Source organism: Lentzea miocenica (assembly GCF_033949945.1).
Taxonomy (GTDB): Bacteria; Actinomycetota; Actinomycetes; order Mycobacteriales; family Pseudonocardiaceae; genus Lentzea; species Lentzea miocenica.
The window spans coordinates 56,560-112,355 of the sequence record NZ_JAXAVW010000014.1 but is presented as its reverse complement, the minus strand read 5'-3'; the positions used below and the strand labels follow the sequence as shown (position 1 = coordinate 112,355).

Annotated in this window: 60 protein-coding genes, 1 tRNA gene and 1 pseudogene (2 of these 62 only partly in view); 28 read left to right on the top strand and 34 right to left on the bottom strand. The window is 68.2% G+C overall.

Annotated elements, in window-relative coordinates; all coding sequences use genetic code 11:
* The 4 genes in view from SK803_RS18485 to SK803_RS18470 are tightly spaced (each overlapping or abutting the next) and all read left to right on the top strand, a layout consistent with a single transcriptional unit that may run on beyond the window.
* A protein-coding gene (locus tag SK803_RS18485; RefSeq protein WP_319967255.1) for a hypothetical protein crosses the window boundary here: on the top strand, positions 1-762 show its 3' portion. Its footprint begins 102 nt before the window's first position; 762 of the gene's 864 nt are visible here — the last part of the coding sequence; its start codon lies beyond the left edge, outside the window; the stop codon is at positions 760-762.
* The gene (locus SK803_RS18480) at positions 759-1,922 is read left to right on the top strand and encodes a fumarylacetoacetate hydrolase family protein (RefSeq protein ID WP_319967254.1); all 1,164 of its coding nucleotides are present in this window, start codon (positions 759-761) and stop codon (positions 1,920-1,922) included. Before SK803_RS18485 ends, SK803_RS18480 begins: the two co-directional genes overlap by 4 nt.
* Complete coding sequence (locus SK803_RS18475; protein WP_319967253.1) at positions 1,922-2,554, top strand: IclR family transcriptional regulator; 633 nt, start codon at positions 1,922-1,924, stop codon at positions 2,552-2,554. The genes SK803_RS18480 and SK803_RS18475 overlap by 1 nt, the downstream gene beginning before the upstream one ends.
* Positions 2,551-3,693 (top strand): VWA domain-containing protein, encoded by a 1,143-nt coding sequence (locus SK803_RS18470; RefSeq protein WP_319967252.1) that lies wholly within the window; start codon positions 2,551-2,553, stop codon positions 3,691-3,693. Before SK803_RS18475 ends, SK803_RS18470 begins: the two co-directional genes overlap by 4 nt.
* Here the strand turns inward: SK803_RS18470 and SK803_RS18465 are convergent.
* Both SK803_RS18465 and SK803_RS18460 read right to left on the bottom strand, forming a co-directional pair.
* Complete coding sequence (locus SK803_RS18465; RefSeq protein ID WP_319967251.1) at positions 3,690-4,142, bottom strand: hypothetical protein; 453 nt, start codon at positions 4,140-4,142, stop codon at positions 3,690-3,692. The genes SK803_RS18470 and SK803_RS18465 overlap by 4 nt on opposite strands.
* Positions 4,139-4,603, bottom strand: coding sequence for a hypothetical protein (locus SK803_RS18460; RefSeq protein ID WP_319967250.1), 465 nt, complete (start codon positions 4,601-4,603; stop codon positions 4,139-4,141). The genes SK803_RS18465 and SK803_RS18460 overlap by 4 nt, the downstream gene beginning before the upstream one ends.
* A 78-nt stretch (positions 4,604-4,681) precedes the next feature.
* Here SK803_RS18460 and SK803_RS18455 point away from each other — a divergent pair, with 78 nt between their 5' ends.
* From SK803_RS18455 to SK803_RS18440, 4 genes are all read left to right on the top strand, one after another.
* Complete coding sequence (locus SK803_RS18455; protein WP_319967249.1) at positions 4,682-5,446, top strand: DUF2470 domain-containing protein; 765 nt, start codon at positions 4,682-4,684, stop codon at positions 5,444-5,446.
* Between the two features lie 90 nt (positions 5,447-5,536).
* Complete coding sequence (locus tag SK803_RS18450; protein WP_319967375.1) at positions 5,537-6,235, top strand: CPBP family intramembrane glutamic endopeptidase; 699 nt, start codon at positions 5,537-5,539, stop codon at positions 6,233-6,235.
* A 147-nt stretch (positions 6,236-6,382) separates the two neighbouring features.
* Entirely contained in the window at positions 6,383-7,570 is a 1,188-nt protein-coding gene (locus SK803_RS18445; protein ID WP_319967374.1) for an arginine deiminase, read from the top strand.
* Positions 7,571-7,670: 100 nt separating this feature from the next.
* A complete protein-coding gene (locus SK803_RS18440; protein WP_319967248.1) occupies positions 7,671-8,231 on the top strand; it encodes a ferritin in 561 nt (186 codons plus the stop codon).
* A 57-nt stretch (positions 8,232-8,288) separates the two neighbouring features.
* Here the strand turns inward: SK803_RS18440 and SK803_RS18435 are convergent, their stop codons facing one another.
* The 9 genes from SK803_RS18435 to SK803_RS18395 form a co-directional block, all read right to left on the bottom strand.
* The gene (locus tag SK803_RS18435) at positions 8,289-9,446 is read right to left on the bottom strand and encodes an RNA polymerase sigma factor (protein WP_319967247.1); all 1,158 of its coding nucleotides are present in this window, start codon (positions 9,444-9,446) and stop codon (positions 8,289-8,291) included.
* Between the two features lie 2 nt (positions 9,447-9,448).
* Complete coding sequence (locus SK803_RS18430; RefSeq protein WP_319967246.1) at positions 9,449-9,856, bottom strand: YciI family protein; 408 nt, start codon at positions 9,854-9,856, stop codon at positions 9,449-9,451.
* Positions 9,857-9,960: 104 nt separating this feature from the next.
* A complete protein-coding gene (locus SK803_RS18425) occupies positions 9,961-10,545 on the bottom strand; it encodes a hypothetical protein (protein WP_319967245.1) in 585 nt (194 codons plus the stop codon).
* Positions 10,546-10,632: 87 nt separating this feature from the next.
* Positions 10,633-11,229, bottom strand: a complete 597-nt coding sequence (locus tag SK803_RS18420; protein ID WP_319967244.1) for a hypothetical protein — start codon at positions 11,227-11,229, stop codon at positions 10,633-10,635.
* 171 nt (positions 11,230-11,400) lie between these two features.
* Positions 11,401-12,210: a hypothetical protein gene (locus SK803_RS18415; RefSeq protein ID WP_319967243.1), complete on the bottom strand. Its 810-nt coding sequence runs from the start codon at positions 12,208-12,210 to the stop codon at positions 11,401-11,403.
* A 3-nt stretch (positions 12,211-12,213) separates the two neighbouring features.
* On the bottom strand, positions 12,214-12,660 hold the full coding sequence (locus SK803_RS18410; RefSeq protein ID WP_406601552.1) for a SigE family RNA polymerase sigma factor: 447 nt from the start codon (positions 12,658-12,660) through the stop codon (positions 12,214-12,216).
* A gap of 165 nt (positions 12,661-12,825) precedes the next feature.
* The gene (locus tag SK803_RS18405) at positions 12,826-13,164 is read right to left on the bottom strand and encodes a DUF952 domain-containing protein (protein ID WP_319967242.1); all 339 of its coding nucleotides are present in this window, start codon (positions 13,162-13,164) and stop codon (positions 12,826-12,828) included.
* 38 nt (positions 13,165-13,202) lie between these two features.
* Positions 13,203-14,150, bottom strand: coding sequence for a DUF5926 family protein (locus tag SK803_RS18400; RefSeq protein WP_319967241.1), 948 nt, complete (start codon positions 14,148-14,150; stop codon positions 13,203-13,205).
* A 26-nt stretch (positions 14,151-14,176) separates the two neighbouring features.
* A complete protein-coding gene (locus SK803_RS18395; protein WP_319967240.1) occupies positions 14,177-14,917 on the bottom strand; it encodes a glycerophosphodiester phosphodiesterase family protein in 741 nt (246 codons plus the stop codon).
* 90 nt (positions 14,918-15,007) lie between these two features.
* Here SK803_RS18395 and SK803_RS18390 point away from each other — a divergent pair, with 90 nt between their 5' ends.
* Both SK803_RS18390 and SK803_RS18385 read left to right on the top strand, forming a co-directional pair.
* Positions 15,008-16,192 (top strand): cytochrome P450, encoded by a 1,185-nt coding sequence (locus SK803_RS18390; protein ID WP_319967239.1) that lies wholly within the window; start codon positions 15,008-15,010, stop codon positions 16,190-16,192.
* Between the two features lie 209 nt (positions 16,193-16,401).
* Complete coding sequence (locus SK803_RS18385) at positions 16,402-18,093, top strand: MSCRAMM family protein (RefSeq protein WP_319967238.1); 1,692 nt, start codon at positions 16,402-16,404, stop codon at positions 18,091-18,093.
* Here SK803_RS18385 and SK803_RS18380 read toward each other — a convergent pair.
* The 11 genes from SK803_RS18380 to SK803_RS18330 form a co-directional block, all read right to left on the bottom strand.
* The gene (locus SK803_RS18380) at positions 18,090-19,058 is read right to left on the bottom strand and encodes a glycerophosphodiester phosphodiesterase (protein WP_319967237.1); all 969 of its coding nucleotides are present in this window, start codon (positions 19,056-19,058) and stop codon (positions 18,090-18,092) included. The genes SK803_RS18385 and SK803_RS18380 overlap by 4 nt on opposite strands.
* Positions 19,059-19,124: 66 nt before the next feature.
* Positions 19,125-20,033 (bottom strand): DUF4328 domain-containing protein, encoded by a 909-nt coding sequence (locus SK803_RS18375; RefSeq protein ID WP_319967236.1) that lies wholly within the window; start codon positions 20,031-20,033, stop codon positions 19,125-19,127.
* Between the two features lie 2 nt (positions 20,034-20,035).
* On the bottom strand, positions 20,036-20,374 hold the full coding sequence (locus tag SK803_RS18370; RefSeq protein ID WP_406601547.1) for a rhodanese-like domain-containing protein: 339 nt from the start codon (positions 20,372-20,374) through the stop codon (positions 20,036-20,038).
* A gap of 58 nt (positions 20,375-20,432) precedes the next feature.
* Positions 20,433-21,221 carry a hypothetical protein gene (locus SK803_RS18365; RefSeq protein WP_319967235.1) on the bottom strand — a complete coding sequence of 263 codons (789 nt, stop codon included), beginning with the start codon at positions 21,219-21,221 and terminating at the stop codon, positions 20,433-20,435.
* Positions 21,218-21,712, bottom strand: coding sequence for a SigE family RNA polymerase sigma factor (locus SK803_RS18360; protein WP_319967234.1), 495 nt, complete (start codon positions 21,710-21,712; stop codon positions 21,218-21,220). Before SK803_RS18360 ends, SK803_RS18365 begins: the two co-directional genes overlap by 4 nt.
* Positions 21,713-21,827: 115 nt before the next feature.
* Positions 21,828-23,420, bottom strand: a complete 1,593-nt coding sequence (locus SK803_RS18355; protein WP_319967233.1) for a solute symporter family protein — start codon at positions 23,418-23,420, stop codon at positions 21,828-21,830.
* Entirely contained in the window at positions 23,417-23,767 is a 351-nt protein-coding gene (locus SK803_RS18350; protein WP_319967232.1) for a DUF485 domain-containing protein, read from the bottom strand. Before SK803_RS18350 ends, SK803_RS18355 begins: the two co-directional genes overlap by 4 nt.
* Positions 23,768-24,025: 258 nt before the next feature.
* Positions 24,026-25,825 (bottom strand): sodium/solute symporter, encoded by a 1,800-nt coding sequence (locus tag SK803_RS18345; RefSeq protein WP_319967231.1) that lies wholly within the window; start codon positions 25,823-25,825, stop codon positions 24,026-24,028.
* 1 nt (position 25,826) lies between these two features.
* Complete coding sequence (locus tag SK803_RS18340) at positions 25,827-26,255, bottom strand: hypothetical protein (protein WP_319967230.1); 429 nt, start codon at positions 26,253-26,255, stop codon at positions 25,827-25,829.
* A complete protein-coding gene (locus SK803_RS18335) occupies positions 26,252-27,118 on the bottom strand; it encodes a LytR/AlgR family response regulator transcription factor (protein WP_319967229.1) in 867 nt (288 codons plus the stop codon). Before SK803_RS18335 ends, SK803_RS18340 begins: the two co-directional genes overlap by 4 nt.
* A gap of 63 nt (positions 27,119-27,181) precedes the next feature.
* Positions 27,182-28,042: a S49 family peptidase gene (locus tag SK803_RS18330; RefSeq protein ID WP_319967228.1), complete on the bottom strand. Its 861-nt coding sequence runs from the start codon at positions 28,040-28,042 to the stop codon at positions 27,182-27,184.
* Between the two features lie 99 nt (positions 28,043-28,141).
* On the opposite strand from SK803_RS18330, the gene SK803_RS18325 reads away from it, so the two are divergent.
* The gene (locus SK803_RS18325; RefSeq protein WP_166048541.1) at positions 28,142-28,309 is read left to right on the top strand and encodes a hypothetical protein; all 168 of its coding nucleotides are present in this window, start codon (positions 28,142-28,144) and stop codon (positions 28,307-28,309) included.
* Between the two features lie 403 nt (positions 28,310-28,712).
* Here SK803_RS18325 and SK803_RS18320 read toward each other — a convergent pair whose 3' ends face one another.
* On the bottom strand, positions 28,713-29,975 hold the full coding sequence (locus SK803_RS18320; RefSeq protein WP_319967226.1) for a sensor histidine kinase: 1,263 nt from the start codon (positions 29,973-29,975) through the stop codon (positions 28,713-28,715).
* Between the two features lie 111 nt (positions 29,976-30,086).
* On the opposite strand from SK803_RS18320, the gene SK803_RS18315 reads away from it, so the two are divergent.
* From SK803_RS18315 to SK803_RS18305, 3 genes are read left to right on the top strand one after another with little or no spacing between them, the layout of a single operon-like run.
* Entirely contained in the window at positions 30,087-30,794 is a 708-nt protein-coding gene (locus tag SK803_RS18315; protein ID WP_319967371.1) for a (Fe-S)-binding protein, read from the top strand.
* Positions 30,776-32,194, top strand: coding sequence for a LutB/LldF family L-lactate oxidation iron-sulfur protein (locus SK803_RS18310; RefSeq protein WP_319967225.1), 1,419 nt, complete (start codon positions 30,776-30,778; stop codon positions 32,192-32,194). Before SK803_RS18315 ends, SK803_RS18310 begins: the two co-directional genes overlap by 19 nt.
* Positions 32,187-32,765: a LutC/YkgG family protein gene (locus tag SK803_RS18305; RefSeq protein WP_319967224.1), complete on the top strand. Its 579-nt coding sequence runs from the start codon at positions 32,187-32,189 to the stop codon at positions 32,763-32,765. Before SK803_RS18310 ends, SK803_RS18305 begins: the two co-directional genes overlap by 8 nt.
* Before the next feature lies 1 nt (position 32,766).
* On the opposite strand, the gene SK803_RS18300 is transcribed toward SK803_RS18305, so the two are convergent.
* From SK803_RS18300 to SK803_RS18290, 3 genes are all read right to left on the bottom strand, one after another.
* On the bottom strand, positions 32,767-33,633 hold the full coding sequence (locus SK803_RS18300) for an Fpg/Nei family DNA glycosylase (RefSeq protein ID WP_319967223.1): 867 nt from the start codon (positions 33,631-33,633) through the stop codon (positions 32,767-32,769).
* Between the two features lie 15 nt (positions 33,634-33,648).
* Complete coding sequence (locus SK803_RS18295) at positions 33,649-34,086, bottom strand: DUF983 domain-containing protein (RefSeq protein ID WP_319967222.1); 438 nt, start codon at positions 34,084-34,086, stop codon at positions 33,649-33,651.
* Between the two features lie 94 nt (positions 34,087-34,180).
* The gene (locus tag SK803_RS18290; RefSeq protein ID WP_319967221.1) at positions 34,181-35,500 is read right to left on the bottom strand and encodes a sigma-70 family RNA polymerase sigma factor; all 1,320 of its coding nucleotides are present in this window, start codon (positions 35,498-35,500) and stop codon (positions 34,181-34,183) included.
* A gap of 159 nt (positions 35,501-35,659) precedes the next feature.
* Between SK803_RS18290 and SK803_RS18285 the strand changes: the two genes are divergently transcribed.
* The 3 genes from SK803_RS18285 to SK803_RS18275 all read left to right on the top strand — a co-directional run bounded on the left by SK803_RS18285 (position 35,660) and on the right by SK803_RS18275 (position 37,058).
* A complete protein-coding gene (locus SK803_RS18285; protein WP_319967220.1) occupies positions 35,660-36,058 on the top strand; it encodes a DUF7674 family protein in 399 nt (132 codons plus the stop codon).
* A gap of 32 nt (positions 36,059-36,090) precedes the next feature.
* Positions 36,091-36,163, top strand: a tRNA-Gly gene (locus tag SK803_RS18280).
* 466 nt (positions 36,164-36,629) lie between these two features.
* Positions 36,630-37,058, top strand: a complete 429-nt coding sequence (locus SK803_RS18275; RefSeq protein WP_319967219.1) for an OsmC family peroxiredoxin — start codon at positions 36,630-36,632, stop codon at positions 37,056-37,058.
* On the opposite strand, the gene SK803_RS18270 is transcribed toward SK803_RS18275, so the two are convergent.
* Entirely contained in the window at positions 37,033-37,824 is a 792-nt protein-coding gene (locus tag SK803_RS18270) for a cytochrome P450 (protein ID WP_319967218.1), read from the bottom strand. The genes SK803_RS18275 and SK803_RS18270 overlap by 26 nt on opposite strands.
* 313 nt (positions 37,825-38,137) lie before the next feature.
* On the opposite strand from SK803_RS18270, the gene SK803_RS18265 reads away from it, so the two are divergent.
* The 4 genes from SK803_RS18265 to SK803_RS18250 are packed head-to-tail and all read left to right on the top strand — an operon-like array spanning position 38,138 to position 42,417.
* Positions 38,138-40,924, top strand: coding sequence for a BTAD domain-containing putative transcriptional regulator (locus SK803_RS18265; RefSeq protein WP_319967216.1), 2,787 nt, complete (start codon positions 38,138-38,140; stop codon positions 40,922-40,924).
* A 52-nt stretch (positions 40,925-40,976) separates the two neighbouring features.
* Positions 40,977-41,594: a hypothetical protein gene (locus SK803_RS18260; protein ID WP_319967215.1), complete on the top strand. Its 618-nt coding sequence runs from the start codon at positions 40,977-40,979 to the stop codon at positions 41,592-41,594.
* Positions 41,595-41,622: 28 nt separating this feature from the next.
* On the top strand, positions 41,623-42,015 hold the full coding sequence (locus SK803_RS18255; protein ID WP_319967213.1) for a contact-dependent growth inhibition system immunity protein: 393 nt from the start codon (positions 41,623-41,625) through the stop codon (positions 42,013-42,015).
* A 45-nt stretch (positions 42,016-42,060) separates the two neighbouring features.
* Positions 42,061-42,417: a septal ring lytic transglycosylase RlpA family protein gene (locus SK803_RS18250; protein WP_319967212.1), complete on the top strand. Its 357-nt coding sequence runs from the start codon at positions 42,061-42,063 to the stop codon at positions 42,415-42,417.
* 456 nt (positions 42,418-42,873) lie between these two features.
* Here SK803_RS18250 and SK803_RS18245 read toward each other — a convergent pair.
* From SK803_RS18245 to msrA, 4 genes and pseudogenes are all read right to left on the bottom strand, one after another.
* Positions 42,874-42,975: pseudogene (locus tag SK803_RS18245) on the bottom strand (peptide-methionine (S)-S-oxide reductase MsrA); the annotation flags it as partial.
* Between the two features lie 30 nt (positions 42,976-43,005).
* Positions 43,006-43,395 carry a PIN-like domain-containing protein gene (locus SK803_RS18240; protein WP_319967211.1) on the bottom strand — a complete coding sequence of 130 codons (390 nt, stop codon included), beginning with the start codon at positions 43,393-43,395 and terminating at the stop codon, positions 43,006-43,008.
* Between the two features lie 37 nt (positions 43,396-43,432).
* The gene (locus tag SK803_RS18235; RefSeq protein ID WP_319967210.1) at positions 43,433-44,149 is read right to left on the bottom strand and encodes a DUF433 domain-containing protein; all 717 of its coding nucleotides are present in this window, start codon (positions 44,147-44,149) and stop codon (positions 43,433-43,435) included.
* A 91-nt stretch (positions 44,150-44,240) separates the two neighbouring features.
* A complete protein-coding gene (msrA, locus tag SK803_RS18230; RefSeq protein WP_319967208.1) occupies positions 44,241-44,909 on the bottom strand; it encodes a peptide-methionine (S)-S-oxide reductase MsrA in 669 nt (222 codons plus the stop codon).
* A 123-nt stretch (positions 44,910-45,032) separates the two neighbouring features.
* On the opposite strand from msrA, the gene SK803_RS18225 reads away from it, so the two are divergent.
* Positions 45,033-46,145 carry a hypothetical protein gene (locus SK803_RS18225; RefSeq protein ID WP_319967206.1) on the top strand — a complete coding sequence of 371 codons (1,113 nt, stop codon included), beginning with the start codon at positions 45,033-45,035 and terminating at the stop codon, positions 46,143-46,145.
* Here SK803_RS18225 and galE read toward each other — a convergent pair.
* Positions 46,130-47,113, bottom strand: coding sequence for a UDP-glucose 4-epimerase GalE (gene galE, locus SK803_RS18220; protein WP_319967205.1), 984 nt, complete (start codon positions 47,111-47,113; stop codon positions 46,130-46,132). The two genes, SK803_RS18225 and galE, sit on opposite strands and share 16 nt — an antisense overlap.
* Positions 47,114-47,166: 53 nt before the next feature.
* On the opposite strand from galE, the gene SK803_RS18215 reads away from it, so the two are divergent.
* The 3 genes from SK803_RS18215 (at position 47,167) to SK803_RS18205 (ending at position 51,546) form a co-directional block, all read left to right on the top strand.
* Positions 47,167-48,585, top strand: coding sequence for a glycosyltransferase (locus SK803_RS18215; protein WP_319967204.1), 1,419 nt, complete (start codon positions 47,167-47,169; stop codon positions 48,583-48,585).
* Positions 48,578-50,533, top strand: coding sequence for a glycosyltransferase (locus tag SK803_RS18210; protein ID WP_319967203.1), 1,956 nt, complete (start codon positions 48,578-48,580; stop codon positions 50,531-50,533). Before SK803_RS18215 ends, SK803_RS18210 begins: the two co-directional genes overlap by 8 nt.
* 71 nt (positions 50,534-50,604) lie before the next feature.
* Positions 50,605-51,546, top strand: coding sequence for a UDP-glucuronic acid decarboxylase family protein (locus SK803_RS18205; protein WP_319967201.1), 942 nt, complete (start codon positions 50,605-50,607; stop codon positions 51,544-51,546).
* On the opposite strand, the gene SK803_RS18200 is transcribed toward SK803_RS18205, so the two are convergent.
* A complete protein-coding gene (locus SK803_RS18200; protein ID WP_319967200.1) occupies positions 51,543-52,829 on the bottom strand; it encodes a UDP-glucose dehydrogenase family protein in 1,287 nt (428 codons plus the stop codon). The genes SK803_RS18205 and SK803_RS18200 overlap by 4 nt on opposite strands.
* A 438-nt stretch (positions 52,830-53,267) precedes the next feature.
* Between SK803_RS18200 and SK803_RS18195 the strand changes: the two genes are divergently transcribed.
* The 3 genes from SK803_RS18195 to SK803_RS18185 all read left to right on the top strand — a co-directional run bounded on the left by SK803_RS18195 (position 53,268) and on the right by SK803_RS18185 (position 54,548).
* A complete protein-coding gene (locus SK803_RS18195) occupies positions 53,268-53,642 on the top strand; it encodes a hypothetical protein (RefSeq protein ID WP_319967199.1) in 375 nt (124 codons plus the stop codon).
* A 245-nt stretch (positions 53,643-53,887) separates the two neighbouring features.
* On the top strand, positions 53,888-54,232 hold the full coding sequence (locus SK803_RS18190; protein ID WP_319967198.1) for a hypothetical protein: 345 nt from the start codon (positions 53,888-53,890) through the stop codon (positions 54,230-54,232).
* A gap of 88 nt (positions 54,233-54,320) precedes the next feature.
* The gene (locus SK803_RS18185; protein WP_319967197.1) at positions 54,321-54,548 is read left to right on the top strand and encodes a hypothetical protein; all 228 of its coding nucleotides are present in this window, start codon (positions 54,321-54,323) and stop codon (positions 54,546-54,548) included.
* Here SK803_RS18185 and SK803_RS18180 read toward each other — a convergent pair.
* Positions 54,545-55,796: the 3' portion of a gamma-glutamyltransferase family protein gene (locus tag SK803_RS18180; protein WP_319967196.1), read on the bottom strand. It continues 530 nt past the right edge of the window; the window shows 1,252 of its 1,782 coding nt (coding positions 531-1,782); the start codon falls outside the window, past its right edge; its stop codon occupies positions 54,545-54,547. The two genes, SK803_RS18185 and SK803_RS18180, sit on opposite strands and share 4 nt — an antisense overlap.

Below are 55,796 nucleotides of genomic sequence, written 5' to 3'. Positions count from 1 at the left end.
CCGATGCCCGACGCGGTGCGCGGGCACCTCGACGGACGGGTCGGCGAGTGGTCTGGCGTCATGGGTCTTTTCCTGTGCCCTGCCTCGCGTCTCGCCGAGCTGATCACCGAGCTGATCAAGGTCAAGCCACCGAAACCGATCGCGCTCTCACTCGTGATCGACACGGGCCTCGGCGGTGTGCCGAAGGCCGTGTCCATCGTCGAGAGCCGTAGTGAACTGCTCGCTCTGCGCATGGTCGAGATGCCCGCACCGTCCGATGTGGACGAGGTGTGGCTCGAGCGCGTGTCCGAGTTCGTGCCAGAAGACGTCATCCGCGTGGTCGAACCCCGCCGCGGCGGGGCCGAGTGGCTCGACGGCGTCCGCCGGGTCATCGAGCACGGCAGCTGGCCCAAGCTGCGCTGTGGTGGTCTCAGCACCGAGAACTTCCCCAGCGTCGACGAGGTCGCGGACTTCCTGTCCGTCGTCAGCGGTGGCGGCGTCGCGTTCAAGGCGACCGCGGGCCTGCACAAGGCCGTCCGCTACACCGACGAGCAGAACTTCACGCACCACGGCTTCCTGAACCTCCTCGTCGCCACGGCGAGGTCCCTCAGCGGCCGCGACGTCCGCGAGGCACTGGCGAGCACCGACGCCGAGGCGCTCACCGCCGAGGCCAAGGCGCTCAGCGACCAGGCCGCGCACGCCGTCCGCGGGGTCTTCGCGAGCTACGGCTCGTGCTCGCTCGCCGAACCGATCGCCGACCTCGAGGGGCTTGGACTGCTGTGAGCTGGATCAGCGACCCGAACTTCACCGAAGACCAGCCGTTCGGACCGCAGACCCTCCCCTACGGCGTCGTGGACGGGGGCGTCGCCGTCCGCGTCGGCGACCAGGCTCTGCTGCTCAAGGGCCTCGCCCTGGGCAAGTGCAGCGAGTACGTCCAGGGCGACTCGCTGGACCCGCTGCTCAGGGCGGGCCGGCCGATCTGGAGCGTGCTGCGGGCCAAGCTCAAGGAGATCGTCACGGCGACCTCCGCGCCGAAGGGCGCCGAGCTCACGGGCATCGAGTCCGCGAAGCTGCCGTTCACCGTGGGCGACTACGTGGACTTCTACAGCTCCAGGCACCACGCCGAGAACGTCGGGAAGATGTTCCGCCCCGACGGCGACGCGCTCACACCGAACTGGACGCACCTCCCGATCGGCTACCACGGTCGTGCGGGCACGGTGTACGTCTCGGGCACGGAGATCGTCCGCCCGAACGGCCAGAAGCGCGGCAGCGAGGGCCCGAAGTTCGGTCCCTCGGAGCGTCTCGACATCGAGGCGGAGGTCGGGTTCGTCTGCGGCGGCCCGAAGGCGGCCAACGTGTCCACGAGCAGGGCCGCCGAGCACGTCTTCGGCGTCGCGCTGGTCAACGACTGGTCCGCGCGCGACATCCAGGCCTGGGAGTACCAGCCGCTCGGCCCGTTCCTCGCCAAGTCGTTCGCCACGTCGATCGGCGCCTGGATCACCCCGCTCGAAGCGTTCTCAGTTGCACGCGTCCCGACGCCGCCGCTGCCGAACAAGCTGCACGACTACCTGACCTGCGATCAGCCGTGGGGCCTGGACATCACGATCACCGTGGAGCTGAACGACACCATCGTCGCGAAGCCCCCGTTCCGGGAGATGTCGTGGTCATTTGTGCAACAGCTGGCGCACATGACGGTGAACGGGGCTACGGTTCGCCCAGGTGATCTGTTCGCGTCCGGCACGGTTTCCGGACCGGAGAAGAACGAGCGCGGCTCGTTCCTCGAACTCAGCTGGGGTGGCAAGGAACCGTTCAAGCTCGACGACGGCTCCACGAGGTCTTTCCTGGAGGACGGCGACACGGTCAAGCTGACCGCGACGGCCCCCGGTGAGGGTGGTTCGGTGGTGGGTCTCGCCGAGGTGGTGGGCACAGTTCGGAGTGCGTGATGGTCGGAGCGACGAAGGAGAGCTCGCTGACCCTGGAAAGGGGTCTGGCGCTGCTCCAGGCGGTCGCTGAGGCGGAGTCCGAGGCACCGTCGATCTCGGAGCTCGCCACCGCCATCGGCGCGTCCAGAGCGGCCGTCTACCGGCTTCTGGTGCCGCTGCAGGCGCGCGGGCTCGTGCGCCGGGAGGGCTCGAAGGTCCGGCTCGGCCTGGGCGTGCTCCGGCTCGCCTCCAACGTCCTCCCCCAGCTCCGGATGGCGGCGAACCCCGCTCTGCGCGAACTCGCGGAGAAGGTCGGCGCCACCGCGCACCTCACCGTCGCGGACGGCACCGAGGCGCAGGCCGTCGCCGTCGTCGAACCGTCGTGGACCGCTTTCCACGTGGCGTACCGGGTCGGTTCCCGCCACCCGGTGCACCGCGGGGCGGCCGGCAGGGCCATCTCCCAGCCCGGCGAGATCTGGGTCGTCTCCAGCGGTGAGCTGCAGCCCAACGCGTACGGCGTCGCGGCGCCTGTGCGCGGCGTTCCGGGCCTCAGAGCGTCCGTTGGTGTGGTGGCGCTGGAAAAGCTCGACGCGGACGTTGTCGGCCCACACGTCGTGCGTGCGGCCGAAGAAGTGGCGGCGGCGCTCAAATGACAGAAGAGCGGCTGAGGCGCTGGCGGTTGCTCTTGGGGCCCAGCGCGGAAGACGTGGCGCAGCTCGGCGAGGACGACCAACGGCGTGATGGCGCGCTGACAGGTCTCTACGGCGGTGGCGGCGATCGCGGTGCCGGTCTCGGCGCCAGCTCTCCGCAGTTGCACCGGTGGCTGGGCGACGTCCGCAAGTACTTCCCCACGTCCGTCGTGCAGGTCATGCAACGGGACGCCGTCGAGAAGCTCGGCCTCCGGCAGTTGTTGCTCGAACCCGAACTGCTGCAGTCCGTCGAACCCGACGTGAACCTCGTCAGCACCCTGCTCCAGCTCTCCCGCGCGATCCCCGCCCGCACCCGCGACACCGCGAAAGCCGTGGTGCAGAAGGTGGTCGAGGACATCGAGAAGCGCCTGAAGGACCGGCTCGTCGAAGCCGTCCGCGGCGCCGTGGACCGCTCCAGGCGCACCCGCCGGCCACAGCTGCAGGACGTCGACTGGGCGACCACGATCAAGGCGAACCTCAAGAACTACCAGCCGCAGCACAAGACCGTCATCGTCGACGACCTCATCGGCCACCGCAGGCGCAGCCGGACCGCGGCGATGCGGGACGTGATCCTGCTGGTCGACCAGTCCGGATCGATGGCGGAGTCGCTGGTCCACGCGGCGGTGCTCGGTTCGGCACTGGCGAGCATCCGCTCGATCTCGACCAAGCTCGTCGTGTTCGACACCGAGGTCGCGGACCTGACCGACCAGCTCAGCGACCCGGTCGACCTGCTGTTCAGCGCCCAGCTCGGCGGCGGCACGGACATCAACCGCGCGGTCGCCTACGCGCAGACGCAGGTCCGCCGGCCCACCGACACGGTCATCGTGATCATCAGCGACCTGTACGAGGGCGGCTCCGAGGCCGAACTGCAGCGCCGGGTCCGCGAACTGGTCGCGAGCGGCGTCACGGTGGTGAACCTGTTGGCGCTCAGCGATTCCGGCACGCCCGCCTACGACCACGAGCTCGCGGCGAAGCTGCACGCTCTCGGCGCACCAGCGTTCGCCTGCACGCCGGACAAGTTCCCCGAACTGCTGGCGGCGGCGCTGCGCAAGGACGACCTCACGCAGTGGGCCGAGTCCGAAGGCATCGCAACAGGCCGTTAGCGGTCCACGACCCGTCCACGCGTGAGGAACGCAAGCCCGCGCGTCATGGCCACGAGGCGCCCGCGTTCATCGGGACCGGCGATCCAGATCCGGCCGGTGTGCCGGACCAGCACGCGCGCCCGTTCGGGAAGTTCGGGCAGCCGCAGGTTCTTCTCCGAGTCGTGCGCCTTCAGGTACGCCTGCCGCCCGATGCGCCGGCCGGCCACGAAGCTCACCGACACCGGGCGGAACGGGAACTGCTCGATCAGGTGCAGGGTTCCGCGGCGGGTGATGAAGTGCCGCAACCCCGGCGCGGCCAGCTCCAGCACGACCGGGACGGCCAGCACGGTCAGCCAGAGCCAGTCGATCATCAGCACGACACCGAACACGGCGACGGCGAAGAAGATGTGCCCGACAGCGCGACGATCCGCTCGGACGAGGCAGGTGTCGCTCCAGTTCTCGATGATCATCTCTGCACGCGCGCCGAGATCAGCTGCGGTACCCCGCGGAAGGTGATGACGGTGTTCCCAGCCGAGTCCGGCGGCACGAACCAGACGCGGCGATGGCGCGCGATCCGGCTCCGGAGGAGAGGACCGACGCGCACGGTCAACAAAAGCGGCGGTGACGACAACACGACCAGACGCCCTCCTTCCCATTTCACATGGGCGAAATGCCACGGTTCACCTTCCGGTAAACGCACCGGACGGCGCCGTGTCACCACCCACAACACGGCCGCGGCGAAGAAGAGCAGGACCAGCGCCACCGGGGAGGACCACGACCACACCAGTACCAGCAGGAACTGGAGTGCGAAGGCCGAGCCGGCGATCACGGTCCACATCAGGGCACGACGGCTCGCCCGGTCGACACAGTGCCGGGTCCACCGATCGTCGAGCGCCGTCACCTCGGTGGACGGCTTGTTGGGCACGACCACGTGTCCACCGTACAGGTGACGCTTCCCTTGATGACCAAGGCTAAGTTAGGCTTGCCTAACCTTCGAGGAGGTGCAGCGGTGACCGACACCCAGACCAAGCGCCCGCCGGCGCCGCACGCCGCAGAGCGCGCCCGCACGATCACGGCTCGCGGCGGTCAGGCCGCACTGCTTCCTCAGGCCGGTTCCCGCACCAGCCCGCTGTTCCACCACGTGCACCCGTGCGGCACCACGATCTTGCTGCTCGCCGACGAACACCCGCTGGTCGGGCAGCTCTGGCAGACCCCGCGTGCCGAGGTGACGGCGATGCTGGAGATCGCCGACCAGGCGCCGGTGCCGTTGCGCGAGCCCATCCGCGGGCTGTTGTGGCTCACGGGCTGGATCACCGCGCTGGACGGCCAGGAGGCGCGTGACGAGATCCTCGCGGTCGCCGACGCACGCCCGGACCACCGGCTGCTGGACGCGGGTCACGGCGCTTCGGTGCTGAGGCTCACACCCGCGTCGATGGTGATCGCGGACGCCGAGGGCACCTCCTCGATCCGGCCGGAGCAGTTCGCGAACGCGACGCCGGACCCGTTCTGCCGCAACGAGGACAACTGGCTGCGGCACCTGGAGGCCGCGCATCACGACGTCGTCAGCCAGCTGGCCCGCCATCTTCCCGAGGAGTTGCGCGCCGGCCACGTGCGCCCCCTCGGGCTCGACCGGTTCGGGCTGCGGCTGCGGGTCGAGGCCGAGTGCGACGACCACGACGTGCGGATCGCGTTCTCCAAGCCGGTCAGCACGGCCCAGGAACTCGCCGGGGAGCTTCGGCGGTTGATGGGCTGCCCGTTCCTGTCCCAGAGATGATCCAAGACTGCAGGTAGCGTCACGCGGGTGACCTTGATCCCCGCCGAAGAGAAGCGCGGTTACCAGCTCGAACTGCTGATCGTCTTCAGCATGACGCTCGGGCTTTCCGGCCTGCGCAGTCTCGTGCGGCTGATCGACAGCCTGCTGCAGCCGACGCCGCTCAACCAGCAGTCGGTCGCGATCAACGTCCCGCAGGCGCGCGCCGACCTGCTGGACCTGGTGGCGCAGCTGCTCGGCGTGCTGCAGCTCGCCGCGTGGGGTGGCATCGGGCTGTACCTGTTGTGGCGCACGGGGATCAAGCTGCGCGTCATCGGGCTCGACGGGACGCGCAAGCTCGCGGACTCCCTCGGCGCCCTGGGCCTGGCGGCAATCATCGGCATCCCCGGGCTGGGCTTGTACTTCGCCGCCTGGGCGCTCGGGCTGAACCTCGCCGTCCAGCCGTCCACTTTGGACAACCAGTGGTGGATGAGCGTGGCGCTGATCCTGGCCGCCGCCGGCAACGCGTGGGCGGAGGAGGTGCTCGTCGTCGGTTACCTGATCACGCGGTTGCAGCAGCTCGGCTGGAGGCAGTACACGGCGTTGTTCGCGGCGGCCGTGTTGCGCGGGTCGTACCACCTCTACCAGGGCTTCGGCGGGTTCGTCGGCAACCTGGTCATGGGCCTGGTCTTCGGCTTCTACTGGCAGCGGACCAAGCGGTTGTGGCCGTTGGTGATCGCCCACACGATCCTCGACGTCGTCGCGTTCATCGGCTACACAATGTTGCGAGGCAAAGTGAGCTGGTTGCCTTAATGATCCGATAGTTGAATTTAAATTCACACCACATTCGTTGCGTTTTCGGGCTCGCCGACGGCGATTTGTGCTGTTCAGGGTTACGCTCGTCCGGTGACTGCGCACACGATCGCTGAGACCGAAGCACTTCCGGACGCCGCGCCCCGCGTGGACAGCGAGGTCGGCCCGCTGCGCACGGTGCTGCTGCACCGGCCGGGCAACGAGCTCAAGAGGCTCACCCCGCGCAACAACGACCAGCTGCTGTTCGACGGCGTGCCGTGGGTCGGCAGGGCCCAGGAGGAGCACGACGCGTTCGCCGCGACGCTGACCTCCAAGGGCGTCGAGGTCCTGCTGCTCGCCGACGTGCTGGTGCAGGCGCTGGAGGACAACCGCGCGCGCATCGCGGGCGTCCACAGCGCCGTCAACGAGCGCCGCCTCGGCATCGACCTGGCCGACGCGCTGCGCAGCCACCTCACGTCGCTGGACGCACCGCAGCTCGCACAGGTGCTGATGACCGGCATGACGTTCGAGGAGATGCCGGCCGCCGAGGGAGCGTCGCTGGTGCGCAAGATGCACCTGCCGATCGACTTCGCCGTCGACCCGCTGCCGAACCTGCTCTTCACCCGCGACTCGTCGGTGTGGGTCGGCGACCGCGTGGCCATCACGTCGCTCGCGCTGCCCGCCCGCGACCGCGAGACGACGCTGACCGACCTGATCTACGCCTACCACCCGCGGTTCCGCCGCACGGGCCGCGCGTACGGCGCCCACTCGGCACCGCTGGAGGGCGGTGACGTGCTGCTGCTCGCGCCCGGCGTGATCGCCATCGGCGTCGGCGAGCGCACCACCCCGGCGGGCGCGGAGTCGTTCGCCCGCTCCGCCCTCGCGGACGGTCTCGCGCACACGGTGCTGGCGGTGCCGATCGAGCAGGAACGCGCCACGATGCACCTCGACACCGTCTGCACGATGGTCGACCGCGACGCCGTGGTGATGTACCCGGCGATCAGGCACACGCTGACGGCGTTCCCGCTGCGCTCCGACGGCAACGGTGGCGTGCGCGTGGACGGCCCGGTGCCGTTCCTGGAGGCGGCCGCCGAGGCGATGGGCATCGAGCGGCTGCGCGTGATCGACACGGGCCTCGACACGGTCACCGCCGAGCGCGAGCAGTGGGACGACGGCAACAACACGCTGGCGGTCGGCCCCGGTCTGGTCGTGGCGTACGAGCGCAACGTCGAGACGAACGCGCGGCTCGAGGACGCGGGCGTCGAGGTGCTGCGGATCGCCGGTTCGGAACTGGGCTCCGGCCGCGGTGGCCCGCGCTGCATGTCGTGCCCGATTGACCGCGCGCCATTGGTGTAGATCGTTAGGAATGCCTAACCTTTGTTTGGTTCACCTTTCCAAACAAAGGTTAGCTTTTCCTGGAATGCAAGCTTCATCGTTTTGGGTTAACGTACTCCTCATGGCCTCGAACGTGAAGAAGATCCTGACCAAGAAGTCGAAGTTCCACGAGCTCCTGCAGGCTCAGGTCGGCAACGAGTTCTCCGCTTCACAGCAGTACATCGCTCTCGCCGTGTGGTTCGACAACGAGGACCTCCCCCGCCTCGCGTCGCACTTCTACAAGCAGGCTCTCGAAGAGCGCAACCACGCGATGATGATCGTGCAGTTCCTCATGGACAACGACATCCCGGTCGCGATTCCCGGCACCGAGACGCCGTTCAACGAGTTCAAGTCGCCGCGTGACCTCGTGGACCTCGCCCTGCGCCAGGAGCAGCAGGTCACCGACCAGATCGTGGCGCTCGCCAAGGCCGCCCGCGAGGAGGGCGACTACATCGGCGAGCAGTTCCTGCAGTGGTTCCTGAAGGAGCAGGTCGAGGAGGTCTCCTCGATGAAGACGCTGCTCACGATCATGGACCGCGCGGACGGCAACATGTTCTACGTCGAGACGTTCCTCACCCGCGAATCCGTGGGCGACGAGGGCGGCGACTCCGGTGCGCCCACCGCCGCCGGTGGCACCGTCTGAGTTTTCCTTCGCACGCTCGAGTGCCTGCACTGCCCGATTTCGGGCAAAAGGCCCGCTTCACTCTCCCGAGTGAGGCGGGCCTTTTCGGTTGAGGCGAGCGGCTTGGCGCGTGAGGTATTCGCGCTCGGCGAGGTTCGACGCTTTTTCGGCCGCCTCGACGTACAGCCGCGCCGCCGTTCGCAGATCGCCGTCGCGCTCGTGGAGGTATGCCGCTACCGCCGTGTAGCGGGGCAATGAATCGTCGAGTTCGGCGAGTGCTTTCAACCCCGCGCGCGCTCCGTCGGCCTCACCCACGGCCACCGCGCGGTTGAGCCGGACCACAGGACTGTCGGTCAGCGCGGCGAGTTCGTCGTACCACTCGACGATCTGCACCCAGTCCGTTTCCTCCGCAGCGGGTGCATCGGCGTGCAGCGCCGCGATGGCCGCTTGCGCCTGGAACTCCCCCAGCTGATCCTTCGCGAGCGCCGCCTGAAGAATCTCGACGCCCTCGGCGATCAGCGTCGTGTCCCACTTCCGCCGGTCCTGCACGGCCAGCGCGACCAGGCTGCCGTCGGCCGCGATCCGGCTCGCCCGCCGGGCGTGGTGCAGAAGCATGAGTGCGAGCAGACCGGACACCTCGGGATGGCCGATCGCCGCCGCCAGCTGCCGGGTGAGCCGGATGGCTTCGGCGGCCAGGTCGACATCACCGGAGTAGCCCTCGTTGAAGACCAGGTAGAGCACGCGCAGCACGGTGGCGACGTCGCCGGGTTGGTCGAACCGCACATCGCCGATGGTCTTCTTGGCCCGGCTGATGCGCTGGGCCATGGTCGCCTCCGGCACCAGGTAGGCCTGGGCGATCTGGCGGGTGGTCAGGCCGCCGACCGCGCGCAGGGTGAGCGCGACCGCCGACGACGGCGTCAACGAAGGATGCGCGCACAGGAAGTAGAGCTGGAGCGTGTCGTCGGAGTCCTGCGCCGGGCCAGGTGCCGGTTCGGCGTCGATCAGGTCCTCACGCCGCTTGCGCGCGGTTTCCGCCCTGGTCGCGTCGATGAACTTGCGCCAGGCGGCGGTGACCAGCCAGCCCTTCGGATCGCGCGGCGGATCGGCCGGCCACACGCGAATCGCCTCGACCAGCGCGTCCTGCACGGCGTCCTCGGCCGCCGCGAAGTCAGCTCCGCGGCGGACGAGGATCCCGAGGACGGCCGGGGTGAGGCTCCTGAGCAGCGCCTCGTCCATCGTCACTCCGTGATCGTCGGCGCACTGCCGTAGTACGGACGCAGCTCGAGCCACTCGTGAATCGGCTTCCCGTCCTTGCCCGGCGCCGCCGACAGCTCCCCGGCGAGTTCGAGCGCACGCTCGTAGCTGTCGACGTCGATGATCATGTAACCGGCGATGAGGTCCTTCGTCTCCGCGAACGGCCCGTCGGTGACCGGCGGCTTCCCCTCACCGTCGAAGCGGACCCACGTCCCCTCCTGCGCGAGCGCCTGGCTGTCGACGTACTCACCGGTGGCGTTGATCTTGTCCGCGAAGTCGCGCATGTACTGGACGTGCGCCGAGATCTCGTCCTCGGTCCACTGGTCCATGGGCACGTCGTTCACGGCCTTCGGGGCGCCGCGGTAGTGCTTGAGCAGCAGGTACTTGGCCATCTCGGATGTTCTCCCTCAGTCCTGTCGCGACCCATCTTGGCCGCTTCCGCACCGGGGACGGAGCCGTTCCCTGCTTCTCGACACGAGACTTCAAGATTTTTCGATCAGTTGTGGCAGTCCTGGTTGTCGAGAAGGAGGATCGCCATGGTGACCTTGCCCTCCGCCACCCGGAAGATGAACTCGGCGGCCGGGTTGTTGTCGGCGACGGCCCGGTAGGAGTAGTTCGGGCCGGTCGGCCGCAGGTTGGTGTACTCGGCCTTGAGCGTCGCCTCGGTCGCACCGATGCCGACGCCGTCGGACGCCATCTCCGGAGTGAAGACGATGGACGCGACACCGAGCTTCTTGGACACCTGCACCTTCTGGCCGGTGCCGACGATCTCGTGGACCGAGCAGGCGTCGGCAGGCCCGGGGCCCGGCAGGTCGGGGCCGATCAACCTGGCGTCCAGCGCCTGCTGCCGCGTCATGCCGAGCTTGAGGTCGCCGTAGCCGAACGAGCCGATCACGGGCTTGACCGGCGCCGCGGGCGGGTTGGTCACGGTGTGGGTCACGACCTCGGTGACCACCGCTGCCTGTGGCGTCGTGGGGCTGGCCGACGTTGACGTCGCCGTGTTGTCCGGCGTGGGCGTGGACGTGCACGCGGTCAGGGCGAGAGCGGCGGCAGCGGTGATGAGAACGAGCGAGCGGTTCATTTCTTGGTCCCCCAGGGAAAGTGTTGGTTGTTCGGTGAAGGCGTACCCGCCCCACCCCCAGCGGGGCGGGTACGACGATCGAGAAAATCAGAGAGCGGCGAGGGCGCAGTCGGTCTGGCTCGACACGAGCTTGATCTCGACGATCTTGTCCGTGTCGGCGTAGCCATAGGTCGAGAACGAGTAGCCACCGGTGTCGTTCAGACTCGTGGACAGCCCCGTTCGGTGCTCCTTGGCGTTCGAGTAGGCCTTCTTGACGTCGGCGACCGTCGAACCGACGCCAATTCCCTTGGAAGTCTTGGCATCCGCGGGCAACGTGATCCGCTCGATGCCGTACTTCCTGGAGATCGCGACGTTCTCGGCCCCCGTGCAGGTGGCGGCGCCGGCCGGGCCCCAGTTGAGGCCCTTCAGTCCGGCGGCGGCCGCCTCTTCTGGCGTCATGCCCAGCTTGAGCGTGCCGTAGCCCAGGCGGTTGTCGACCTTCACGAAAGCCTCGGGCGGGTTGGTGACCGTGACGGTCGTGATCTCGGTGACCACCGTCGACGGCGTCGAAGACGACGTGGGCGTGGGAAGCGACTCCGGAGTTCCGGCTGCGGTGTTCCGCGCCGCCTCGGGTGTGGAGGTGCACGCCGCAATTCCCGCCGTGGCGACAGCGACTGCGAATGCGATCTTGATTGCGTTCTTCATTTCAGGTCCCCCCTGTTTCAGACACCCTTAAGACGTCTTCCCCACAAAGTGGTTGCGAAGTTCGTTGTCACGGAAAAGTCACGACAAACGGACTTCTTTCGGCGCCTGAAAAAGGGAACACCAAAGCCCCGCCGCACCCCCAATGGGCGGCGGGACTTCGGCAAGACGGGGTTAGACGGTTGTGCAGTCGTTGTCAGCCAGGCGCATTCGGACCGTGGTCACCGTTGCGCCGTCGTTCTCGAACACGTACGACCATTTGGGTGTCGCGGCCATCGGCACGATCACGTCGGAACCACTTTGCGTGGCGTTGGCATAAGCGGCCTTCACGGCGTCCACCGTCGAGCCGGCACCGACGTTCTTGGGAGTCTTCGCGTAGCTCGCGAGCGTGATCCGCACGATTCCCTTGGCCGGCGAGATGATCACGGCGTTGGTGTCGGGCACCGACTTCGTGGCGTACGCCTTGCACCTGCCCTCCGGGTCGGCCGGGCTGCTCGGCTCGACCAGCGACCCGGTCGCCAGTGCCTCGGCTTCCGGCATCCCCAGTGCGAGCGATCCGTAGCGGCCCGGCTGCGCTTCCGGCGTGGCGGGCGGTGGCGGGTTGCTCGTGCTCTTCTTGCCCGTGTTCCCGGGGTTGGGATTGGTGCCGGGATTGCCACCGTTGGAGTTCGGCGGCGGGTTGACGGTGACGGTCGCGGTCGAGGTGAACGTGCTGACCGAGACCGGAGGCGTGGTAGTCGAGGTGCTCGAGGCGGTCGGCAGCAGCGGACCGGCCAGTTCGTCCGGGGTCGGCAGGTGCAGTTCGGTCAGGCCGAGCCCCACGCCGGCCAGGGCCACCACTCCGAAGGCGCCGGCGACGGCGGTTCGTCGCCTGCGGCGGCGCGTCGCGCCGCGAACCACCGAGTCGGTCACGTCCGGCGCCACGTGGACGTCCAGCCGATCGTCGCTGAACAGCCTGCGCAGATCGTCGTCGAGGTCGTCCACTGGTCAGTCCTTTCCCAGGCGTGTCCGAAGATTCGCCATCGCCTTGCTGCTCTGGCTCTTCACGGTGCCGCACGAGATTCCGAGCGCGTTCGCGATCTCGGCCTCGGAGAGGTTCTCGTAGTAACGCAGCACGATCACCGCGCGCTGCCGTGGCGGCAGTTCGCGCAGTGCTTGCCAGAGCGGTTCGTTGTCGAGCCTGCTCAGCTCGGGGGGCACGGCGCCGGTTTCCGGGAAATCGGCCACGAGACGCTCGCGGCGACGGCGCCGCCAGATGCTGATGTGCGTGTTGGCCATCGCTCGACGGACATAAGCGAGCGGGTCGTCGCCTTTGCGTTGCACGGCAACCCAGCGCGAGCCGACCTTCTCCAGAACCGACTGCACGAGGTCAGAAGCGTCGTGCGGATTTCCGGTCAGTGCATGGCCATAACGCAGAAGTCCGGGCATGGACATGCGCACGAACTCCGCGAAATCCCCCACGGCTTCCGCTCTTCCCCCGCCGCTTTCGGCGGCCAACTCCAGTCTCAGCACCGCCGTCACGGCACACCCCCTCCCCGAACCAGCGAACTGGCTTCGAGGAGTTCACGCCCCCGCGCACCGAACGGTTGCCCCACTAAATCACAGAACGGCAACGGCTTCCGGTAGTACGAACGAACCATCAGGCTGGCACGGGAAGTCGTGGACCTCCAGCACCGCCGCGACCGGGATCTCGCCGTACACGTGCGGGAACCACAGCGGCGAGTCCGGCACGGCCTCCCACCGCACCGGCACGTCGACCAGCTTCGGGTCGATGACGAGCAGCAACAGCCCGCTCTGCCCGTGGAAGAAGTTGCTCGCGCTCACGTGCGCGACCCCGCGGTCGGAGCAGTGCACGAAGTCGTCGCCGGCGGCGGGCGCGATCGAACCGGCCGACTGGGCAGCAGCCCAGCCGGCCGGCGAGATGATGTGGAGCAGCACTTATCCACAGCTCCTTGTGGACAACCCTGTGGACAGGGTCATCGGAGCGTGATCTGACGGCCGCGCAGGCCGTCACGGGCACGGCGCTCGGCGTCGGACAGCGGCTCGTCGGAGGCCAGTGCCTCCAGCAAACGCTTGCCCAGCGCCTCGGCCGGGTCGGCCCACTCGCGGGCGTGCATCTCGCGGTCCAGGTCCCAGACCGGCACCAGCAGGCCGTGCGCGCGGAACGAACCGGCGTACCGGGAGCCGTCGCCCAGGTCCAGCTCACCGCGGGCGGCCAGCCGCGCCATCGCGGGCACCAGCTTCTCCTCGGGCTCGGGACGGACCCAGCGCAGGTGCGCCTTGTCGCCCGCGTCCACCCAGTAGGCGGCCTTCACGCCGGGCGCGTCGAGGCGCTCGGTCGGCAGGATCGCCGCGTTCGCGCGCTCCAGCGACAGCGCCACGTCACCCGTGGGCTCGGTGCCCTCCGGCATCCACCACACGAAGTCGGTGTGCAGCACGGGCGTGATCTCGGCCTCGGGGTCGAGCAGGTCCTGCAGGCGGCCCGGGTTCTCACCGTGGTCGGGACCCACGACCGGCAGCACGTCACCGGTCTTCGCCTGCTGCGCCCACTGCAGCGCCCGCGCCAGGTCGCGGCTGATGTCACCGGACCGCGTCTGCACCTGCAGGCCCACGAACGGCACGTCGTCGCCGCGGATCAGACCGGCGGCCGCCATCGGCAGCACCGTGGCCAGCGTGACCTCACGACCGTCCTTGATCGGCAGCTTCGCGATCGCCGACGGCACGAACTCGCGCAGCGCGATCAGCTCGCACTCGGCGGCCAAGCCCTCGAACGGCCGGGACACGATCACGTCGGTCGCGCCACCGGGCGCGCCGTGGCAGGCCTTGTAGCGCTTGCCGGACCCGCACGGGCAGGGCTGCTTCGGGTTGATCCCGTCCTGCTGTCCGGTCTTCTGGGCGTCCTTGACCGCGGTCCGCTTGGCCACCTTGGCCCTCCTCGTGCTCAGGCTTGTCAGGTGGCCAAATTAGCCGTCAGCAGGCGGCGCGTGTTCGCCGGGGCATTGGTCGCGAGGTAACGGACCCCCAGGTCACGGCACAGCGCGACGTCCTCGGGACTGTCGACCGTCCACACGTACGTCTCGTGGCCCGCCTTCCGCGCCCGATCGACGTAGCCGGGGTCGTTGCGGAGCGCGTGCACACCGGGCCCGCTGTAGTCGGCGAACGACGGCAGCGCGCCGCTGCGATACCGGCCGAGGCGGTCGAGCAGCAGCACCGTGCGGATGCCCGGCGCCTGCTCCCGGAACGCTTTCACGGCCGTCGGCGAGAACGACATCATGACGATCTGGGAGTCGAGACCGTGCCTCTTCAACGCCTCGACGAGCTTGCGTTCGACCTCGTTGCGGTACCGGACCGGGTGCTTGGTCTCGACGAAGAGCTGCACGTTGGAGCCCTTCACCAGGTCGAGCAGGTGGTCGAGCACGAGCAGTTCTGCCGGCTGACCGTGGCGGTGCCAACTGCCGTAGTCGTACTTCTGCAGTTCGCTGAGCGAGAGCGCGCTGACCGTGCCACGACCGTTCGAGGTGCGGGCGAGCGTGCGATCGTGCACACACACGATCTCGCCATCGCGTGACAAGCGGATGTCGCACTCAAGCCCGTCCGCGCCCTCCTTGAGCGCGAGCTCGTAGGCGCCGATGGTGTGCTCGGGACGGTCGGTGGACGCGCCACGGTGCGCGACGATCGAAGGCTGCTGCACAGGACCGAACGATAGTGTCTGCGCAACAATTTGAGTCATCAATCAAATGGACGTGGACGAAACGCGAAACGCGACTTACCGTCCCGCCTTGTGACGTTCGACCAGCGCGACCCCGCCTTCATCGCCGACCCGTACCCGGCCTTCGCCGCCCTGCGCGAAGCCAGTGAGGTGCATCACCACGAGCAGATGGGCGTCGCCGTCGCCGTCTCGCACGCGGCCTGTTCGGCCGTGCTGCGGCACCGCTCGCTCGGCCGCATCTGGTCGGACGTGAAGCCGGTGGAGCAGTTCATGTCGTTCAACCTCCTGCACCGCAACTCGCTGCTGGAGAACGAACCGCCGACGCACACCCGCCTGCGCCGCCTGGTCGCCGCCGCGTTCGGCCGCGGCCACGTCGAGCGCCTGCGCCCGTGGGTCGCGGACCTGGCCGACCGCCTCGTCGACGAACTGGTCGCCAAGATCAAGGACCAGGGCCAGGCCGACCTGCTCACCCACGTCGCCGCGCCGCTGCCGGTCGAGGTGATCGCCGAACTCCTCGGCGTCCCCGGCGAGGACCGCTACCTGCTCCAGCCGTGGTCGAACTCGATCGTGAAGATGTACGAGTACGGCCTGCCCGCCGACCAGCAGGCCCTGGCCGAACGCGCCGCCACGGAGTTCGTCACCTACCTGCGCGAGCTGATCGCGTTGCGCCGCAAGAACCCCGGCTCGGACCTCGTGTCCGACCTGGTCGCGGTCACCGACACCGACGGCGCGAGACTCACCGAGGACGAGCTCGTCGCCACCGCCGTGCTGCTGCTGATGGCGGGCCACGAGGCCACGGTGAACGTGATCGGCAACGGCGTCTACGCCCTGATGCAGCACCGCTCGCAGTGGGAACGCCTCTCGCCGTCAGTGATGTCCACCGCCGTAGAGGAACTCATCCGCTACGACTCACCGTTGCAGCTCTTCGAACGCACCGCCACCGAACGCGTGGAGATCGCCGGCCACGTCATCGAGCCCGGCGAGAAGATCGCCGCACTGCTCGGTGCGGCCGCGCGCGACCCGTTGGTCTTCGAGAACCCGGACACGCTCGACGTCGGCCGCGAGAAGAACCCGCACCTCGGGTTCGGCATGGGCATCCACTACTGCCTGGGTGCGCCGCTGGCCCGCATCGAGGTGGAGGCGGCGCTGTCGTCGTTGCACCGCAAGCTGCCCGGCGCGGTGCTGGCCGAGGAACCCAACCGGCGCGCGGAGTTCGTGATCCGCGGCCTGCACTCGCTGCCGCTCAGCGGAGAGTGACCGGCCGACCCAAGCACTTCGGTCAGTACATCGGCCCTTAATGAATCAGCGGGCGTGCGGTTCGCCGCCCGTGTGCCTACCCTGTTGGCTCGGCCCCGCTCGACCGTTGATGGGCGCACCAACTCTCCCGCCCGGCCGCCACCCGTCCATTGGACGTCGGTGCACGGTGCGGGGACCGCGGCACACGTCCCGGCGCACTGGAGTGCACCATGCGCAGACGTTTGACGATCGCGGCCGCCGCGGTCTCGGCATTCGTTCTCGGACTGCTCGGACCTGCGGGCGTCGCGGTAGCGGGACCCGTCGGCACCGCGGCGGGTTTCGAGGACGACGACGCGAACCTCGTCCCGCAGGCATCGATCAACTTCGACTGGAACAGCTTCTCGCCCGCCACCTGGACGGGCACCGCACCCACAAGATCGGCGAGCAAGGTCACCTCCGGCTGGGCCTTCACCGGCCTCGAGGACTGGCAGGCGACCACGTCCGACTCCGGCTTCGCGGGCGGCACCAAGCAGGACACCACCTGTCCGACGGTCGGCACGCAGAAGGCGTCCAACAAGGACGACCTCAAGCGCGTCTACGTGGCGAGCAAGACCGTTGGCAGCGACGTGTTCCTGACGCTCGCGTGGGTGCGCATCCCGCAGAACACCACGTCGTCGTCCGCGCACGTGGCATTCGAGTTCAACAAGGGCACCACGTCTTGCGGTGCCGGATCCGGTGGACTCGTGCAGCGGTCCGCCGGCGACATGTTGATCGTCTACGACTTCGAGGGCGGCGGCACGCCGGTCCTGAAGCTCTCGCGCTGGATCACTTCCGGTGCGTGTGAGGTCGGCAGCAACTCCGCGCCGTGCTGGAGCGTCGCGACCACGCTGTCCAGCGGCGTGGCCGAGGCAGCCGTCAACACCGGCTCGACCGCGCTCGACACCGTCGCGCCGTCGAACGAGACGCTGGGCCTGCACGAGTTCGGTGAAGCAGGCATCAACCTGACCGCCGCCGGCGTCTTCGCGCCCGGTGTGTGCGAGGGGTTCGGCAAGGCGTACGCCGTCAGCCGCAGCTCGGGCCAGTCGTCGACCGCGCAGATGAAGGACCTGGTCGGACCCGGCAACGTCAACATCCGCAACTGCGGCTCCGTCGCCGTCACCAAGCTCGGCAGTGACGGCGGCAGCCAGGCCGGCGCCGTCTTCACGCTGTACTCGGGCGCCAACACCAGCGGCACCGTGGTCGGTACCTGCACCGTGCAGGCCAACGGCGCGTGCACCCCGCTGTTCGCCGACCTTCCCGTCGGCACCTACACCCTCGACGAGACAACGGTTCCCGCCGGTTACGACAAGGATCCGACGCTGCCGTTCACGTTCAGCGTGGCAGCGGGTGAGACCAAGACGCTGACGTTCACCGACCCGGCGCGTCCGGCGACCGTGAACGTGCAGAAGCAGGACGACCTCGGGGCCGCGGTTCCGGGCGCTGTCTTCACGCTGTACACGGGCGCCAACACGAGCGGGACCGTGGTCGGCACCTGCACCACGGACGCCGCCGGTGTCTGCCAGCCGCCGTTCACGAACCTGGCTCCTGGCACGTACACGATCGACGAGACGACCACCCCGACCGGCTACGCGAAGGACGCGTCACTACCGCTGACCTTCAGCGTCGTCCGCGGTGAGACGAAGAACCTCTCGTTCACGAACCCGAGGACGTTCAAGGTGATCGTGCTCGTCTGCCGCGAGAGCGACAGCACGCTGTACCCGAGCCCGGTCACGATCGACGGTCAGGCCGCGGGCAACACGCTGTCCTCGGCACAGGCGACCACCGCCGGGTTGAGCGAAGCAGCGCTCTGCGGCATCGCGACCGGCCAGCGCGGCGGCCTCCAGACGGGCAACCACGCTGCCAGCCCGATCGGTATCAGCTAGCGCTTCGGATAACGCTTGGGGAGCTTGAACCCGCGCTCCTTCAACACCTTCCGCAAGCGATCCGGGTAGTCGGTGATCAGGCCGTCGATCCCGGTGGCGATCACCTCGTGCATCCGTGACTCCTCGTCCACGGTCCACGGGATGACGGCGAGGCCCTGTCCGTGGGCATCGGCGACCAGTTCCTTCGTGGTCATCGTGTGCACCGGGGACAGGGCCTTCGCGCCGAAGCTCTTCACCGCACGAGCGACGCTGCCACCGAAGTCGTCCAGGTTCAGTCCACCGGTCCACGGCGAGCCGGGGCGCAGGAACTCCGGCTGCGTCAACGCCACCAGCGGGATGCGCGGCTCGACCTCGCGCAGGCGCATCAACGTGCCCCAGTCGAACGACTGGACGGTGACGTTCGGCAGGAAGCCGGAGCGGCGGATCTCGCGGACCGCGCGCTGCACGAACTGCTCGCGCGGCGCGGTCTCGTGCGGGGCGGCGGCCTCGACCTTGGTCTCGATGTTGAAGCGGATGCCCCACGCGCGGTGCCTGCGCGCGAGGTCGAAGAGTTCGGCCAGGGTGGGCATGCGGGCACCCGGCGAGAGTTCCTGGTCCGGGTACTGCGACCAGCGGGTGCTGCCGCAGTCGAGGGTGCGGACCTGGGCGAACGTCAGGTCCTTCACGTACTTGCCGGCGTAGGGGAACGCCGGATCACCGGGAAACGCGGGCGAGGTGTCGAGGCACTTCGCCGGGTTCGTCTTGCGGTCGTGGGTGATGACCTCACGGCCGTCCTTGGTGATCTGGAGGTCGAGTTCCAGGGTCGTCACGCCGAGTTCGAGCGCCTTGCCGAACGCCTTGAGCGTGCTCTCCACGGTCAGGCCGATGCCGCCGCGGTGTGCCTGGAGGTCGAAGTCCCTGTGGTGAGCCTGAGCGACGCCCGGTGTGGCCATTGCGATCACCAGAGCCCCGATGAGTGTCCGCATTCATCCAACCTGGCACTGAAAACCAACGCCCGGAAGGTCCTTAAGCACGAACGTCGCTTGAACAGATCACCGCGGCGAGCCGGACGCGCGGACCGACCGCAGCGGCGGCGCCGGGGCGTCCTTCACCTCGAGCACCCGCATCAGCCGCAGCGACGCGGCGTCCACCGGCAACAGGAGCGTGGTGATCCGCCGTATGTAGAGCGCCGTGGTCACCGCGACCCCGGCCAGCAGCAGGTCGGCGAGCGCGTGCAGCAGCACGCCGTCCGCCAGCGCCTGCGTGCTGCTGGTCAGGTTCTGCCACAGCACGATGATCCAGAACGTCAGCCCGGAGGCCACCCAGGTGCCCCACCACCAGCGCAGCAGCTTCGACGGACGGGGGCGCTCGGTCGCGGAGCGGCGTTCCACCGCGTGTTCCAGCTCGGCGAGCACCGACCCCGGTACCACCAGGTTCACGCCGGGCACCAGCAGGAGAAGCAGGGACGTGACGCCGGAGCGGGACGGCCCGTAGCCCACGAGGGTCGCGGCCACGTTGCGCGCACGGCGAACCCACAACACCATGAGCACCAACGCCAGCGCCCAGCAGACGAACGTGAGCGCCGCGGAGGACACGACCATGGCGTCCGACGCGGTGACGACACCCGCGTCGAGCGCGCCGAACCGGCTCAGCGCGAGCAGCACGTATCGCCAGATCTCGGACCCCGCGGCCCACACGGCGAGGACCACGAGCAACCACAAGGTGTTCTGCACGGACTTGCCCAGCCGGCGGACGTTGTCGACCGAGTCGGCCCCGTCGACCGTGCCCGGCACGGCCGTCGGCCAGCGCCACGCCAGCAGCGGGAAGCCCCAGCGCGGCGGGACCGGGTAGTTCGGCGGACCGCCGTAGGACAACCGCTGCGACCGCCGCGAGGGTTGCGGGTACGCACCGGGCGGCGGCGTCGCCACCCAGTCCACGCGCATCGGCTGCAACGGCTGCACGGTCAGATGACCTCGGGTTCCATGCCGTCGACGCCGCCCTCGAGCGGACGACCGGCGGCGTCCCAGTGCTGCATCCCGCCCTCGACGTTGACGGCCTCCCAGCCGTTCTGGTTGAGGTACTGGGTCACGCGGGCGGAACGGCCACCGGCGCGGCACACGACGTAGAGCTGCACGTCGTTCGGCACCTCTTCGAGCCGGGCACCGATCTCGCTCATCGGGATGTGCAGCGCGCCGGGCGCATGGCCCGCGTCCCACTCGTCCTGCTCGCGCACGTCCAGCAGGACGGCGCCTTCCGGCAGCACGGCGGGGACGCCGGCGATCTCCACGCTTGGAACAGTCACCCCCAGATGGTCCCATGCCGGAAGTTGCACGGACGTGAACCTCCGGCACGGGTCACCCTCAGCCCACCTCCGCGATGATGGGGCCAAGCTTCGCGAACTGCTCCTGGGTCAACGGCAGGGAAGGCCGCGTGCTGCGGGTGCTGGTCAGGCCCAGGTTGAGCTGCTGGACGCGGAACACCTTGCGGTCAGGGAGGAAGACGTAGAGGGTCTGCGAGATCGCCCCGGACTCCGGATCGGGACGAACGTCGTACAGCTGGTACACGGCGCCGTTGGCGTCGGTCATCCGCTGGGGTGGCTCGCAGGAGCCGGTGGCCCACACCGCGGCGTTCGCCGCCTCGAGCGGACTGCCGTCGAAGAAGCCCCTCTCCCGGCGCACCTTGCCCGGACCGAGGTTGTCACCGACCTCGACCTGGTAGTTGAAGTCGTTCCTCTGTTCGGGCGCCGTCACCTGCATCTCCGGCACCACGCCCTGCAGCCTGGTGAACCAGGCCGACAACCGCTCAGCCCCCTGCGGATCCTGCCCCACGTTCGGTTCACCGGCAGGCGCGCATGCCGACTCCGAGCCGACGGGGGTGCGCCGCGCCACCTGCACCCGCGGCCACTCCACGTCGTGCAGGACCACCGCGGGGCCGTAGTCCACGTCGTCCGCGGGTGCGGGCGGCTTGCGGAGGTTGATCGTCATGGCGCCGAACCCGATGCCGGCGACCACCGCGGCCACGCCGAGCATCGCGCCCGCGCGCTGGGTCAGCACCCGCCGGCGGCCGCGCTTGAGCACGTCGTCCAACGTCGTCGAGGGAGGCGGCACGGGTACGTCGAGAGCTCCGCGCAGCTCGTCTTCGATGTTCATGAGGCACTCTCCGAGTTGACCGGCTCGCCGTACGCCTCGCGGAGCGTCGCCAAGCCTCTGGCTGTCTGACTCTTGACGTTGCCCACCGAACAACCCAGCTCAGCGGCTGTCTGTTCGATGGACAGGTCGTGTACGAACCGCAGCACGAGAGCGGCCCGCTGCTTGGGTGCCACCTGCTGCAACGCGGCGTTCAGCTTGGCGTCGGGATCGGAGAAGCCACCGCCGACCCCGTACTCGGGCAGGTCGGCGACAGGGCGTTCGCGGTCGCGGCCGCGGCGCCTGCTGTCGAGGAACACGCGCGTCACGATGGTGCGGACGTAACCTTCCGCCGTTTCGCGCCTGATGCTCGGCCACTTCGCGTACGCCTTCACGAATGCGTTCTGCGCGATCTCTTCCGCTTCCGACCAGTCTCCGCACAACGCGTAGGCAGTGCGCCGCGCCCAGTCGAATCTGCTCGTGAAGAACTCCGAGAACTCCTCGTCTCGTCGCACTCCGGTCCCCCAAGCTCGTGCCGCGTTCGCGTTCAATACGCAGCCGGCACCGGAAGGGTTGCACAAAACGAAAACGGGCCGCCCCGCGAGGGACGGCCCGTTTCCGGTGGTGGAACTAGTGCGCGATGGCCTTCTCGGCGCCCGCACCGGTGAGGGAGCGGACCTCCATCTCGGCCTGCTTGACCGGGTCGGCCTTCTCCCTGGACAGGATCGTGCCGACGTAGCCGAGCAGGAACGCGACAGGGATCGACACGATGCCGGGGTTCGACAGCGGGAAGAGCGCGAAGTCGGCGTTCTTGAACATCGACGTGGGCTGACCGGAGACCGCGGGCGAGAGGACGATCAGAGTGATCGTCACGATCAGACCGCCGTAGATGCTCCACAGCGCGCCCGAGGTGTTGAACCTCTTCCAGAACAGCGAGTAGAGGATCGTCGGCAGGTTGGCCGAGGCCGCGACCGCGAACGCCAGCGCCACGAGGAACGCGATGTTCTGGCCGTTGGCGACGATGCCGCCGCCGATGGACACGAGGCCGATCACGATCGCGGTGAGGCGGGCGACCTTGACCTCGGAGTCCTTGTCCTCGGCCGCACCCTTCTTGATGATGTTGGCGTAGATGTCGTGTGCGAACGACGCCGACGCCGTGATCGTCAGACCTGCCACGACCGCGAGGATCGTCGCGAACGCCACCGCCGCGATCAGGCCGAGCAGGATCGGGCCGCCGAGCTCCAACGCGAGCAGCGGAGCCGCCGAGTTGGCCTTGCCGGGCGCACCGTTGATCTTGTCCGGGCCGACGAGCGCACCGGCGCCGTAGCCGAGAACCAGCGTGAACAGGTAGAAGATGCCGATCAGCCAGATGGCCCACACGACCGAGCGACGGGCTTCCTTCGCGGTCGGCACGGTGTAGAAGCGCATCAGGATGTGCGGCAGACCCGCGGTACCGAGCACCAGCGCGAGAGCCAGCGACAGGAAGTCCAGCTTGGTGGTGCCGTTCTTGCCGTAGGCCAGACCGGGGCCGAGCAGCTTCTCGCCGGCCTTGGGCGCGTTGTCGACCGCGGCGCCGAGCAGCGTGGACAGGTTGAAGCCGTACTTGCCGAGCACCCAGACGGTCATGATGCCGGCACCGGCGATCAGCAGGACCGCCTTGATGATCTGCACCCAGGTGGTGCCCTTCATGCCGCCGATGAGGACGTAGGCGATCATCAGGGCGCCGACCACGGCGATGACGAGAGCCTGGCCACCCGAGCCCGTGATGCCGAGCAGCAGGGCGACGAGGCCACCGGCACCGGCCATCTGGGCCAGCAGGTAGAAGAACGAGACGGCCATCGTCGACGTGGCGGCGGCGGCGCGGACCGGACGCTGGCGCATCCGGAAGCTCAGCACGTCGCCCATCGTGTACTTGCCGGTGTTGCGCAGCAGTTCGGCGACCAGCAGCAGCGCGATGAGCCACGCCACCAGGAAGCCGATCGAGTACAGGAAGCCGTCGTAACCGTTGAGGGCGATGGCGCCCGCGATGCCGAGGAACGACGCGGCGGACAGGTAGTCACCCGCGATCGCGATGCCGTTCTGCGGTCCGGTGAACGCGCGACCGGCGGCGAGGTAGTCGGCAGCGGTCTTGGTGTTGCGGCTCGCCCGGATGACCACGAACAGCGTGATCAGGACGAAGACACCGAAGATGCTGATGTTGAGGATCGGGCTGGACTCGTTCACTTGCCGTCTCCCTCGATCTCGTTGCGGAGCTTCTCCGCCAGCGGGTCGAGGTTCTTGTTCGCGTGCCGCACGTACAGCGTCGTGATCACGAACGTGGACACGAACTGCAGCAGACCGAAGATGAGCCCGACGTTGATGTTGCCGAACACCTTGGTGGACATGAACCCGTGTGCGTAGTCCGCGAGCAGCACGTACAGCAGGTACCACGAGAGGAACAGGCCGGAGACGGGGAACACGAACTTGCGCAGCCGGTGCTTCAGCTCCGCGAAGTCATCACTTGCTTGTACATCGACCCACTTCTGGGCATCGGGGGTCGACTCGCTCGGGGTGTGCTCGACGGTGCTCACAGTCCCCTCCTCGCCGTACTCGTTGTAGGTGTCAGCAACGTGACGTGCACGTAATGCCTCCAGGTGCGGTCCGTTCTTGGTCAGGAACCGTATGGAGACTTGAGTCACTCAGGTAAGACCCCGTTCGTGCCGTTGCGCCCAGCAGTCGAGTGAAGCGACGAACGGTCAGTATGCGTAGACGAACAGCACTCTGCGTGACCGCAATCACCGTTCACCGATTCGAGTGACCAATTTTCACCCATTTGAAACGCTCGCTACTTACCGTGTTCGCCCAGCTCCCCTGCGCTTGTCGCCGGCCATCCTGGCCTTCTCCTCGGCGGTGCCGAAGCGCGCGATGTCGCGGTCGCGGATGAAGCCCAGCGGGTCCGGCGCGTGCAGTCTCAGCAGGATCTGGTTGACGTCCGCCGGGGCACGTCTGCGGGTCGCCTTGCTGACGACGATCATCGTCATGAACGCGAGAGGCACCGTGATCAGCGCAGGTTGCGTGATGAACGCGGGCGCCCAGCGGCCGGTGTAGGAGCTGACGACGCTCACGACCTGTGCCGTGATGACCATGCCGCCGCCGACCACGAGCCCGCACACGGCACCCACCCAGGTGAGTCCGCGCCACCAGATGCCGAGCACGAGCAGCGGGCAGAACGTCGACGCGGCGAGCGCGAAGGACATGGCCACGGTCAGTGACGCATCGGAGCGCGGCAGCAGCAGAGCAAGACCGATCGCGACGAGTCCGGTGAACACGGTTGCCCACCGGAAGTCACGAACCTTGCCCGGCATGATGTCCGTCGAGACCACCCCGGCGACGGACACGACGAGTCCGGACGAGGTCGAGAGGAACGCCGCGAACGCACCGGCGGCGACGATCGCGCCGACGATCTGGCCGCCCAGGTTCGGCAGCATCGTCTCCGGCAGCATCAGCACCGCCGCGTCCGTCTTCCCGTTCACCAGCAGCTGCGGAAGGTAGAGCCGCGACAGCACACCCAGCACCGTCGGGAAGATGTAGAACAGGCCCAGCAGGTAGAGCACGTGCAGCGCCGTGCGACGGGCCGCCTTGCCGTCCGGGTTGGTGTAGAAGCGGACCAGGACGTGCGGCAGGCCCATCGTGCCGAGGAACGTCGCGAAGATCAGCGAGTAGGTCCTGATCAGCTCGGAGATGCCGCCGGTCTGCGGCCGTGACCAGTCGCGGTTGGTCGTCGGCGAGCCCTCGACCACCGGCACCGGACTGCCAGCGGTGAACTCCATCCGCGTGCCGGGACTCAGCTCGTAGACGCCGCGGCCCCAGAAGACCGCCCCGTCCGCGTCCCTGCCGTCGATCTGGCCGCTCACCTTCAACGTCAGCGGCTCGTCGACGCGGACCTTCACCACCTGCTCGGCCACGGTGATCGTCTCGGCCTTCGGGAACCTGACCACGCCGTCGTCGCTGATCGGCTGCGTACCGCGGTCGGGAGAGGCGAGGAACACCACGAAGAGCACGAACGTGGGCGCGGCGATCGCGAAGAGCTTGCCCCAGTACTGGAACGCCTGCACCAGCGTGATCGCGCGCATGCCGCCGCCCAGCACGTTGATCACCACGATGACTGTGACGATCAGGCCGCCGAACCACGCCGGCAGCCCGGTGATCGTGGTGAGCGTCAGACCGGCGGACTGGAGCTGCGGCACCAGGTAGAGCACGCCGATGCACACCACGAAGAACGTGCTGAAGTGCCGCACGTTGGCCGATCCCAGCCGGGCCTCGGCGAAGTCCGGCAACGTGTAGGCGCCCGACCTGCGCAACGGCGCGGCGACGAACAGCAGCAGCGCGAGATACCCGGCGGTGAAGCCGATCGGGTACCAGAGCGCGTCGACGCCGTCCTTGAGCACGAGCCCGGCCACGCCGAGGAACGACGCCGCGGACAGGTACTCGCCGGAGATCGCGGCGGCGTTGCGGGTCGCGGGGATCGCCCGGCGCGCCACCAGGAAGTCCGGGGTGGTGTTCGCCTTGCGGGACCCGACATAGCCCAGCAGGAACGTCACGGCCGCAACGGCGACGATGGCGCTGAGGCTCCAGATGGTGGCGTTCACGTCAGCGGTCGACCATGTTCACGAAGTCGCGCTCGTGCCGTTCGGCCTGCCTGCGAAACACCCAGCCGACGCCGTAGAGGACGGGGAAGGGCGCGAGACCGAGCACGAGCCACGGGATGGGGATGCCGAGGATCTTCAGGTCCGCGATCTGCGGGACCAGGTAGAAGGTGATCGGCAGCAGGCACATCCCGATCAGGACCGCGAAAGCGAGCCCGAACGCGGACTTGAGCTGCTGCCGGATGAGGTCGCGCACCAGCTTCTCACCGACGCTGGTCTGCTCCTCCAGCTCGATGATCGTGCGCAACGCCTTGCCGCGCGACTTCGTGGAGTCCGCGAGCACGACCCTGCGGCGGCGCGGCCTGCTGCCCTGCTCGCCGAGCCATGCCTCGCGGGCGGGCTGCTCGGGCTTTCCCGCGTCGTGCCTGCTCACCAGCCGCTCTTCGGCGGTCGCACGATCCGCTCCTTGAGCTCCTTGGTGTGCCGGCGGCTGACCGGGAGCTCCTTGGCGCCGTCACCGGTGCCGATGACCACCGCGTAGCCGTTCGCCGTCATCCGCAGCTCGCTCACCAACGGCAGCGCGACGAGGTACGACCGGTGGATGCGCACGAAACCCGCGTTGGCCCAGCGTTCTTCGAGCTGGGCGAGCGGGATGCGCACCAGGTGGCTGCCGTCCTGGGTGTGCAGACGGGCGTAGTCGCCCTGCGCCTCGACGTACCGCACGGTCGCGCGCGGCACGAGCTTGATGGTGCCGCCCAGCTCGACGGGGATGACCTCGTCGTCGGTCGGTTCGGCAGCCGTGGCGCCGAGGGGCGTGGAGGGTGCCGACGGCGCGGGCACGCGGCCCACCCGGTCCGCGACCCGGGAGATCGCCTTGAGCACGCGCTCTTCGTTGATCGGCTTGTTGATGAAGTCGAGCGCGCCGACGTCGAACGCCGTGACGAGCGCGTCGCGTTCCTCGACACCGGTCACGAACACGAGCGCGGGGGGATACCGGAACGCACTGAGCACCCGGGCGAGATCCATGCCGGAGAGCCCGGGCATGTTGATGTCCGCGAACACCGCGTCGACCGGCGGCAGGCCGGCCTTGGTCCTCGCCATGACCTCCTGCTCGTAGTCACCCCTCAGGATGCGCAGTGCCTCGGCGGCGTCGAAAGCCGTGAGGACGCGCCTGATGTGAGGACTGCTCTCGAGCAGGAACTTGATCTCGCTCAGGCCAGGAGCCTCGTCATCGACTGCGAGGACGAGGAGACCGGCGTTGTCTTGGGTACTCACTGTGTCGGGCATCTTGCCCATCAATGTGCGGTCATGTCTACGCCGGGGGTCGGCTCGACACGCCCTGTGAAACCGAACTGATGCTCACAGCCCGAATCGGGACCAGCGAGCACGTTCCTCGATGCTCGCGAGCACCTGCGTCACGAGATCGCCCGATCGGGTGGACGCCCCGGTCAGTCCGAGCTTGGCCAGCAACGGCCTGCGCGGCTCGGCAACGGTCAGTTCGGCGTCCGGGAACCGCTTCGCGATCACGCTCCGGATCGTGCCGATCCCGTCGATGAGCCCGAGCTGCTGAGCCTTCGAACCGGTCCAGATCTCACCGCTGAAGAGGTCTTCCTCAGTCTTGAGCTTGCTGCCGCGGCGTTCCACGACCCACGCCTTGAACTGCTCGTGCAGGTCGGCGTGCAACCCCTTGAGCCACTCGACGTCCTCGGGCTTCTCCGCCTGGAACGGGTCGAGCCGGACCTTGTTCTCGCCGGCCGTGTACACCCGCCGCTCGACACCGGCCTTGTCCAGCAGGCCGTCAAGCCCGAAGCCCGCACTGACCACACCGATGGAGCCCACGAGAGAGGTGCCGTGCGCATAGATCTCGTCACCAGCGCACGCCAGCCAGTAACCGCCGGACGCCGCCACGTCCTCGCAGAACGCGAGCACCGGCACGTGCTTCTTGGTCGCGAGCTCCCGGATCCGCTCGGCGATCAAGGCGCTTTGGGTGGGCGCACCACCAGGAGAGTTGATGAGCAGAGCCACGGCGATCAGGCGCTCGTTGTCGAACGCGCGGTTGATGGCCGACTCGACGTTCTGGAGGTTGATCGTGTTGCGCGCGACCGGCGAGGACTGCGGGGTGATGACCCCGTGCAACCGCACCGCCGCGACGACCGGCGGCCGCTCACCCCGGTCCATGACCCTCGGGAGACGGGCCGCGATCTTGTCCGTGACGCTCATGTACTCGACAGTACGTGCGTTTCGCGGACACGCGGGAGCCCAACTGCGCTGCCGGTTGCTCCCGCGTGACCTGGAACACGTGGTGCTAGCGTCGGTGGCGTGACGTTCAACCCGATCCGCTGGCTCGAGCGCTATGTCGAGTGGTGGGACGACCGGGGCCGGCAAAACGCCGCCGGACCGACGCCGATGCACATCTACTGGATGTGGGTGAGCTGGAGCGTGTGCGCCGTCGTGCTGATCACGACTTTGGCTGTTGCAGCACGCTGAACTGCGGATTTCCTTGGTGCCGGATCAGCACTTGCAGCTGTTGAATCCCTTTGCGGTGCACTTGATGCAGACGCGGACGCGCTCGGGTGCTTGTTGTTCGTGCACTGGTTGATGGCCTTTGCTCGCGGGCGGCGTCTGTTCGTTCAAACGGCCGGTAGTTCATTGGTCAACACCACAATCGGCACGATGCACGCCTGGGTTGAGCATGATTGACCGTGCAACTTCAAGCGGTGCCGCGAGTGGCGGTTCGGGACGCGCGCGCTCACGTGTCGTCGCCGGCGCCGCGATGCCGTGGTCACTGTCAGACCTGATCGCTACGTTGGGTCGCGGGGACCTGAAATCCGAGGGGACCTCTGCGCAAGCCTGCCCAGCGCCGACCGCGGCAGGCGCTCGACGGCCCAGGTCAGGCGCGGATCGCCGGCTGCTCCGCCGTCATCGGCTCGTCCGTCATCTGCGACCCGATGTTCAGGTTCGGCAGCACGTTCCTGGCGAACTTCGGCACCTTCAGGATCACCTTCGTGCCCGCGTTGGGCGCCGTTTCGACGACCAGGGCGTACTCGGCGCCGAACACCGTGCGCATGCGGTCGTTGATGTTGCCGATGCCGACGTGGGCGCCGGTCTGGTGGGCGTCCTTGATGTCGTCGAGCCGGTCCGGGTCCATGCCGACGCCGTCGTCCTCGACGCTGATCAGGGCCTCGCTGCCGTTGTCCTCGGCGGTGATGGTGAGCATGCCGCCGCCGGGCTTCTTGGCCAGGCCGTGGCGGACCGCGTTCTCGACGAGGGGCTGCAGGACCAGGAACGGCAGGACCACCTGGAGGACCTCGGGCGCGATCCTCAGACGCACGTTGAGTCGCGAGCCGTAGCGGGCCTGTTCGATGGTCAGGTAGCGGTGGATGTTCGTCAGCTCGTCGGCCAGCGTCGTGAACAGGCCGTCGGTGCGGAACGAGTAGCGGGTGAACTCGGCGAACTCCTGCAGCAGCTCACGGGCGTGCGCGGGGTCGGTGCGGATCAGTGAGGAGATCGTGTTCAGGGCGTTGTAGACGAAGTGCGGCGAGATCTGGGCTCGCAGGGCCTTCACCTCGGCCTGGGCGAGCGCCTGGCGCTGCTTCTGGACGACTTCCAGTTCCAGCTGCGTGGAGACGAAGCGGGCGGTCTCCTCGGCCATGCGGATCTGGCGCTTCGAGGCGACGCCGGAGACCACGATCAACGTGCCGGCCACGTCGCCCTCGACAACCAGGGGCACCACGACAACGCTGTGCAGAGAGCACGGGCCCTGCAGTTCGCAGCCGAGCTTGCGGTGGTCGACGTGTTCTTTGTGGCAGTTGTTGATGGCACGGGCGACCGTGTCGCGGAGGTACTCGTAGTGGTCGTTCGCGCCGCCGTCCCACGACAGGACGGTGCCCTCTTCGTCGGTGATGGCGACCGCGACGCACCGCAGCATCTCGCGCAGGTGGGGTGTGGCCTTGTCGGCGGCTTCCTGGGTCAAGCCCGCGCGGAGGTCGCTCGACGCCTTGGACATGCGGTCGAGCATGTCCATCACAGCATCCTCGACGGAGGTGCTGACTCGTCGAGCGCGGCACAGCATCACGAAGAGGCCCAGAACGGCCAGGGTCGCGATGACGCCGAGCACAGCGCGCTCGGTCAACAGGTCGCCCACGCTGCACATGCTGTGCTGTGGGGCACCCCTATAGCAAGAGGCGCGCCCGGCGTACCCCCGGACGGTCCACCGATCCGGGTAGACATCCGATGAATTTGGGGAGAGGGTGTGCGCGTGAAAGTGGCTCTGTTCGCGACCTGCCTGACCGACACGTTCTTCCCGTCGACGGCCCGCGCCGTGGTGCGCTTGCTGGAGCGGCTTGGCTGTTCGGTGGAGTTTCCGCTCGATCAGACGTGCTGCGGGCAGATGCACTTCAACACCGGTTATCGGGAGCTGTCGAAGCCGCTGGCGCGCAAGTACACCGACGTCTTCGGAAGCTACGACTACGTGGTTGCGCCATCCGGGTCATGCGCGGGCATGGTTCGGGAGATCCATCCCACGCTGGGTGAGTCTCCGCCGCGCACGTTCGAGCTCGCGGAGTTCCTCGTCGACGTGCTGGGCGTGACGGACGTCGGCGCCTGGTTCCCCCACCGGGTCACCTATCACCCCACCTGCCACTCGTTGCGCATGCTGGGCGTCGGCGACAAGCCGATGGCGCTGCTCAGGTCGGTCAAGGGACTCGATCTGGTGGAACTGCCCGACTCGACGCAGTGCTGCGGTTTCGGTGGCACGTTCGCGCTGAAGAACGCCGAGACGTCCACGGCGATGCTCGCGGACAAGATGCGGTGCGTGCTCGACACCGGTGCCGAAGTCCTGAGTGCCGGTGACAACTCCTGCCTCATGCACATCGGCGGTGGCCTCTCAAGGCTGCGCACGGGCGTGCGGCCGGTGCACCTGGCGGAGATCCTGGCTTCGACGGAGGAGGACCCGTGGCGCGCAACCCCGTGACCTGGCTGGGCAGCCCGACGTTCCCCAAGGCCGCGCACAAGGCGCTGGCCGACACCCAGCTGCGGCAGAACCTGCGCAAGGCCACCGGGACCATCCGCGGTCGCCGGGCCGCGGCGGTCGCCGAGATGAACGACTGGGAGCAGCTCCGAGTCGCCGGCGAGCAGATCAAGGACGACGTGCTGGCGCGCCTCGACACGCTCCTCGTCCAGCTCGAGGAGTCGGTCACGGCGCGAGGCGGCGTCGTGCACTGGGCCCGGGACGCCGAAGAGGCGAACCGGATCGTGCTCGACCTCTGCCGGGCGGAGGACGCGCAGGAGGTCGTCAAGGTCAAGTCCATGGCCACGGCCGAGATCGGGCTGAACGAGGCCCTCGAAGCCGGTGGCGTGCACGCGATCGAGACCGACCTGGCCGAGCTGATCGTGCAGCTCGGCGACGACCGGCCGTCGCACATCCTGGTGCCGGCGATCCACCGCAACCGCTCGGAGATCCGCGAGATCTTCCAGCGCCGCATGGGGGTCGAGGTGTCGGACGAACCGGCTGACCTCGCCGAGGCGGCCCGGATCTACCTGCGCCAGAAGTTCCTCACCACGAAGGTCGCCATCTCGGGAGCGAACTTCGCCGTCGCCGACACCGGGTCGATCGTGGTGCTGGAGTCCGAGGGCAACGGCCGGATGTGCCTGACCCTGCCGGACACCCTGATCACCGTGATGGGCATCGAGAAGCTCGTGCCGACGTGGCAGGACCTCGAGGTCTTCCTCCAGCTGCTGCCCCGCTCGTCCACCGCGGAACGGATGAACCCGTACACCAGCGTGTGGACCGGCGTGACGCCCGGCGACGGCCCGCAGCGGTTCCACCTCGTCCTGATCGACAACGGCCGCACCTCGACGCTCGAGGACTCCGTTGGGCGGCAAGCACTCAGGTGCATCCGGTGTTCGGCGTGCCTCAACGTCTGCCCGGTCTACGAACGCACCGGCGGCCAGTCGTACGGCTCGGTCTACCCCGGCCCGATCGGCGCGATCCTGACGCCGCAACTGGTCGGCGACATGCACGACAAGCAGGCGGCCTCACTTCCTTACGCCTCTTCACTTTGCGGCGCGTGCTTCGAGGTCTGCCCGGTGCGGATCGACATCCCGTCGGTCCTGACACACCTGCGCGCCGAGGTCGTGGAAGCCAAGGGACGCACGCCCGAGTCTGTGGCGATGGCCGCCGCCGCGTGGATCTTCCGGGAGGCCTCGCGGTACGAGAAGGCCCAGAAAGCCGGTTCCCTGGCCCGTTTCCTGGCCAGGGACGGCAGGATCACGTCGCTGCCGTGGCCGGGTTCGAAGTGGACGTCCTCACGCGACGCGCCCGCACCGCCGACCGAGTCGTTCCGCGCCTGGTGGAGGAAGAACCGTGGCTAGCGCACGAGAAGAGATCCTGGGGCGCATCAGGAACGCGAAGGTCCCGGCGGCCCGTCCGGTGATCCGCGGCTACCACCAGCAGGGCGAGGGCGGCGTCGAGCTGTTCGCCGAACGGGTTGCCGACTACCGCGCGATCGTGCACACCGTCAGCGACGTCCCCGAGGCGCTGAAAACCTTGGTGGGCAAGCGAATCGTGGCTCCGGCAGGCGTTCCGGAGGAGTGGCTGATCGACGGCGTCACGTGGCTGCGCGAGCCGTTGTCGATCGAGGAACTGGACCAGGCGGACGGCGTGCTGACCGGGTGCGCGGTGGCCATCGCGGACACCGGCACGATCGTCCTCGACGGCGGCGAGGCCCAGGGACGCCGCGCGCTCACGCTGCTCCCGGACTACCACCTCTGTGTGGTTCGTCAGGACCAGATCGCAGCCTCGGTCCCGGAGGCTCTTCAGCTCCTGGAGCCCACCCGGCCGTTGACGTTCATCAGCGGCCCGTCCGCGACCAGCGACATCGAGCTCAACCGGGTGGAGGGCGTCCACGGCCCCCGCACCCTGGAAGTCCTCATCGTCACCTGAGTCACTTGAGCAGGCGCGACAACCGGCGGTCGGCCAACGGCTTGCCGCCGGTCTGACACGTCGGGCAGTACTGGAACGCCTTGTCCGCGAACGACACCTCACGAACCGTGTCACCGCAGACAGGACACGGCAGACCGGTCCGCGCGTGCACCCGCAGGCCCGACCGCTTCTCTCCCTTGAGCCGAGCCGCGTCCTGCCCGACCGACCGCGCCACCGCGTCGGTCAGCGTGCTGATCATGGCATCGTGCAGGTGATCCAGCTGTTCGTCGTTCAACTTGCCGGAAGTCGCATAAGGCGACAGCCGGGCCATGTGCATGATCTCGTCGGAGTAGGCGTTGCCGATGCCCGCGATCAGGCTCTGGTCCGTGAGCGCCGTCTTCAGCCGTTCGGTCCGCTTGGCCAGCAGGTCTTCCAGCTGCGTCCGGGTGATCCCCAACGCGTCGGGACCCAGCCGGGCGACGCTCGCGATGGTCTTCGGGTCGCGCACGATCCACGCCGCGAGCCCCTTCTTGGTGCCCGCTTCCGTCAGGTCGAACCCCGGCCCCTGCCCCGGCGGCCCGAGGTGCACGCGCAACGCCAACGGCCCGCGGCCCTGCTTGGGCGGCGGCGCGGACATGTTGTCGGCCCATCTCAACCAACCCGCGCGGGCGAGGTGAACGACCAGGTGCAGGCCGTCCGCGACCTCCAGGTCGAGGTGCTTGCCGTGCCGGTGCGCGGCCACGACCTCCTGCCCCTGCAGCGCGGTCCAGGGCGGGTCGAACGTCTTCAACACCTGCAGCGATGCCACGTCGACGCGGTGCACGGTGCGACCGACAGCGTGTTCACGCAGGTGGTGAACCAGTGCTTCTACCTCGGGTAGTTCGGGCACCGGTCCAGTGTCGCATCAGTCGACGGGTTGCAACGGGCCTTCGACGTCCGGCAGCGAGTGCATCTCGATCGTCCTGGCGACCCGCGAGGCTTCCTGGCGCACTGCCATCGGGCCCCTGACCTGCCCGATCCACCTCTCGGGTGGCTGCTCGTCGGCGGTCGCCTTGCTCTCCGCGACCAGCGTGTGCGGCCGGCGCAGCGCCCAGCGGACCGGGAAGAACGCGAAGAGGAAGAACAGCGCGAGGATGAGCCAGGCGGGCACGACGACCTGCTCCGGCGTCCACGCGATGAGCACGACCACCATGACGACGAGCATCCCGGCCATCATGATGCCGGGCAGGGCACCACCGCTCACGTCGTGCTCGAAGTCGTCGCCCTCTTCCGGGTTGCGCCACTCGATGCGGCTGTGGACCGTCCACATCCGCCCGTCGGCACCGCGCACCAGCCGCGTCATAAACCCGTCTCCCACGCTCGGTCAGTCTTGAACAAACCGTACCTAACGCAGGGCGAGCCTTGTGGGTGAACTCGGCCGTCCTTGATCGTCACCGTCAGTTCTGGACGGGCTTCGTCGGATAGAGCGTGATCGTGGTGGGCTTGGTCTGCGGAGACGTGCACGGATCCGTCGGCGGCGTCGGCGTCTCGGACGTCGAGGACTGCACGTCCAGCGACTTGACGTCCCGCGAGGTGGTCGGCACCGAGGTGATCACCTCGGACGACTCCGACGACTCGACCACCGGCAACGCCCGCTCGACCGGCTCGTCCGCGCGCGCGTCCGTGACCGGCGGCGGCACGGACGACGACGTCTTCCGCACCGTCTCCTGCCCGCCGCGTCCGCCGGGGTTGATCACGTTCTCGCGCTGTTGCTCCTGCCGCTGCACCGGAGGCGGCTGCGCGACGACGAGCTCCTGGCTGTGCCCTGAGCTGGCCGAACCCGTCGGCATCATGGCGATCACCGGGTTCTGGTCCGGCTGCAGCACCGCGACACCCGCTCCGCCGTTGAACACCGCGGCCATCGTCCCGAACAGGCCGACGGTCGCCACGCTCGCGGCGGCGAAGGCCAGCTTCGCCTTGGTGAAGAACACCTTCCCGGCGAACGCGAGGCCCAGGGTGGTCGGCACGACCAGCAGCGCCGAGTGCTCGCGCAGGGCCGCGCAGACCTCGTTCAGCTCGACGTAGAGCTGTGAGCAGGGCGAACACGTGTCCAGATGGGCGCGAATCCGGCGTTCCTCGACGCCCTGGACCCCGCCGGCGGTGTAGGTGCCGAGCTTCGAGCGGATCGCCGCGCACGACGAACGCCCGTCGTCAGCAGCGAGGTGCGCCTGCAAGTACGCCGCACGCAACCCCTCACGCGCGCGGCGGGCCAACGCGGACATGGCGTTGGGCGAAAGGCCGAAATGCGGTGCCACCGTGGCAGGCCGCTCGCCCTCCACCTCGACGCGCCACAGCACGACCCGCCACCGTTCGGGCAGGCTCGAGAAGGCTCTGGTGATCAGGTTGTGCTCAGCCCGCCGGTTCGCGTTGTCGCCCACGGGCTCGACGCGCCGGCCCAGCTCCTCGTCCTCCACCGGGACGTCCCGCCGGCGGCCGCTCCACTCCCACGCGACGCGCCTCGCGACCGTCAGCAGGTAGGTGCGGACGTGGTCGGTGGGGCCGCTGCCACGACGAATCGCCTGCAGCATGCGGAAGAACGCCTCGGCGGTGAGATCGTCAGCTTCGGCCGCCTCGCGGACGTGCCTGAGAGAGAAACGGCGGATCGCGTCCGCATGCCGGGAGAACAGTTCGCCGTAGGCCGAGTCATCTCCCTCGCGCACTCTGGCGAGCAGGTCCCGGTCGACCTCGTTCTCGTCGACCATCACAGGCTTCAACATGCCACAAGGGGCCAGACCTGCTCCTCAACGAGAACAGGTCGATATACAAGACCATCCGTTCGTAGTGAGCTGATCAGCGCAACGCATTCGGTGACGAGAGGGTCACAGGTGGGCGTCGGGCCGTCGGCCGAAGAAGATCCAGCGACTATCGTCACGACCGTGGTGGACTGGCGAGAACGCGCTTCGGCTCTGGTGCCGGAACTTCGTGCTGTCGCCGAGACCGAGGAGTGGTCCTGCCACGTCTTCTTCTCGGAGCTGTCCCAACTGGCCGCGGAAGCACATCGCGACCAGGACGACGAGGTGCTGCGCCGCGCGTACGGGTTCGCGCACTGGTGCTTCCACCAGCCGGAGCAGTTCCTCGAGAACGCGGCGTTGATCAGCTTCTACGAGCACGTGTTCGACGACTGGGACCTTCGCGACGAGGTCGCGGCGTGGCTGCCGGTCGACGTGCTGCCCAAGGTGCGGGCGTTGTGGGAGTGGCGCTGGCCCAAGGAACAGTTGGACGAGGTAGATCAACTGTTGGCCGGTTTGCAACCCCCCGGTCGAGACGCCGTCTGACGCTGTTGTATAGTTCTTTCCCGTAAGGCAGTGCGGATGTAGCGCAGTTGGTAGCGCATCACCTTGCCAAGGTGAGGGTCGCGAGTTCGAGTCTCGTCATCCGCTCTCGAAAGAAGTCCGGTACCCCCTGGGTGCCGGACTTCTTTCGTTTCACCGGACCGCGGGGCCCACGGTCAGCGTGCCCGCGACGGCGTCCAGCTCTGCGATCGGGCCCAGCGCGACCCCTCGCAGTCCTCGCAACGAGGCGGACCGGATGAGTTGCGTCAGCTGCCGGTCGACCTGCCTGAGCCCCGACTGCGCGTGGAGACTCCAGGAACAGGATCGCGCCGTCCAGACTGGGCAGTCCGGCGCCGACGGACCAGGCGACATCACCAGCCTGCACTCCGGGACCAATCCCCAGTTCTCCAGGGGTGCGCCCAGGCCGACACGCGGGGGAGCAGAAGGCGCACATTACGACTCTTCCAGTCCCGGCCCGTGGTTCTCGGGGTGATCTCCAGGCCCTGCCGTGAAAAGGTGGTCCTGACCGCTCGCATCAACCTGATCGAGCTCGTTCGACAAGGACCTGGAGATCATGGCCATCACTCAGACGGCAAACGCGCACTGGGAAGGCTCTCTCGTCGAGGGCAAGGGAAACGTCAGCCTCGACACGTCCAAGAGCGGCAGCTTCGAGATCGACTGGAAGGCGCGCGCCGAGGAGGCCGGTGGCAAGACCAGCCCCGAGGAGCTCATCGCGGCCGCGCATTCCTCCTGCTACTCGATGGCGCTCTCGCACGGCCTGACCGGCGCGGGCACGCCGCCCACCTCGATCGACACCAAGGCCGAGGTCAAGTTCCAGGCCGGCCAGGGCATCATCGGGATCCACCTGACCGTGCGCGCCAACGTGCCCGGCCTGACCCAGGAGGCCTTCGTCGAGGCCGCCGAGGGTGCCAAGGCGAACTGCCCGGTCTCGAAGGCTCTCGCGGCTGTCGAGAACATCACGCTGGACGCCGCCCTGGTCTGAACCGCAACGCCGCAGGCCCGTGACTGATCAGGTGCCTGCGGTAGCGCACGTCGCCGGGCTGCTCGGCCACCTCGGACGAGCGGTCGAGCAGCTCTTCGGCGACGATCCGTCCCTCCAGCTTCGCGAGCTGGGCGCCCAGGCAGTAGTGCGGGCCGTGCCCGAAGCCGAGGTGTCCCGGCACGGACGGCCTGCCGGGGTCGAAGTCCCCGGTGAACACGCGCGGGTCGCGGTTGCCGGCCGCGTAGTCGAGGAACAGGTGGTCCCCCTCGGCGATCTTCGCGCCGCCCACGGTCACCGGACACGTCGCGGTGCGGAAGAAGCCGATGAACGGCGTGTCGAGGCGTACGACCTCCTCCACGACGCCGCCCAGCCGTCGTTCGCGTTTGTCCAGTCGCAGCAGCGTGCTGGCCAGCAGGTTCGTGGTCGAGTCGGTACCGGCCACCACGACCGCGAGGCACAGCGACAGCCGTTCCTGCTCGGACAGCTGCCCGCCCTTGAACGCGTCCGAGCGCGCGAAGTAGGCGCAGAACTCGCTCATCCCGGCGAAGTACGACCCGAGGACCCGTTCGCTGACCTCGTCGCCGCTGGTCAGTTCCAGCACCGGTGCCACGAACTCGCGGAACAGCGGGAAGTCGCTGTCCGGCACGCCGAGCACGTCACCGACGACGCCCAACGCGAACGGCGCGGCGAACTGACTGACGAAGTCGGCCTCTTCCGGAAGTTCGTCAAGCAGCGTCCGCGCGCGTAATCGAATTGAGTCAGCCATTTGGCGCACGGCCGTTGGAGTGAATTTTTGATTCGCTGACGCACGAATTCGGGCGTGTCGTGCGCCGTCCGCCGCGTTGAGCGATGACATCAATTCCAGCAATCGCCGCTGCTCCGGCGGCAACATCGCGGCCACGGCCGCGACCTGTGGTCCCGCCATGTTCCGGGAGGAGAACGTCACCGGATCAGCCAACACCGCACGTAGATCGGCATAGGCGGTCACGCGCTGGGCGTCGATTCTCGGGTCGAATTCCATTGCGCTATCTTTGCGCGGTTCCAGCCTTTGTCGGGGGCTGACGACAGGACCAAAAATCGTGATCATCCGGCTGCTCGGACCGCTTGAACTCACCGGCCCCAACGGAGCAGTTCAGCTCAGCAGCGCGGGACAGCGGACCCTCGTGGCCCGCCTGGCCCTGAACCCCGGGGAGACGGTGCCGAGAAGCGCGCTCGTGGACGCGCTCTGGTCGGACGAGGCACCTGCGACCGCCACCAAGACCCTGCACAGCCTCCTCGCGCGCCTGCGCGGCCAGATCCGCGACGCCGGGCTGGGCGAGCTGATCATGACCCGCGAACCTGGCTACGTGCTGAACACGCCTGCGGACTCCGTGGACGCGGCACGGTTCGAGGCGCTCGTCGCAGCAGCACGGCACAGCGAACAGCCGATCGAGTCCGCACGGATGTTGCGCGAAGCTCTCGCGTTGTGGACGGGTGACCCGCTCGCGGACTGCCGGCCCGGCGAGTGGACCCGGCACGAGTCCGCGCGCCTCACCGAGCTCCGGATGGACGCGACCGAGGACCTGATGGAGGCCTCCCTGGAGCTCGGGGAGCACGCCGCGGTGGCGCCGCTGGTCAACGCGCTGGTCGAGCAGCACCCGTTCCGCGAACGGCTGTGGGAGCAGCTGATGATCGCGCTCTACCGGTGCGGACGGCAGGCGGAGTCGCTGGCCGCGTTCCAGCGGGCCCGCGGGGTGCTGGTCGACGAGCTGGGCATCGAGCCCGGCAGCAGGCTGCGCGATCTCGAACAGGCGGTGCTGCACGCCGATCCACGCCTTGACCTGCCCGAACGCGTCCCCGTCCTGGTGCGCGGCAACCTGCCGGCCGACCGGTCGAGCTTCGTCGACCGCCCGGAGACCGAGCACGTCGCGAACCTGATCAGGCAGCACCGGCTGGTCACGTTGATCGGCGTCGGCGGTGTGGGCAAGACGCGGCTCGCGGTGCACGTGGCGCGCGGCGAGCAGCCACCGGACGGGGTGTGGCTGGTGGAGCTGGCGGCGTTGCGCGACCGGGCGCTGGTCCCGCACACGGTGGCCGAGGCGCTGGGCGTGGTCGACCAGACCGGGCGCGGGCAGCTGACCGTGCTCACCGAGTTCCTGGCCGGCCGGGACGCGTTGCTGGTGCTGGACAACTGCGAGCACGTCGTCGACCACTGCGCGGTGCTGGTCGACACGCTGCTGCGGGTGGCGCCGCGGTTGCGGGTGATCGCGACTTCGAGGCGCGCGTTGCGGGTCTACGGCGAGCAGGTGATGTCCGTGGCGCCGTTGTCCGTCCCCTATCCGGCGGCGACGTTGTTCGCTCAACGCGCCGACGCCGCGGTGCCTGGCTCGTTCGTCATCACGGGGGCGAACGAGCAGGCAGTCGCGGACCTGTGCCGGCGGCTGGACGGCATCCCGCTGGCGATCGAGATGGCGGCTCTCCGGGTGCGCGCTCTGACGCCGGCGCAGCTGCTGGAACGCCTGGACGACAGGTTCAGGGTGCTGACCGACGGCGGGCGGACCGCGTTGCCGCAGCATCAGACCCTGATCGCGACCATGGACTGGAGCTTCGACCTCTGTTCGCCGCGTGAGCAGTTGTTGTGGGCGCGGGCCTCGGTCTTCGCCGGCAGCTTCGACCTCGCCGCGGCCGAAGCGGTGTGCTCGGACGACTCGCTGACCGCGGACTACATGTTCGACGCAGTCGACGGACTGGTCGACAAGTCCGTGTTGCAACGCGAAGAACACGCCGGCGTCGCGCGCTATCGGCTGTTGGAGACCATGCGCCAGTACGGGCAGACGCGGTTGCGTGCGAGCGATGAGGAACCACGGCTGCGATTGCGGCATCGCGACTGGTACGCCGGTGTGGCCGAGCGGGGCGAACGGGCCTGGTTCACGCCACGGCAGGCGGCGACCGTCGGGTCGATGACGGCGGAGAGCGGCAACCTGCGAGCAGCGCTGGAGCACTCGCTGACGACGCCGGGCGAGGCCGACAAGGGACTGCGGCTGGCGGCGACCCTGTGGTTCTACTGGGTCGGTTGCGGGCGGTTCGCCGAGGGACGGCACTGGCTGAACTGGGCGCTGTCGCTGCAGACCGAACCGTCCAGGGCGCGCTGCAAGGCGTTGTGGGTCACCGGGTACGTGGCGACGTTGCAGGGCAACACCGCCGCGGTGCCGGAGTTGCTGGAGACCTGCCGCACGGAGGCCGCGCTGCTGGACGACGAGGACGCCGACGTCTTCGCGACCTACGTGCAGGGTGCGGCGGCGGTGTTCGACGACGACCTGCCGTTGGGGGCGTCGTTGCTGGCCCAGGCGGACCGCCGGCACGCGGAGCTGGGCCACCTGGACAGCAACGTGATCATGGCGCGGGTCGCGTTGGCGATCACCGTGGCGTTCGGCGGCGAACTCGACCGTGCGGCGGAGATCTGCACTGAGGCACGGGCTGTGTGTGAGGAGAACGGCGAGCTCTGGGCGCGCGCGTACGCGTTGTACGTCCTGGCCTTCGTGGCGATGGGACGCGGCGACGTCGCCGGGGCCCGCGAGCTGGCCACTTCTTCGTTGCGCATCAAGGAGAAGTTCGACGACCTGCTGGGCATCGCGGTGTCGGTCGAGTTGCTGGCGTTGATCTCGGTGGTCACGGGGTCCGCCACGCACGCCGCGCTGCTGCTGGGCGGTGCGGACCGGGTGTGGCAGTCGGTCGGACTGCCGTTGTTCGGGTCGGCGAACTTCGCGGCCTCACACGACCAGTGCGTGGCGTTGTGTCAGCAGGCACTCGGTGACGACTACGCCGAGCACTTCACGCGCGGTGCGGCGATGACGGTGACTCAGGTGGTCGCGGCGGCGCAGTCGTAGCGCAGTCTCCGTGCAACCGGCCGCGGGCAGGTTGTCTCGGATGAGGACCAGCGTGCGCACCCCAGACGCAGGAACGGTCGAAGAAGTGCTGAAGCTCGCGGCACGGGCACCGTCGTTCGGCCTCGTTCCGCCATACCGCTGGCGGAACGGCAACGAGTGCCTCGAACTCGTGACCACCCGCACGGACCAGACGGCATTGCTCGCCTGTGGTGCGGTGCTGCACCACGTGCGGGTCGCGCTCTCGGCGATGGGCTGGGACTGCCACGTCCTGCGGACCACCTCTGCGGACGGCCGGGTCGCGTCCGTGCACCCGCGCTGGGAGCTGGACGCGTTCTCGTGCGAGGTGGCCTCCGCCGCGGCGATCTCGCTGCGCCGGGAAGACCCACGGCCGTTCCTGGCCGACGAGGTACCGAACTCCGCACTGACGTGGATGCTGCACGCGGCCAACGCCGAGAACTGCGACATGGAACTGGTGGCGCGGCGCAAGGGCGTGCTGATCCGGCTGACCGGGCACGACTGGCTGAGTCTGGGCGAGGCCGTGAGCGCCGTGCTGCTCGCATCGACCGCGTGGGGCCTGGCGTCACAGGCGTTGCTGCACGAGGGCGAGGTGCTCGTGCGCGTCGGCTGGCAGTCGCCCAATGCCGAACCGTTGCCTCAGTCGGCCCGCTAGGTCTTCCCTTTGCGTGGACCATGGGTGCGTGGACCGGGACAGCACGCTCGCGCACCTGAGCGACGACGACTGGCTGAGACCTGACTCGTCGTCCACCCAGCTCTACCGGGACCTGTGCGCGCTGCGCGACCTGCCGGTGGGCCAGCTGACGCCGACGTCGCTGCACCTGCTGGTGACGCATCAGGTGGGGCTGGACGTGACCGCGCTGCTGGCGCTGGAACACGTCGAACGCGACCCGCTGCGATCGTTCGCGCTCTACCCCGGCGACCTGCTGGCGGCTCTACTGAGAGTAGACCACTCCTTCTGGTCCGATCACCCAGAGTTGTTGTCCAGAATGTCCGCTTTGCTGGACCGGCTGCGCACGTTGCCCGACGGCGACTGGCACCTGCTGGTGTCCGCCGCCGAGCAATTTCCCGGTTAGGCGCGCGTTAGGCGAGTCTTTGCCGCGTGCTGAGTTCCTGGTCGCATGGCTAAGACTCTCGCGGCGGCCGGCCTCACGCTGGCCTCTCTCGCCGCCACCGCTGTGCTGTTCTCCCCCGTCGCCTCCGCCGAGACCTGCAAGGCTTCCTACTACTCCGGTGGCGGCACGACTGCCAGCGGCGAGCGCTTCGACCCCAACAAGCTCACCGCCGCGCACAAGACCCTGCCGTTCGGCACGAAGGTCAAGGTGAAGAACCGCTCCAACGGCAAGACGGTCACCGTGCGGATCAACGACCGTGGCCCGTTCATCACCGGCCGCTGCATCGACCTGACCCCTCGCGGCTTCAAGGCAATCGCCCCGCTGTCACAGGGTGTAGTCGGCGTCACTGTCACCAAGGTCTGATCGAAGCGAAAACTATCGTTTCGCTTGACCCATTCGAGTGAACGGGATAAGCAAACCGAGTGTTGGCGGCGATGAGTGGGCCGGGTCGGCTCGCAGCGGGGGCGCTCCTGGGCGCCGTCGTCGCCGCGTTTTACGTGCTCGCGCCGCATGTCGGATCGCTCGCTTCGGGCGATCCGGCAGGCCCGGGAAGCGACAAACCGGCCCGTGTGTCGCTCATCAACACGCCTTCGGTGATCCCCACGCAGTCCGAGCCACCATCACAGACAGTGTCGTCGACCTCGTCGTCCGCGCCATCTTCTTCTAAGACAACGACTACTACAACGACGACAACGACGACCGCCGCGGTCACCACGACGACCACGACGAAGCCGCCGGTTCAGACCACGACGCCCAAACCGCCGGCGCCCACGACGACCACGACGCGGCCGTGCGGACTCATCTTCTGCTGATGCGCGATCAGGCCTTCAGGCCGACCGGGCACGACACCCCGGTGCCACCCAGACCGCAGTAGCCATAAGGATTCTTGGCATCCGACAGGTACTGCTGGTGGTAGTCATCGGGCTTGTCACATAGACCCAGCACTCCGCCCTAGGAAGGCTTGTACAAGTACTCATGGCGGGCGTTCTTGGTCAACGAGAGCCACCACGGCCCATCAGGACGCTCCTTGATGAATTGCTCCACGGCGTCCCAGTGGATCGCCGGCCGCACCAGTTGCGACCAGCGGTCGAGATTTCCGGCGCCCCGCAGGTTGACGCACTTCAGGCCGTGCTCATGAGCCAGAGCAGCCTCATAAGGTCGCGTGCGCAGGTGATGATCAATCGTGATTACCACCCAGCCGCGTGAGGCTACGAGCGGTATCCACTCGATGTCCTGCATGCCAAGGCCCACGAGTTGATCCACAGGAGGTTGGCCGATCAGGGCTGTGTCCTTACGCAGCCCTGCGATTGCATTGTCCAGTGCGAGCGTGTTCTCGTCCACGAAGAAGCGGACGTCGTCGAGCTCGATCGAAACGGCCTCAAGCCACCAGGTTGTGAGTGGCCGTGAAGTCGACCGCTTGCTGAACTTGGTCAGGGGTCAGCTCGTACCAGGTGGCAATGTCTTCGACCTGGTCGCCTGCGAACACCATCTCGGCCAACGTCGTCACAAGGATGCTTCGCCCAACGATTGTGGGTCGTCCGCTGCGGTGCTCCGGGTCGATCGTCACGTCTGGATATCGCGGGTCGGCTTGGAACCGCACCGCGATGGTCTTCCCCTCCTGGGGGCGAACAGGGTCTACCTCGTAAGTCGCTGCCCGAACAAACCGTTCCACCCGTGGCGTCACGACAAGCTGACCGGTGCGCACGACAACGAAGAGATCGTCCTCAAGCTCGGCGGCGTGCTGAGCGCGCATGAGGATCTCACGCCCGTTCGGAAGCAAGAACGGCTGTGCGTAGGCCAAGGGGTACCTGTGCCCGAACTCCTGGCGCAGGTGATCAACGACGATGCGGAGCTTCTGGATCCTGATGTGATCGAGGTCGCGGTACTCGCTCAACAGACGAACCTCGGTGAACTCACCCCAGGTGACCCATCGGTCTCCAGTGGACTCTTCCCTGACGATGGGCGCGTAGTGCTTGTCGGTGCGGCGATAGCCGTCAACCCAGCGCCGTGTTGTGTCCTGGTTCAGCCCAAGAAGCCGATCCACCTCACGGAAGGTGTAGACCGGTCGATCCAGCAGTGAAACCACTTCGCCCACGACGCCACGATCGCACAGAAGGACCTGTTCGAGGCAACTTGCTTCGAACAGAAGTGCGGAGATTCCGTTGATCGGGTGACCCGAGCCGCTGTCAGCTCCCGGTGGCGTTCAGCCCTGCTGGGCAGCTGACACCCGTACCGCCAAGGCCGCAGTAGCCATAAGGGTTCTTGGCATCCGACAGGTACTGCTGGTGGTAGTCCTCCGCGTAGTAGAACTCCCCCAACGGCTCGACGGCCGTGGTGATCACACCGTGCCCAGACGCGTCCAAGGCCGCTTGGTACACGGCCAAAGAAGCCTCAGCCGTCACCCGCTGCCCCTCATCGGCGAACAACACCAAAGACCGGTACTGGGTCCCGATGTCCGCTCCCTGCCGCATCCCCTGCGTCGGGTCGTGGCCCTCCCAGAACACCCGCATCAGCTCCTGGAACGGCAGAACGGCCGGGTCGAACACCACCAGCACGACCTCGGCGTGCCCGGTTCGCCCCGAGCAGACTTCCTCGTAGGTCGGGTTGGGTGTGGAGCCGCCCGCGTAGCCCACGGCGGTGGTCCAGACGCCGGGTGTTTGCCAGAAAAGTCGTTCGGCGCCCCAGAAACAACCCATCCCGAAGACAGCGGTCCGATGACCGGACGGGAACGGTGGCTGCAGCCCGCGGTCCGGGAACACCGCGTGGGACGAGGCGACCGACAACGGTTCCGCGCGGCCCGGCAGCGCGTCCTCAGTGGCCACTACCTGCGGTTTGTTGCGCCCGAACCACGACATGCGGCCAATATAACGGTGCGGTGCGCCACAACCAGGTCACGACTTGTGAGGCCCGCACGAAGGCATAAGTGGGCACGGGCACAATGTCCGAGTCTCATGTTCGCGCGGAAGGGGGTGCCAGGGGTGACCTGGCAAGACGAGCTGCAGAAGCTCGACAACGAACTCGCCTCTGGTCGGATCTCGGCTGACGACTACCGACGCCGCCGGGACGAGGTCCTTTCCGGGTCGGCCGGCGGTGGGCCTGCCCAGAATCCACAGAGCGGGCCATTCGCTCCTCCGTTCAAGTGGGAGGCGCAGCCGCCGAACACCTCGGACCGGACCCAGGTCGTCAACGTTCAGGGACAGGGGCCGCAGCAGAACCCGCAGACCCAGAACCCGAACCCGGACGCCACCCAGGTGGTGCCCGGTGGGCAGCGCGGTGGCGGCGACGCCGACCGCACGCAGTTCGTGGCGCCGGTGCAGCCCGGGCCCGGCGGGTGGGGGCAGCCCCAGCAGCAGCAACAGCAGGCGCCGCCTCCGTGGGTCGGCGGTGACTTCGACCAGATCAACCAGCCGTCACCGGGCTGGAGCCACGGGCCAGAGGTCTTCGACGAGTCCAGCGGCGGTGGCAAGGGCAAGATCTTCGCGATCATCGGCGTGGTGCTGGTGCTGGCGCTGATCGGTGGCGGCATCTGGTGGTTCACCGCGGGCAGCAAGTCCGGCGGCGGAACCACGGCGAGCAGCAACACGCCTCCGCCCTCGACCACGTCGTCGAGCGCCGGGCCGAAGCTGCCGCTCAACGGGCTGGCCGGCAAGGTCGACGCGGCCAACACCGGTCCGGTGACCGTGGAGAAGGCGTCGAAGGAGAAGTCGCAGTTCAGCCCGGACGAGGCCGCTCTCATGACCACGTGCGGTGCTGAGGCCGGCATGTCCCAGGTGCTCTTCGCCGACGACTGGTTCACCCAGGTCCACATCTTCACCTGCACCGACGGCGCGGCGGCCAAGACCGCGGCCGACGCGCTCGCCGAGGTCCAGAAGGGCTACGGCTTCGCCGCCACCACCGGGCCGAAGCAGCTGCCCGCGATGGTGTCGGAGAAGGCGACCGACGTGCCGGACGCGCCGTTCGACTCGCGCATCTTCTACGTCTCCGACAAGTCCCTCGTGCGGGTCGAGGTCCGCGGCAAGACCAAGGCCGCGATGGACACCGGCGCGGACAAGGTCGTCGCGGCGATCGACAAGAACTACCCCGCCAAGTGAGCGGTGCTGGCGTGCCACCGCCACGCGGTGGCGAGGATCTCGGGCAGACCGAACCTGGCACGCCAGCCCAGCACGTCGAAGGCTCGGGCCGGATCCGCCCACACCACGGGCGGGTCCCCCGGCCTCCGCTCGCCGAACGTCACCGGCAACGGCCGTCCTGCGACCTGCTCCAGCCCCTTCACGACCTGCAGCACCGAGTACCCCGTACCGGTGCCCAGGTTCAAGGCAGCCGACGAACCACCGGCCTGCAGATGCCCCAGTGCCAGGACGTGCGCCTCGGCCAGGTCCACCACGTGCGTGTAGTCGCGAACCGCGGTGCCGTCCTCGGTCGGGTAGTCGCTGCCGAACAACGTCACCGGTGGTCGCGCTCCCAAAGCCGCCTTCGCCAGCAGCGGCACCAGGTTGTGCGTCGGGCCCCAGTCCTCGCCGATGCTGCCGTCGAGCGCAGCTCCGGCCGCGTTGAAGTAGCGCAACGACATCCAGCGCAGGCCGTGCGCGTTCCCGTACGCCTCGATCATCCGTTCGCCCACGAGCTTGCTGTGGCCGTACGGGCTGATGGGCTGCAACGGGCTGTCCTCGGTGATCGGCAGCGTTTCGGCGGCGCCGTAGACCGAGCAGGACGACGAGAAGACCAGATCACGCACACCGGTGCCGACGAGGGCGTTCAGCACGGACAACGTGCCGGTGGCGTTGTTGTGGAAGTAAAGACCGGGGTCCTTCATGGACTCGCCGGGGTTCTTCAGACCCGCCAGATGAATGCAGGCCGTCACACCGTGGTCGCGAATGACCTGTTCCAGCTTCGCGGTGTCGGTGACGTCGATAGTGTGTACCGGGGTGCCAGGAGGTACGGCTTCCGGTGAGCCAGTGCGCATGTTGTCAACGACGACCACGCCACGCCCGGCGTCGGTCAACGCGTGCACGACGTGCGAGCCGACGTAACCCGCACCGCCGGTAACCAGGATCGTCACCGCTTGTCCTCCGTTCGACGGCGACAGGCTATGCCAGACCCACGAGGGGATTGATGTCGACCATGACTCGCCAGGTCGTGTACGTAGTCCCGGACGTCACGGAGCCGTCCGGCGGCGTGCGCGCCATGTACCGGCACGCGGAACTCGCTGAGCGCACCGGCTTCGACGCCAAGGTGTGGCACTTCGCCGAGGGGTTCCAGGTCGGGTGGTTCACCTCGACCGCGAAGGTCATCAGCGGTGAGACCTGCGAGCTCGGCCCCGACGACCTGCTGGTCGTCCCGGAGGTCATGGTGCTGGACGGGTTCGACCCGGCGCCCGGCGTGCGCAAGGTCGTCTACAACCAGAACCACTACTACACCTACGACAACTTCACGGGGACCGACTACCCGGCGTGGAAGCCCGCGCCGCAGGTGTGGGCGGGCTCCGAGGTCAGCGTGAAGGTGCTGGGCGCACTGCACCCCAAGCTCAAGGTCCAGCTGGTGCCGTACGTGATCGACACCGAGCTGTACCGCTTCGCCGAGGAGCGCAAGCGCAAGATCGTGTTGCTCCCCCGCAAGCGCCCGCGTGAGGCCGCCGTGCTGACCACGCTGTTCCGCAACGACAAGCGGTTCGCGGACGTCGAGGTCGTGTCGCTCGACGACGTGACCGAGCAGAAGATCGCCGACGAGCTCGCGGACGCGTCCGTGTTCATCGGGCTCGGCCGGGACGAGGGCTTCGGCCTGCCCGTCGCCGAGGCGCTCGCCGCCGGCTGTGTCGTCATCGGCTACCCGGCGGGCGGTGGCGCCGAGCTGTTCAAGGCTCCCGGCACGCACGCGGTCGAGGACGCCGACGTGCTGACGATCGTCGAGAAGGCCGCCGCGGTGTTCGCGCAGGAGCCGTCGATCGAGGAGCGCCGGACCTACCGCGCGTGGGTCCAGGAGCACTACTCCGAGGACTCGCTGGTCAAGCACCTGCAGGCCGCGGTCACCGCCGCTGCGAGGACCAAGACGAAGGGCGGCATCGCTCGCCACCCGTTGTCCCAGGTCGTCACCCCGGAGGCGGACCCGGCCACCGACCAGCTGGAGCGCAGCCTCCAGTTCGCCGACGAGCAGAAGGCCGCCCGTGAGCGCGCCGAGTCGGTCGCGACCGGTCTGGAGGACGCGCTGGGCAAGGCCCTCGCGGAACTGGAGGAGTCCCGCCGCCGCGAATACGTGGTGGCGCAGGAGCTCCACGACCTCAAGAACGAGTACACCGAGCTGGCCAAGGCCGCCGAACGCCTCACCGCGCTCGACGAGGCCACCACGCTGCTCGCCGAGTACGCCCGCGACAACGACCGCCTCAACCGCAGGCTGGACGAGGAGATCCGCGAGCACCAGCACTGGCGCACCACGCTGCAGGACAAGATCGCGGACCTCGAGCGCTCCACGTCGTGGCGCGTCACGGCACCTCTGCGCAAGGCCACCGGCGTGATCAAGGGCGGCCGCAATGCCTGACCAGCGGCCTGATCTGCGTCTGCGCGTCGTCCAGTCGCGGTTCCAGAACGCGTTCTTCCACGAGCTGGCCGAGGCCATCGTCGACGAGGCGAACCGGCTCGGCGTGCCGGCCGACGTCGTGACGTCCGTCGTGGACACCGAGCCCGACGACGTCTTCGTCCTGCTGCCCACGCACGAGTACGCGGTGCTGGAGGGCGGGCAGTTCCTGGAGGACCCGCGGCTGGCCAGGCGCTGCATCGGGATCACCGCCGAGCAGCCGTCGTCGTCGCACTTCGACACGAACGTCTACTACGGACACAAGCTCGGCGCGGTGTTCGACTTCAGCACCCTGTCGGTCAAGCGCTACCAGGCGCAGGGCATCGCGGCGGAGCACCTGCAGTTCGGCTGGACGCCCTCGTGGGACAAGTTCGACCCGGACGCCGACGAGCACGAGCTGGACGTGCTGTTCCTGGGCTGCGCGACGCCACGTCGTGAGCACGCGCTGTCCAAGATCGGCCGGCAGCTGTGGTCCCGCCGCAGCCGCCTGATCCTGTCCGACAACGCGGCGCCGAACATCGGCGACCACGCGGCGTTCGTGACGGGTGAGCGCAAGCGGGAGTTGTTGGCGGGCACCAAGGTTCTCGTCAACATCCACCAGGCGGACGAGCCGTACTTCGAGTGGCTGCGCGCCGCGGAGGCCGCGCACTGCGGTGCGGTGATGCTGTCCGAGACCTCGCTGCACACCGAGCCGTTCCAGCACAACGAGCACCTGGTGTTCTCCGCGCTGTCCACGATGCCGCACGCGCTGGCCTCGTTGCTGGAGGACCCAGACCGGCTGAAGACGTTGCGCCGCAACGCCTACGCGCTGATCCAGGAGAACCCCTTCTCCGTCGGCGTCGAGAAGCTCGTGTCGGTGGCTCAGGACCTGCGGGGGACCCACGAGGGCCACCAGCTGAAGCTCGGCCCGAGCCGCACGCAGCCGTTCCGGCAGAAGATCACGCCGTCCTGGGAGCGTCAGCCCGAGAGCATCGACGCGGTGCGCCAGGCGATCCGCGAGATGCGGCTCGACATCATCGACCTGCGCCGGCGCGTTTCGACCGACCCTGCGATCGACCCGACGCCGGTGGTCGAACGCCGCACGCCCGCGTGGGACCGCAGCACACCGCGCGTCTCGGTGATCATGGCTCTGTACAACCACGAGCCGTACGTCGTGGAAGCGCTGGAGTCCGCCGCGTCCGGCTCGTACAACGACCTCGAGATCATCGTCGTCGACGACTGCTCCAACGACGGTTCGAACGAGACCGTGCGCAAGTGGATGGACCGCAGCCCGCACGTCCCGATGACGCTGGTGCGGCACCCGGTCAACCGCGGTCTGCCGCGCTCGCGCAACGAGGCGTTCCGGCACGCGCGCGGCGAGCTCGTGTTCGTGCTCGACTCGGACAACGCGATCGTGCCGACCGGCCTGGAACGCCTGGTGGCCGCCATCGACGCCGAACCGGACGCGTCGTTCGCGTACGGCGTGCTGCAGCGGTTCGACTCGACCGGGCCCGTCGGCCTGATGGGCGTGTGGCCGTGGGAGCCGTGGCGGCTGCGCTACGGCAACTACATCGACGCGATGGCGTTGATCAGGCACGAGGCGCTGAAGAAGCTCGAGGGCTACACGCTGGACCGCCGCCTGCACGGGTGGGAGGACTACGAGCTGTGGTGCCGGGTCGCGGAAAGCGGCGGGCACGCGGCGCACGTGCAGACGATCGTCGGCCGCTACCGGCAGTCGGCGACCTCGATGCTCAGCCTCACGAACATCTCCCAGGACGCGGGCTTCGACGCCGTCCGGGAGAGCTGCCCGCGCCTGATGTCCGGTGCGCTCGAACTGCAGGTGGACGCCCTCGGTGATTGGCTGTCGTCCATCCGCGGCGAGCGCGAGGCGCGTGACGTGTGGCTCAGCAACTGGGAGGCGCAAAACGCCTAGCCATAGGCGTTTCGTAGCCTAGGTTTCACTCGTTCGTGTCTTTGGTCCTGGGGGAGGGGTTGGTTCACGCCATGCGTGCAGTGGTCACCGGCGGTGCGGGATTCATCGGATCGCACCTGGTAGACGCGGTGCTCGACCGCGGCTGGTCGGTAGTGGTCGTGGACGACTTCTCCTCCGGGCTCGAGGAAAACGTCACGAGGTACGCGGACGAGCCGCGCTTCGAGTTCATCGAGGCGGACATCTGCGGTGACTGGACCGTCGAGGGTCCCGTCGACCTGGTGCTGAACTTCGCCTCCCCCGCGTCGCCGCCGAAGTTCCTCGAGCGTCCGCTGGAGACGCTGGAGGTCGGCTCGACGGGCATGAAGAAGGTCGCCGAGATGGCGATGGCGAAGGGCGCCCGCCTGATCCAGGCGTCGACCAGCGAGGTCTACGGCGAGCCGCAGGTGCACCCGCAGCCCGAGGAGTACTGGGGCAACGTCAACCCGATCGGCCCGCGCAGCGTCTACGACGAGTCCAAGCGGTACGCGGAGGCCATGCTCGGCGCCTACCACCGCATGGGCCTGCTCGACGTCGGCGTCGTGCGCATCTTCAACACCTACGGCCCGCGCCTGCACGCCACGGACGGCCGTGTGGTGTCCAACTTCGTGCACCAGGCGTTGAGCGGCAAGCCGTTGAGCGTCTACGGCACGGGCAAGCAGACCCGCAGCTTCTGCTACGTCGGCGACCTGGTCCGCGGCATCCTCGCGCTGGCGGACCTCAAGGGCGAGCTCGGCCCGGTGAACCTCGGCAACCCGCAGGAGATCACCGTTCTGGAGCTCGCGCAGATCGTCGGCGAGCTGACCGGGGTGTCGGTGAGCCTGGAGTACTCGGACCTGCCGACCGACGACCCGACGCAGCGCAAGCCGGACATCACCCGCGCGCAGTCGTTGCTGGGCTGGGAGCCCGAGGTCGACCTGCGCGAGGGTCTCGTGAAGACGATCGAGTGGTACTCGGCGCACGCCTTGGTGCGTTAGCGGCCGACTCCGTGTGAGGTGAGGCCGGCGCGCGTCAGGATGTCGACGTCGAGCAGGTTGCGGGTGTCCACCACGACCTGCCCGGTCATCGTCCCGGCGAGCGCCGCCCAGTCCAGCGACCGGAACTGAGGCCACTCGGTCAGCACGACGAGCGCGTTCGCGTCCTTCGCCGCCTGCTGCACGTCGTCGACGACCGTGACGTCGTCCGTGACGCCCTCGACCGCGTTCGGGATGGCCGGGTCGTACGCGATGAGCTCGGCGCCCTCGTTCTTGAGCATCTTCGCGATCTTCAGCGCCGGGGAGTCGCGGAGGTCGTTGGTGCCCGCCTTGAACGCGAGACCCAGCAGCCCGAGCTTCTTGCCCGCGAGGTCTCCGCCCACCGCGTCCGCGATCTTGCGGATGATCAGCCGGCTCTGCTTCTCGTTGGTGTTGATCGTGGCGCTGAGCAGCTCGAACTCGTGCCCGGCCGCTTCGGCGATCTGCAGCAGCGCGTGCGTGTCCTTGGGCAGGCACGACCCGCCCCAGCCCGGCCCCGGCTGCAGGAACGACTGCCCGATGCGCTGGTCGAAGCCCATGCCCTCGGTGACGTTGGCGATGTCCGCGCCGAGCCGCTCGCACAGCTCGGCCATGGCGTTGACGTAGCTGAGCTTCATCGCGAGGAAGCAGTTGGCGCTGTACTTCACCAGCTCGGCGCTGGCGGCGTCCATGAGGACCGTGGGAGCGCCCAGGCGTGCGTAGAGGGCGGACACGCGCTCAGCGGCGTTCTGGGCGTCACTGCCGACGACGATCCGGTCGGGGTGCATGAAGTCCTTGACCGCGCTGCCCTCGCGCAGGAACTCCGGGTTGCTGGCGACGAACACGTCGTCGCGCCCGAGCAGTTCGAGGACGCGGGCCGCGGTGCCGACCGGAACCGTGGACTTGTTGACGACGACCGTCCCCGGCGCGAGGAGGTCCTTCATCTCGGCGACCGCGGCTTCGACGGCCCTGAGGTCTGCCGCGCCACCTTCACCCATCGGCGTCGGTACACAGAGGAACACGACCTCGGCGTCCTGCACGGCGTTGCGCACGCCGACGACGAACTCCAGGCGCCCGGCGGCGATGCCCTCCTGGACGAGTTCGGTGAGCCCTGGCTCGAAGATCTGGACTTCGGCCTTCCTGAGCTGCTCGACCTTCTTCTCGTCGATGTCCGCGCAGACGACGTGGTGCCCCAGCGACGCGAGGCAGGCAGCTGAGGTAAGCCCGACGTACCCGGCCCCGACGACCGCAACCCGGCGAACGAACATCCCCAAACCGCCCTTGATCAGCGCGAACAGATGACGGCCGATCGTCGCACAGCTACCTGTCCCGCCGAGGCGGATTGGCGCGGCCGTGAGATCTCTCGCAGGGACTCTGTTAAGAACGCGAGTCGGTGCGACTTGCAACCGATGAGGAGTGCTAGACGTCTACTACGGGTGTAGGTCACCACTCGGAGGCGACACATGTGGATCACAGTGACATTAGTCACATTAGGCGGTTTGGCGTTCCTGACGCGAACCGTAATGGCCCTCCTGGCCGTTTCCTCCAACAAGGACGTCCGTGATTACCCTAAGCCACAGACGTCCACCAATTGAGATACTCGTTCGGAGTACGTCTTACGGACGAACGTTGACTTACCGTACGATCCTTTCGGGTCGTATGACTGATCAGTCACCCGAAGGGGACCTCACAGGGGTAGGTGCGCCATGGACCACGCACTGAGCAAGGTCATCGAGCTGCGCGAGAACGGCTTTCAGTTCCTCCACCTGAGGGACGACGCCGGCCAGCTCGACCGCATCATGGCGTTCAAGCAGCGCAGAGGGTTCATCGACTCGATCCTGTTCTGGTCGGAGACAGAGGCGCGCGCGGGACGTCTGCCCGCGGTCCGCGACTCGGCCCGCCCGGCCCAGGCCGTGTGGATCTACGAGGGGCCACTGGTCGAGGCTGTGGACAGGTTGCTGGACCTGCCTGAGCCCGGTGCCCGCAACGCGCCCATGCTGATGAAGGCGACCGCTTCCGACCTGGCTGTCGTGACGACGTTGCCGTTCAAGTTGAAGCTTCCACCGGGCGCGATCGCCTAGGCTTGTTGGTTCTTTTCGGAGTCGCCACGCTTTGTAGCGACTTTGAACCATGCCCGAACGGGCAACCGGAATGACACGGCTTGTCCTATTTCGCGCGGGCCCGCCATGTTCAACACGACCTGAATGGTGACCTTCGGTAGCAAGCCCAGCCTTGATGACGATCGTCATGCCAAAGGATGAAGAAGTTCCCTCGCCTGAGTTACGCAGCTTGATGTAGAGGGTCCGAACACGAAACGTTCGCGCCCATGAACCTCAGGAAGACCGTCACCGGGGCCGCTGTTGCCCTCGGCAGCGCCACCGTCATGCTCGGCCTGGGTGGTATCGCGCACGCTGACACCGCGGACGCCACTGCTCACACGCAGCCCGACATCGGCGGGCAGCTGGGCGAAATCGCGACCGCCGGCGACCTCGCGAAGGTCGACACCTCGGACGTGGCCGGCAAGATCCAGGCCGTCAACGCGCAGGACGCGGACGTCACCGCGCTCGTCGAGAACGTCGACGCCGGCGGCAACGGCGTTCCCGCCGCCACGCTGCTCGGCCTCAACGAGCCGACCGCTCCGTGGAACGGTTTCGCGCACGTCGACATCTGATCCAACCAGTACTTCCTGGCCGGGGCGGCGCCCGATTCCCTCCCCCTCGAATCGGGCGCCGTTCCACTTATTCACGGAGCGAAACGCCTTGAGCATCAAGAAGATCGTCGCGTCCGCTGGTATTGCCGCCGGTGCGATCGCCGCACTGGCCGGCACCGCGCAGGCCGCGCCGTCGCCCGCGCCGCAGCTGCCGGACGTCGACCCGATCAGCAAGGTCAGCGACCTCGGTGAGAGCGCCGGCATCAGCACGCTGCACAACTTCGGTGGCGCCAACGTGGAGATGATCCACGACGGCACCGAGGTCATCGGCGGCTAACGTCCTACCGCGTAACCCTGTGCGCCGCGTGGATTCGCACCGGCGCGCAGGAGTCCGTCGCTCACATCCCTCGCGACGGCGGACATCCGGCCCAAGGTCCACTCGCCGGCGTCGACCACCTGGTGCCCGCGCGAACGCAGGTCATCAAGAACGGCCCTTCCCACACGTGACTCGATGACGAGTTCGCCGGGTGTCCAGGCCCGGGGGTAGAACGAGCTCGGGAACGCGTTCGAGTGCCACATCGGCGAATCGATCGCTTCCTGCAGGTTCAGCCCCGCCTGGTGCGCCAGCCAGAAGCCGAGCTGCCACTGGTCCTGCTGGTCCCCGCCGGGCGTGCCGAACGCCAGCGCCGCCTGACCGTCGCGCAGTGCCATCGACGGCGACAGCGTGATCCGCGGGCGCTTGCCGGGAGCCAGCGAGTTCGGCAGACCCTTGTCCAGCCAGAACATCTGGGCGCGGCTGCCCAGGCAGAAGCCGAGCGACGGGATCGTCGGCGACGACTGCAACCAGCCGCCGGACGGGGTCGCGGAGACCATGTTGCCCCAGCGGTCCACCACGTCGACGTGCACGGTGTCTCCGCGCGTCACGCCGGAACGTGCCACGGTCGGTTCGCCGATCGCCCCGGTCGGGTCGGTCACCAGTGCCGACGGGCCGCCGACGATGTGCTTGGGCAGCAACGGTTCCCGGCCGTCGGGCGAGCCGGGACGCAGCTCGAAGGAAGCCTCGGATCCAATCAACGCCCGACGGTCGGAGGCGTAGGAGCGAGACAGCAAGGTCTCGAGCGGGACGTCGCTGACGTCGCCGTACCAGGCTTCCCGGTCAGCGAACGCGAGCTTCGCGGCTTCGACAGCGAGGTGGATCGTCTCCGCGGTGGGCTTGCCGTCCACATAGGACAGGTCGTAGCCCTCCAGCAACCGGAGCTGTTGCGCCAGAACGGGTCCCTGCGTCCACGCACCGGCCTTGACCAGCGACCACTCGCCAAAATCAACAGTCAGCGCGTCCTCGTACGACGCCTCCCACGACGCCATGTCGGCACCGGTCAGCACACCCGCGTGGTCACGGCCCGAGTCGTCGCGGAACTCCGAACGGCAGAATTCGTCGATCTGCGCGGCGACGAACCCCTGCGACCACGCCCGGCGCGCGGCCTCGATCTGCGCCTCACGATCCGAGCCGGCGGCCTCGGCGGCGGCCAGCAACCACTCCCACGTGTCGGCGAGCTTCGGGTTGCGGAAACGGCCGCCACGCACC

Bases quoted from the DNA above. Each gene is read 5' to 3' on its own strand.
- SK803_RS18475 (WP_319967253.1), top strand. From the start codon at position 1,922: ATGGTCGGAGCGACGAAGGAGAGCTCGCTGACCCTGGAAAGGGGTCTG.
- SK803_RS18420 (WP_319967244.1), bottom strand. From the start codon at position 11,229: ATGAAGAACGCAATCAAGATCGCATTCGCAGTCGCTGTCGCCACGGCG.
- SK803_RS18250 (WP_319967212.1), top strand. From the start codon at position 42,061: ATGGCTAAGACTCTCGCGGCGGCCGGCCTCACGCTGGCCTCTCTCGCC.
- SK803_RS18440 (WP_319967248.1), top strand. From the start codon at position 7,671: ATGGCCTCGAACGTGAAGAAGATCCTGACCAAGAAGTCGAAGTTCCAC.
- SK803_RS18335 (WP_319967229.1), bottom strand. From the start codon at position 27,118: ATGGGCAAGATGCCCGACACAGTGAGTACCCAAGACAACGCCGGTCTC.
- SK803_RS18450 (WP_319967375.1), top strand. From the start codon at position 5,537: ATGACGCTCGGGCTTTCCGGCCTGCGCAGTCTCGTGCGGCTGATCGAC.
- SK803_RS18410 (WP_406601552.1), bottom strand. From the start codon at position 12,660: ATGTCCATGCCCGGACTTCTGCGTTATGGCCATGCACTGACCGGAAAT.
- SK803_RS18465 (WP_319967251.1), bottom strand. From the start codon at position 4,142: ATGATCATCGAGAACTGGAGCGACACCTGCCTCGTCCGAGCGGATCGT.
- SK803_RS18200 (WP_319967200.1), bottom strand. From the start codon at position 52,829: ATGTTCGTTCGCCGGGTTGCGGTCGTCGGGGCCGGGTACGTCGGGCTT.
- SK803_RS18365 (WP_319967235.1), bottom strand. From the start codon at position 21,221: ATGAACATCGAAGACGAGCTGCGCGGAGCTCTCGACGTACCCGTGCCG.
- SK803_RS18275 (WP_319967219.1), top strand. From the start codon at position 36,630: ATGGCCATCACTCAGACGGCAAACGCGCACTGGGAAGGCTCTCTCGTC.
- SK803_RS18270 (WP_319967218.1), bottom strand. From the start codon at position 37,824: ATGGCTGACTCAATTCGATTACGCGCGCGGACGCTGCTTGACGAACTT.
- SK803_RS18320 (WP_319967226.1), bottom strand. From the start codon at position 29,975: ATGTGCAGCGTGGGCGACCTGTTGACCGAGCGCGCTGTGCTCGGCGTC.
- SK803_RS18290 (WP_319967221.1), bottom strand. From the start codon at position 35,500: ATGTTGAAGCCTGTGATGGTCGACGAGAACGAGGTCGACCGGGACCTG.
- msrA (WP_319967208.1), bottom strand. From the start codon at position 44,909: ATGTCGTGGTTCGGGCGCAACAAACCGCAGGTAGTGGCCACTGAGGAC.
- SK803_RS18215 (WP_319967204.1), top strand. From the start codon at position 47,167: ATGTCGACCATGACTCGCCAGGTCGTGTACGTAGTCCCGGACGTCACG.
- SK803_RS18190 (WP_319967198.1), top strand. From the start codon at position 53,888: ATGAACCTCAGGAAGACCGTCACCGGGGCCGCTGTTGCCCTCGGCAGC.
- SK803_RS18380 (WP_319967237.1), bottom strand. From the start codon at position 19,058: ATGCGGACACTCATCGGGGCTCTGGTGATCGCAATGGCCACACCGGGC.
- SK803_RS18425 (WP_319967245.1), bottom strand. From the start codon at position 10,545: ATGAACCGCTCGCTCGTTCTCATCACCGCTGCCGCCGCTCTCGCCCTG.
- SK803_RS18430 (WP_319967246.1), bottom strand. From the start codon at position 9,856: ATGGCCAAGTACCTGCTGCTCAAGCACTACCGCGGCGCCCCGAAGGCC.
- SK803_RS18195 (WP_319967199.1), top strand. From the start codon at position 53,268: ATGGACCACGCACTGAGCAAGGTCATCGAGCTGCGCGAGAACGGCTTT.
- SK803_RS18330 (WP_319967228.1), bottom strand. From the start codon at position 28,042: ATGAGCGTCACGGACAAGATCGCGGCCCGTCTCCCGAGGGTCATGGAC.
- SK803_RS18385 (WP_319967238.1), top strand. From the start codon at position 16,402: ATGCGCAGACGTTTGACGATCGCGGCCGCCGCGGTCTCGGCATTCGTT.
- SK803_RS18295 (WP_319967222.1), bottom strand. From the start codon at position 34,086: ATGACGCGGCTGGTGCGCGGTGCCGACGGGCGGATGTGGACGGTCCAC.
- SK803_RS18210 (WP_319967203.1), top strand. From the start codon at position 48,578: ATGCCTGACCAGCGGCCTGATCTGCGTCTGCGCGTCGTCCAGTCGCGG.
- SK803_RS18470 (WP_319967252.1), top strand. From the start codon at position 2,551: ATGACAGAAGAGCGGCTGAGGCGCTGGCGGTTGCTCTTGGGGCCCAGC.
- SK803_RS18205 (WP_319967201.1), top strand. From the start codon at position 50,605: ATGCGTGCAGTGGTCACCGGCGGTGCGGGATTCATCGGATCGCACCTG.
- SK803_RS18435 (WP_319967247.1), bottom strand. From the start codon at position 9,446: ATGGACGAGGCGCTGCTCAGGAGCCTCACCCCGGCCGTCCTCGGGATC.